41 protein-coding genes, 1 tRNA gene, 3 rRNA genes, 2 pseudogenes and 1 other annotated feature (1 of these 48 only partly in view) are annotated in these 56,303 nt (G+C 71.2%); of the genes and pseudogenes, 31 read left to right on the forward strand and 16 right to left on the reverse strand.

Annotated features, from left to right (window positions below):
* Together HDA34_RS11065 and HDA34_RS11070 are read right to left on the reverse strand one after the other, a co-directional pair.
* Window positions 1-1,534 carry the start of a Pls/PosA family non-ribosomal peptide synthetase gene (locus HDA34_RS11065; protein WP_041104187.1) on the reverse strand. The gene continues 2,474 nt to the left of window position 1, outside the view, so the window shows 1,534 of its 4,008 coding nt (coding positions 1-1,534); it begins with the start codon at window positions 1,532-1,534; its stop codon lies beyond the left edge, outside the window.
* Between the two features lie 121 nt (window positions 1,535-1,655).
* Window positions 1,656-2,657 carry a quinone oxidoreductase family protein gene (locus HDA34_RS11070; protein WP_134377359.1) on the reverse strand — a complete coding sequence of 334 codons (1,002 nt, stop codon included), beginning with the start codon at window positions 2,655-2,657 and terminating at the stop codon, window positions 1,656-1,658.
* A 102-nt stretch (window positions 2,658-2,759) separates the two neighbouring features.
* Here HDA34_RS11070 and argC point away from each other — a divergent pair, with 102 nt between their 5' ends.
* Genes argC through argR form a run of 6 tightly spaced genes read left to right on the forward strand, consistent with a single transcriptional unit; the run spans window position 2,760 to window position 8,682 of the window.
* Window positions 2,760-3,800, forward strand: coding sequence for an N-acetyl-gamma-glutamyl-phosphate reductase (gene argC, locus HDA34_RS11075; protein ID WP_095694725.1), 1,041 nt, complete (start codon window positions 2,760-2,762; stop codon window positions 3,798-3,800).
* Window positions 3,797-4,957, forward strand: a complete 1,161-nt coding sequence (gene argJ, locus HDA34_RS11080; protein WP_134377360.1) for a bifunctional glutamate N-acetyltransferase/amino-acid acetyltransferase ArgJ — start codon at window positions 3,797-3,799, stop codon at window positions 4,955-4,957. The genes argC and argJ overlap by 4 nt, the downstream gene beginning before the upstream one ends.
* Before the next feature lie 11 nt (window positions 4,958-4,968).
* A complete protein-coding gene (gene argB / locus HDA34_RS11085; protein ID WP_233437090.1) occupies window positions 4,969-5,955 on the forward strand; it encodes an acetylglutamate kinase in 987 nt (328 codons plus the stop codon).
* Window positions 5,952-7,238, forward strand: a complete 1,287-nt coding sequence (locus HDA34_RS11090; RefSeq protein ID WP_134377361.1) for an acetylornithine transaminase — start codon at window positions 5,952-5,954, stop codon at window positions 7,236-7,238. The genes argB and HDA34_RS11090 overlap by 4 nt, the downstream gene beginning before the upstream one ends.
* Window positions 7,235-8,194 (forward strand): ornithine carbamoyltransferase, encoded by a 960-nt coding sequence (gene argF, locus HDA34_RS11095; protein WP_049147959.1) that lies wholly within the window; start codon window positions 7,235-7,237, stop codon window positions 8,192-8,194. Before HDA34_RS11090 ends, argF begins: the two co-directional genes overlap by 4 nt.
* Window positions 8,194-8,682 (forward strand): arginine repressor, encoded by a 489-nt coding sequence (gene argR / locus HDA34_RS11100; RefSeq protein WP_049147960.1) that lies wholly within the window; start codon window positions 8,194-8,196, stop codon window positions 8,680-8,682. The genes argF and argR overlap by 1 nt, the downstream gene beginning before the upstream one ends.
* A 114-nt stretch (window positions 8,683-8,796) precedes the next feature.
* Here argR and rpf read toward each other — a convergent pair whose 3' ends face one another.
* Window positions 8,797-9,816, reverse strand: coding sequence for a resuscitation-promoting factor Rpf (gene rpf / locus HDA34_RS11105; RefSeq protein WP_134377362.1), 1,020 nt, complete (start codon window positions 9,814-9,816; stop codon window positions 8,797-8,799).
* A gap of 621 nt (window positions 9,817-10,437) precedes the next feature.
* Between rpf and HDA34_RS11110 the strand changes: the two genes are divergently transcribed.
* The 16 genes from HDA34_RS11110 (at window position 10,438) to pyrG (ending at window position 33,863) form a co-directional block, all read left to right on the forward strand.
* On the forward strand, window positions 10,438-11,679 hold the full coding sequence (locus HDA34_RS11110; protein WP_049146392.1) for an argininosuccinate synthase: 1,242 nt from the start codon (window positions 10,438-10,440) through the stop codon (window positions 11,677-11,679).
* Window positions 11,680-11,764: 85 nt separating this feature from the next.
* Window positions 11,765-13,225 carry an argininosuccinate lyase gene (gene argH, locus HDA34_RS11115; protein WP_134377363.1) on the forward strand — a complete coding sequence of 487 codons (1,461 nt, stop codon included), beginning with the start codon at window positions 11,765-11,767 and terminating at the stop codon, window positions 13,223-13,225.
* A 167-nt stretch (window positions 13,226-13,392) separates the two neighbouring features.
* Complete coding sequence (locus HDA34_RS11120) at window positions 13,393-15,681, forward strand: HelD family protein (RefSeq protein WP_134377364.1); 2,289 nt, start codon at window positions 13,393-13,395, stop codon at window positions 15,679-15,681.
* 172 nt (window positions 15,682-15,853) lie between these two features.
* Complete coding sequence (locus HDA34_RS11125) at window positions 15,854-16,861, forward strand: IS481 family transposase (RefSeq protein WP_182496717.1); 1,008 nt, start codon at window positions 15,854-15,856, stop codon at window positions 16,859-16,861.
* 10 nt (window positions 16,862-16,871) lie between these two features.
* Complete coding sequence (gene tyrS / locus HDA34_RS11130; RefSeq protein WP_070708495.1) at window positions 16,872-18,215, forward strand: tyrosine--tRNA ligase; 1,344 nt, start codon at window positions 16,872-16,874, stop codon at window positions 18,213-18,215.
* 781 nt (window positions 18,216-18,996) lie between these two features.
* Window positions 18,997-20,519: ribosomal RNA gene (locus HDA34_RS11135) — 16S ribosomal RNA — on the forward strand.
* A gap of 436 nt (window positions 20,520-20,955) precedes the next feature.
* A 23S ribosomal RNA gene (locus HDA34_RS11140) occupies window positions 20,956-24,047 on the forward strand.
* 192 nt (window positions 24,048-24,239) lie between these two features.
* Window positions 24,240-24,356: ribosomal RNA gene (gene rrf / locus HDA34_RS11145) — 5S ribosomal RNA — on the forward strand.
* Together the 16S, 23S and 5S rRNA genes form the textbook arrangement of a ribosomal RNA operon.
* 519 nt (window positions 24,357-24,875) lie before the next feature.
* Window positions 24,876-25,778, forward strand: coding sequence for a hypothetical protein (locus HDA34_RS11150; RefSeq protein ID WP_233437098.1), 903 nt, complete (start codon window positions 24,876-24,878; stop codon window positions 25,776-25,778).
* Window positions 25,775-26,605, forward strand: coding sequence for an HAD-IIA family hydrolase (locus tag HDA34_RS11155; protein WP_134377471.1), 831 nt, complete (start codon window positions 25,775-25,777; stop codon window positions 26,603-26,605). The genes HDA34_RS11150 and HDA34_RS11155 overlap by 4 nt, the downstream gene beginning before the upstream one ends.
* Window positions 26,598-27,440, forward strand: coding sequence for a TlyA family RNA methyltransferase (locus tag HDA34_RS11160; protein WP_044659883.1), 843 nt, complete (start codon window positions 26,598-26,600; stop codon window positions 27,438-27,440). Before HDA34_RS11155 ends, HDA34_RS11160 begins: the two co-directional genes overlap by 8 nt.
* Before the next feature lie 114 nt (window positions 27,441-27,554).
* Window positions 27,555-28,643, forward strand: a complete 1,089-nt coding sequence (locus tag HDA34_RS11165) for an NAD kinase (protein WP_036383271.1) — start codon at window positions 27,555-27,557, stop codon at window positions 28,641-28,643.
* Window positions 28,640-30,382 (forward strand): DNA repair protein RecN, encoded by a 1,743-nt coding sequence (recN, locus tag HDA34_RS11170; RefSeq protein WP_036383274.1) that lies wholly within the window; start codon window positions 28,640-28,642, stop codon window positions 30,380-30,382. The genes HDA34_RS11165 and recN overlap by 4 nt, the downstream gene beginning before the upstream one ends.
* Before the next feature lie 41 nt (window positions 30,383-30,423).
* The gene (locus HDA34_RS11175; RefSeq protein WP_073117429.1) at window positions 30,424-31,131 is read left to right on the forward strand and encodes an NUDIX domain-containing protein; all 708 of its coding nucleotides are present in this window, start codon (window positions 30,424-30,426) and stop codon (window positions 31,129-31,131) included.
* Complete coding sequence (xerD, locus tag HDA34_RS11180; RefSeq protein WP_036315732.1) at window positions 31,128-32,144, forward strand: site-specific tyrosine recombinase XerD; 1,017 nt, start codon at window positions 31,128-31,130, stop codon at window positions 32,142-32,144. The genes HDA34_RS11175 and xerD overlap by 4 nt, the downstream gene beginning before the upstream one ends.
* 9 nt (window positions 32,145-32,153) lie before the next feature.
* Window positions 32,154-33,863 carry a CTP synthase gene (gene pyrG, locus HDA34_RS11185; RefSeq protein ID WP_134377472.1) on the forward strand — a complete coding sequence of 570 codons (1,710 nt, stop codon included), beginning with the start codon at window positions 32,154-32,156 and terminating at the stop codon, window positions 33,861-33,863.
* A gap of 245 nt (window positions 33,864-34,108) precedes the next feature.
* Here pyrG and HDA34_RS11190 read toward each other — a convergent pair whose 3' ends face one another.
* From HDA34_RS11190 to HDA34_RS11205, 4 genes are read right to left on the reverse strand one after another with little or no spacing between them, the layout of a single operon-like run.
* Window positions 34,109-35,254, reverse strand: coding sequence for a bifunctional 2-methylcitrate synthase/citrate synthase (locus tag HDA34_RS11190; RefSeq protein ID WP_044659885.1), 1,146 nt, complete (start codon window positions 35,252-35,254; stop codon window positions 34,109-34,111).
* 56 nt (window positions 35,255-35,310) lie between these two features.
* Window positions 35,311-36,249, reverse strand: coding sequence for a methylisocitrate lyase (gene prpB / locus HDA34_RS11195; RefSeq protein WP_134377473.1), 939 nt, complete (start codon window positions 36,247-36,249; stop codon window positions 35,311-35,313).
* Complete coding sequence (locus HDA34_RS11200; RefSeq protein ID WP_134377474.1) at window positions 36,249-37,775, reverse strand: MmgE/PrpD family protein; 1,527 nt, start codon at window positions 37,773-37,775, stop codon at window positions 36,249-36,251. Before HDA34_RS11200 ends, prpB begins: the two co-directional genes overlap by 1 nt.
* Entirely contained in the window at window positions 37,772-38,461 is a 690-nt protein-coding gene (locus tag HDA34_RS11205; protein WP_020628108.1) for a GntR family transcriptional regulator, read from the reverse strand. The genes HDA34_RS11200 and HDA34_RS11205 overlap by 4 nt, the downstream gene beginning before the upstream one ends.
* Before the next feature lie 216 nt (window positions 38,462-38,677).
* On the opposite strand from HDA34_RS11205, the gene HDA34_RS11210 reads away from it, so the two are divergent.
* Complete coding sequence (locus HDA34_RS11210; protein WP_036315720.1) at window positions 38,678-40,633, forward strand: AMP-binding protein; 1,956 nt, start codon at window positions 38,678-38,680, stop codon at window positions 40,631-40,633.
* Window positions 40,634-40,640: 7 nt separating this feature from the next.
* On the opposite strand, the gene HDA34_RS12210 is transcribed toward HDA34_RS11210, so the two are convergent.
* From HDA34_RS12210 to HDA34_RS12075, 3 genes are read right to left on the reverse strand one after another with little or no spacing between them, the layout of a single operon-like run.
* Window positions 40,641-41,963 (reverse strand): response regulator, encoded by a 1,323-nt coding sequence (locus HDA34_RS12210; protein WP_425561939.1) that lies wholly within the window; start codon window positions 41,961-41,963, stop codon window positions 40,641-40,643.
* Window positions 41,948-42,643, reverse strand: coding sequence for a sensor histidine kinase (locus HDA34_RS12070; protein WP_233437100.1), 696 nt, complete (start codon window positions 42,641-42,643; stop codon window positions 41,948-41,950). The genes HDA34_RS12210 and HDA34_RS12070 overlap by 16 nt, the downstream gene beginning before the upstream one ends.
* Before the next feature lie 36 nt (window positions 42,644-42,679).
* On the reverse strand, window positions 42,680-42,979 hold the full coding sequence (locus HDA34_RS12075) for a hypothetical protein (RefSeq protein ID WP_233437101.1): 300 nt from the start codon (window positions 42,977-42,979) through the stop codon (window positions 42,680-42,682).
* 187 nt (window positions 42,980-43,166) lie between these two features.
* Here HDA34_RS12075 and HDA34_RS11225 point away from each other — a divergent pair, with 187 nt between their 5' ends.
* The 8 genes from HDA34_RS11225 (at window position 43,167) to HDA34_RS11260 (ending at window position 51,327) form a co-directional block, all read left to right on the forward strand.
* On the forward strand, window positions 43,167-44,582 hold the full coding sequence (locus HDA34_RS11225) for a cation:dicarboxylate symporter family transporter (RefSeq protein WP_134377475.1): 1,416 nt from the start codon (window positions 43,167-43,169) through the stop codon (window positions 44,580-44,582).
* Window positions 44,583-44,823: 241 nt separating this feature from the next.
* The gene (locus HDA34_RS11230) at window positions 44,824-45,684 is read left to right on the forward strand and encodes a ParA family protein (RefSeq protein ID WP_036315755.1); all 861 of its coding nucleotides are present in this window, start codon (window positions 44,824-44,826) and stop codon (window positions 45,682-45,684) included.
* Window positions 45,685-45,906: 222 nt separating this feature from the next.
* The gene (locus HDA34_RS11235; protein ID WP_041102683.1) at window positions 45,907-46,863 is read left to right on the forward strand and encodes a pseudouridine synthase; all 957 of its coding nucleotides are present in this window, start codon (window positions 45,907-45,909) and stop codon (window positions 46,861-46,863) included.
* Complete coding sequence (locus HDA34_RS11240) at window positions 46,860-48,020, forward strand: prephenate dehydrogenase (RefSeq protein WP_063189213.1); 1,161 nt, start codon at window positions 46,860-46,862, stop codon at window positions 48,018-48,020. The genes HDA34_RS11235 and HDA34_RS11240 overlap by 4 nt, the downstream gene beginning before the upstream one ends.
* 1 nt (window position 48,021) lies before the next feature.
* Window positions 48,022-48,753 carry a (d)CMP kinase gene (gene cmk / locus HDA34_RS11245; RefSeq protein WP_134377476.1) on the forward strand — a complete coding sequence of 244 codons (732 nt, stop codon included), beginning with the start codon at window positions 48,022-48,024 and terminating at the stop codon, window positions 48,751-48,753.
* On the forward strand, window positions 48,750-50,288 hold the full coding sequence (gene der / locus HDA34_RS11250; RefSeq protein ID WP_049147779.1) for a ribosome biogenesis GTPase Der: 1,539 nt from the start codon (window positions 48,750-48,752) through the stop codon (window positions 50,286-50,288). The genes cmk and der overlap by 4 nt, the downstream gene beginning before the upstream one ends.
* Before the next feature lie 104 nt (window positions 50,289-50,392).
* Window positions 50,393-50,872: a hypothetical protein gene (locus tag HDA34_RS11255; protein WP_044659889.1), complete on the forward strand. Its 480-nt coding sequence runs from the start codon at window positions 50,393-50,395 to the stop codon at window positions 50,870-50,872.
* 378 nt (window positions 50,873-51,250) lie between these two features.
* A tRNA-Pro gene (locus HDA34_RS11260) sits at window positions 51,251-51,327 on the forward strand.
* Window positions 51,328-51,598: 271 nt separating this feature from the next.
* Here the strand turns inward: HDA34_RS11260 and HDA34_RS11265 are convergent.
* From HDA34_RS11265 to HDA34_RS11290, 6 genes and pseudogenes are all read right to left on the reverse strand, one after another.
* Window positions 51,599-51,832 (reverse strand): annotated as a pseudogene (locus HDA34_RS11265) (integrase core domain-containing protein); the annotation flags it as partial.
* Between the two features lie 16 nt (window positions 51,833-51,848).
* Complete coding sequence (locus HDA34_RS11270) at window positions 51,849-52,919, reverse strand: IS110 family RNA-guided transposase (RefSeq protein ID WP_134377477.1); 1,071 nt, start codon at window positions 52,917-52,919, stop codon at window positions 51,849-51,851.
* A gap of 123 nt (window positions 52,920-53,042) precedes the next feature.
* Complete coding sequence (locus HDA34_RS11275; protein ID WP_012750929.1) at window positions 53,043-54,386, reverse strand: IS256-like element ISMlu11 family transposase; 1,344 nt, start codon at window positions 54,384-54,386, stop codon at window positions 53,043-53,045.
* 237 nt (window positions 54,387-54,623) lie between these two features.
* Window positions 54,624-55,654 (reverse strand): annotated as a pseudogene (locus tag HDA34_RS11280) (IS3 family transposase); the annotation flags it as partial.
* Window positions 55,221-55,355: a sequence feature (AL1L pseudoknot), on the reverse strand. Its footprint overlaps the pseudogene before it by 135 nt.
* A 59-nt stretch (window positions 55,655-55,713) precedes the next feature.
* Complete coding sequence (locus HDA34_RS11285) at window positions 55,714-55,911, reverse strand: hypothetical protein (protein WP_010078466.1); 198 nt, start codon at window positions 55,909-55,911, stop codon at window positions 55,714-55,716.
* Between the two features lie 44 nt (window positions 55,912-55,955).
* Window positions 55,956-56,288, reverse strand: coding sequence for a DUF3024 domain-containing protein (locus tag HDA34_RS11290; RefSeq protein ID WP_036315702.1), 333 nt, complete (start codon window positions 56,286-56,288; stop codon window positions 55,956-55,958).
* Window positions 56,289-56,303 lie beyond the last annotated feature (15 nt).

Raw genomic sequence — 56,303 nt, forward strand, 5'->3', positions numbered from 1 at the left:
GGGGCCACGGCAGCGCGTGGCGGTCCACCTTGCCGGAGGTCTTCGTGGGCAGGGAGTCCACGACGGCCAGCCGGGGCACGAGGGCGGCCGGCAGCTCCGCCGCGAGGTGCTCGCGGGCCATGTGCAGGTCGAGCTCGGCCTCGGGGTCCGCGGGGACGAGGTAGCCGACGAGGATCTGGTGGCCCGCCGGGGTGGTCTGCACGGCCGCGGCGCCGCCGTGGACGCCGGGCAGGGCCTGGAGGGCCGCGTCCACCTCGCCGAGCTCGATGCGGCGGCCGCCGAGCTTCACCTGGTCGTCGGCGCGGCCGACGAACAGCAGGCCCTCCGGCTCGAAGACCACGAGGTCACCGGAGCGGTAGGCACGCTCCCAGCCGAGGGAGGGCATGGGGGCGTACTTCTCGGCGTCCTTGGCCGGGTCGAGGTAGCGGGCCAGGCCGACGCCGCCGATGATCAGCTCGCCCGTCTCGCCCTCGGCCACGGGCAGCGTGGTCTGCGGGTCGACGACGGCCAGGTCCCAGCCGTCCAGGGGCAGGCCGATGCGGACCGGGCCGAGACCCGTGAGCGGGGCCGCGCACGCGACGACGGTGGCCTCCGTGGGGCCGTAGGTGTTCCAGACCTCGCGGCCGTCCTCCGCCAGGCGCGCGGCGAGCTCGGGCGGGCAGGCCTCGCCGCCGAAGATCAGCAGCCGGACGTTGTCCATGGCCTCGGTGGGCCACATCGCGGCGAGGGTCGGCACGGTGGACACGGCGGTGATGCGCCGCTCGGCGAGCCACGGGCCGAGGTCCATGCCGGAGCGCACGAGCGAGCGGGGGGCCGGGACCAGGCACGCACCGTGACGCCAGGCGAGCCACATCTCCTCGCACGAGGCGTCGAACGCGACGGACAGTCCCGCCAGCACGCGGTCGCCCGGGGCGAGCGGATCGTCCGCCAGGAAGATCCGCGCCTCGGCGTCCACGAAGGCCGCGGCCGAGCGGTGGCTCACCGCCACGCCCTTGGGGGTGCCCGTCGAGCCAGAGGTGAAGATGATCCACGCGTCGTCCTCGAGCCCGGGGGCGCGGGCCTCCGCGGCCGGGTCCGCGGTGTGCTCGGGGTGCGGGGCGTAGACCCGCTCGTCGGTGAGGACGCCGGCCACCTTCGCCTCGCCGAACACGAGGCGGGCGCGCTCCTCCGGATCGTCCGCGTCCACGGGGACGTAGGCCGCGCCGGCGGCGAGCACGCCGAGGATCGAGACGTACAGCGCGGCCGTGCCCGAGGCGATCCGCACGCCGACCCGGTCTCCCGCCCGCACGCCGGCGGCCCACAGGTGGCGGGCGGTCTCGTCGACGCGCTCCCGCAGCTCCGCGTACGTCAGCGGCTCGACGCCGTCGTCCAGGGCGGTCGCGTCCGGGTGCTCGCGCGCCGTGGCGTCGAAGAGCTCCACGAGCGTCCGGGCGGGCGGGGTGCGCTCGGAGCCGGGCAGCTGCGGCCGATGCGGCGCGCCCGCGGGGTCGAGGGGGACGGAGGGCGGGGTGGGCGCGGCGGACGAAAGGGACACAGGGGCCTCCGGGGGTGTGAGCGGCAAACCGAGGGTCGGACGCGGACCAGGCCGCAGCGGGACATTCTATGCCCCGCCCGCGGCCGCGCGGGGCGCCTGGAAGGCACCGGGCGGGTCCGGCTCAGGACAGGGTGAGCAGCACCTTGCCCGTCGTCGACCGGGACTCGAGGGCGGCGTGCGCGGCGGCCGCGTCCGCCAGCGGGAAGCGCTCGCCGATCCGTACGTCGAGCTCGCCGGAGGCCCACGCCCCGAACACCTCTCCACCACGCCAGCGGGTCTCCTCGCCCGTGCGCGTGTAGTGCACCAGCGAGGGCCGGGTGACGTACAGCGAGCCGGCCGCGTTGAGCCGCTGCAGGTCGAAGGGGGGCACCTGCCCGGAGGCCCCGCCGAAGAGCACGAGTGTGCCGCGCACGCGCAGCACCTCGAGCGAGGTGTCGAAGGTGTCCTTCCCCACGCCGTCGTACACGACGTGCGCGCCCTCGCCGTCCGTCAGCTCCGCCACCGTGGCGGCGAGGTCCGGATAGTCCACCGCGGCAACGGCGCCCGCGCCCCGGGACAGCTCCCGCTTCTCCTCCGTGGACGCCGTGGTGACCACGCGGGCGCCGCGGGCCGTCGCGAGCTGGGTGAGCAGGAGCCCCACCCCGCCGGCACCGGCCGTCACGACCACCGTGTGGCCCTCCTCCACCGGGAAGGTGGACCGGCAGAGGTAGTGGGCCGTCATGCCCTGCAGCGGAAGGGCGGCGGCCTCGGCCAGGTCGATGCCCTCCGGGACGGTGAGGAGACGATCCGCGGGGGCGGTGAAGTGCTCGGCGTACGCACCGGTGGCCGTCGCGGTGGCGACACGGGCCCCCAGGAGCCCGGCGTCCACGCCCTCGCCGAGCGCGATGACCTCGCCGGAGCCCTCCGTACCGGGGGTGAAGGGCAGGTCCATCGTGTAGACCCCGGAGCGCTGGTACGTCTCGATGAAGTTCAGGCCCGCCGCGGCGGTCCGCACCAGCACGTGCCCCGGCGCGGGGGAGGGCACCTCCGTCTCGGTCCACTGCAGGACCTCGGGGCCGCCCGTGGCGGACACGACGACGGCGTGGTGGGTGCGGGGGACGGCGGGGGTGTTCGCAGTGGTCATGGCCCCACTCTAGGAGCGGGCCGGGCCATCCGGCCCGGCCCGGGGGACCCGAGGCGCCGCATAGATATTCGGTGCAACGCATATCTGCGCTAGGATGAAGCCATGACCCACACCGTCGCCGTCTCCGGAGCCAGCGGCTACGCCGGGGGAGAGGCCCTGCGCCTGCTCGCCGGCCACCCGTCCGTCACCGTCGGAGCCATCACGGCCCACTCGAACGCGGGGGAGCGCCTCGGCGCTCTCCAGCCGCACCTGCACGCCCTGGCGGACCGCGTCCTCGCCGAGACCACCGCGGACGTCCTCGCCGGTCACGACGTCGTGATCCTCGCGCTGCCCCACGGGGCCTCCGGGGCGCTGGCGGCCGAGATCGCCGAGCGCTCCCCGGACACCCTGGTGATCGACGCGGGCGCCGACCACCGCCTCGAGTCCGCCGCGGACTGGGAGGCCTTCTACGGCACCGCGCACGCCGGGACCTGGCCCTACGGCCTGCCCGAGCTGCCCGGTCAGCGCGAGCGACTCGCCGGCACCCGCCGCATCGCCGTCCCCGGGTGCTACCCGACCACCTCGATCCTCGCCCTCGCGCCCGGCTTCGCCGCGGGGCTGCTCGAGCCGCAGGACGTGGTGATCGTCGCCGCCTCGGGCACCTCCGGGGCGGGCAAGGCGCTCAAGCCGCACCTGCTCGGCGCCGAGGTCATGGGCGGGATGCGCCCGTACGGCGTCGGCGGCGGGCACCGGCACACCCCGGAGATCGAGCAGGGTCTGGCCCAGGCGGCCGGCGAGCCGGTCCGCGTCTCCTTCACGCCCACGCTCGCGCCGATGTCGCGCGGCATCCTCGCGACGGCCACGGCGCGGCTGCGCCCCGGCGTCGCCGCCGCGGACGTGCGCGCCGCATGGGCCGCGGCCTACGGCGGCGAACGCTTCGTGCACCTGCTCCCCGAGGGGCAGTGGCCCACCACGAAGGCGGTCCTCGGCTCCAACCACGTGCAGCTGCAGCTCGCCGTGGACGAGCGGGCCGGCCGCGTGATCGTCTGCGCGGCGCTCGACAACCTCACCAAGGGCACGGCCGGCGGCGCCGTGCAGTCCATGAACATCGCCCTGGGCCTGCCGGAGCAGGCGGGGCTCGAGCAGCAGGGGGTCGCGCCGTGAGCGTCACCGCAGCACAGGGGTTCCGGGCGGCCGGCGTCACCGCGGGGCTGAAGGCCTCGGGCACGCCCGACGTCGCCGTCGTCGTCAACCAGGGCCCGCGCGACGCGGCGGCCGCCGTCCTCACCGAGAACCGGGTGGCGGCCGCCCCCGTGGTCTGGACCCGCCGCGCCGTGCGGGACGGCCGCGCGACCGCGGTCGTCCTGAACTCCGGCGGGGCCAACGCGGCCACCGGCGCCGAGGGCCTCGAGGACGCCCGTCGCACCGCCGAGCACGCGGCCGCCGCCCTCGGAACCGCCGCCGACGACGTGCTCGTCTGCTCGACCGGCCTCATCGGCGAGCGCCTGCCGATGGACACGCTCACCGCGGGCGTGGCCGAGGCGGTCGCCGCCCTGAGTCCGGACGGCGGCGAGGACGCCGCCGTCGCGATCAAGACCACGGACACCGTGGCCAAGACCGCCGTGGCCCGCGGCGCGGGCTTCACCGTGGGCGGCATGGCCAAAGGGGCGGGCATGCTGGCACCCGGCATGGCCACGATGCTCAGCGTCATCACCACGGACGCCGACGTCCCCGCCCCCGCCCTCGACGCGGCCCTGCGCGAGGCCGTGCGCGCCACCTTCAACCGGGTCGACTCGGACGGGTGCATGTCCACCAATGACACCGTGATCCTGCTGGCCTCGGGCGCGTCCGGGACGGCGCCCGAGCCCGCGGCGTTCGCCGCGGCCCTCCACGAGGTCTGCGCGGACCTGTCCCGCCAGCTCGTCGCCGACGCCGAGGGTGCCCGGCACGACATCGCCGTGCGCGTGGTCCACGCCGAGACCGAGGAGGCGGCCGAGGCCGTCGCGCGCGCTGTCGGCCGCTCCAACCTGTTCAAGACCGCGATCTTCGGCCAGGACCCGAACTGGGGACGCGTGATCGCCGCCGTCGGCACGGTCCCGGAGTGGGTCGCCGCCTTCGACCCGTACGCCCTCGACGTGCGCTTCAACGGCGTCCAGGTGTGCCGCGCCTCCGGCGTGGGAGAGGACCGCTCCCGCGTGGACCTCTCGGCCCGCGAGGTGCTCGTCGAGGTCGACCTGCACGCCGGCGACGCCGAGGCCACGGTCTGGACCAACGACCTGACGCACGACTACGTCCACGAGAACTCCGCCTACTCCACGTGAGGACCCCCAGCATGAGCCCGCACACCGATCCGGCCACGGCGGCCGCGCCCGTCCTGTCCACCGCGGACCGGCTCGACCGCGCCGAGTCCAAGGCGGAGGTCCTCGTCGAGGCCCTGCCCTGGATCCGGCGGTTCGCCGGCACCGTCATGGTCGTCAAGTACGGCGGCAACGCCATGGTGTCGGAGGAGCTGCGCCGGGCGTTCGCCGAGGACATCGTGTTCCTGCACCACGCGGGGGTCCACCCCGTGGTGGTGCACGGCGGCGGCCCGCAGATCAACGCGATGCTCGACCGCCTCGGCATCGCCTCGGAGTTCCGCGGCGGCCTGCGCGTGACCACCGAGGAGGCCATGGACGTGGTCCGCATGGTGCTCACGGGACAGGTGGGCCGCGAGCTGGTCGGCCTCGTGAACTCCCACGGCCCGTACGCCGTCGGCTTCTCCGGCGAGGACGCGGGGCTGCTGCGCGCCCGCCGCACGGGCGCCGTCGTCGACGGCCAGGAGGTGGACCTCGGCCTCGTGGGAGAGGTCACCGGAGTCGACCCGACCGCGATCCTCGACGTGATCGAGTCCGGGCGGATCCCCGTGGTCTCGTCGGTCGCCCCCGAGATCAACGACGACGGCGAGCCCACCGGGCAGGTCCTCAACGTCAATGCGGACACCGCCGCCGCGGCCCTGGCCGCCGCCCTCGGCGCCGCGAAGCTCGTGCTGCTCACCGACGTCGAAGGCCTCTACGCCGACTGGCCGGACCGCGACTCCCTCATCAGCTCGCTCACCGCCGCCCAGCTGCGCGCGCTGCTGCCCTCCCTGGCCTCCGGGATGATCCCGAAGATGGCCGCGTGCCTGGCGGCCGTGGACGCCGGCGTGCAGCGCGCCCACGTCGTGGACGGCCGCCGCCCCCACTCGATGCTGCTCGAGGTCTTCACCTCTGCGGGCGTCGGCACCCAGGTGGTGCCCGACGCCGAGCCCACCGCCCCGACCACCCCCGAGGAGGACGCATGAGCACCGACCAGTCCGCGCTGCTGGAGCGCTACCACGCCGCCCTGACCGGAGTCTTCGGCCGCCCCACCCGCGTGCTCGTGCGCGGCGAGGGGGTCCACGTGTGGGACGCCGACGGCCGGCGCTACACGGACCTGCTGGCCGGCATCGCCGTGAACGCGCTCGGCCACGGCCACCCGGCGCTGGTGCGGGCGGTGTCCGAGCAGGTCGCCACGCTCGGCCACGTGTCCAACCTCTTCACCTCCGAGCCGCAGATCCGCCTGGCCGAGCGCCTGCTGGAGCTGGCCGGCGCGCCCGCGGGCTCCACCGTGTTCTTCGCGAACTCCGGCACGGAGGCCAACGAGGCCGCGTTCAAGCTCGCCCGCCGCCACGGTGCGGACGACCCGTCCGGCCGCCGGACGCGGGTGATCGCGCTCGAGCGGGCCTTCCACGGCCGCACGATGGGCGCCCTCGCGCTCACGCACAAGGAGGCCTACCGGGCGCCCTTCGAGCCGCTGCCCGGCGGCGTGGAGCACGTGCCGGGCGGGGACGCCGCGGCCCTGCGGGCGGCCCTGGCCCCGGACGACGACGGCGCCACCGTCGCCGCCGTCATCCTCGAGCCGGTCCAGGGCGAGGCCGGCGTGCACGGCTGGCCGGCCGGCTACCTGGCCGAGGTGCGGGCCGCGACCCGCGAGGCCGGCGCCCTGATGATCCTCGACGAGGTGCAGTCCGGCGTGGGACGCACCGGCACGTGGTTCGGCTTCCAGAACCCGGCCGTCACCGGGGCGGCCGAGCCGGTGGTGCCCGACGCCTTCACCCTGGCGAAGGGACTGGGCGGCGGCGTGCCGATCGGGGCGCTCGTGTGCGTCGGCCCCGCCGTCTCCGGGCTGCTCACCGCCGGCCAGCACGGCACCACGTTCGGCGGCAACCCCCTGGCCACCGCCGCGGGCCTGGCCGTGCTCCAGACCGTCGAGGACGAGGGCCTGCTCGGCCACGTCCGCGCCGCGGGCGAGGCCGTGGCCGCCCTGCTGGAGGACCTGCACGAGGTGGCCGCGGTGCGCGGTCACGGCCTGTGGATCGGCGTCGATCTGGCCGACCCCGCGGGACCGGCCCCGGCCGGCGGGCTGGCCCCCGCCGTCGTCGCCGCCGGCCTCCAGGCGGGCTGGATCCTCAACGCCACCGGCCCCTCCACCCTGCGCCTGGCCCCGCCGCTGACCGTGCCCGTGGCCGAGCTCGAGCGCTTCGCCGCGGCCCTGCCCGGGCTCGTGGCCGCCGCCCTGACCCCCGCCGAAGGAGACCGCCCATGACCCCCGCTGCCGCCGTCCGCCACTTCCTGGTGGACACGGACCTCACCCCGGCCGAGCAGGCCGAGGTGCTCGACCTCGCCGCGCAGATGAAGGCCGACCGGTTCCGGCACCGCCCGCTGGCCGGGCCCCGGACCGGCATCGTGTTCTTCGACAAGACCTCCACGCGCACCCGCGTCTCGTTCGCGGCCGGCATCGCCGAGCTCGGCGGGACGCCGCTGATCGTGAACCCGGGGGAGTCGCAGCTGGGCCACAAGGAGTCCGTGGCCGACACGGCCCGCGTGCTGGAGCGGATGGTCGGCGTCATCGTCTGGCGCACGTTCGCCCAGGCCGGCCTCGAGGAGATGGCCGCCCATTCCTCGGTGCCCGTGGTCAATGCGCTCAGCGACGACTACCACCCCTGTCAGATCCTCGCCGACCTGCTGACGGTGCGCGAGCACCTCGACGGCACGGCGGGCCGCACTCTGGCGTATCTGGGGGACGCGGCGAACAACATGGCCCACTCGTACCTGCTCGGCTGCGCGACGGCCGGCATGCACGTGCGGGTCGCCGGACCCGAGGGGCACCTGCCTGCCGAGGACGTCGTGGCCGCTGCCCGACAGCGGGCGGCGGAGACGGGCGGTTCCGTCCTCGTCACGACGGACGCGGTGGAGGCCCTGGCGGGCGCGGACGTCGTCGTGACCGACACGTGGGTGTCCATGGGCCAGGAGGAGGAGAAGGAGGCCCGCCTGGCGCTGTTCCGCGACTACCAGGTGGACGCCGCCGCGATGGCGCGGGCGGCCGACGATGCGATCTTCCTGCACTGCCTGCCCGCGTACCGGGGCTACGAAGTCACGGCCGAGGTGATCGACGGGCCGCGGTCCGTGGTGTTCGACGAGGCCGAGAACCGCCTGCACGCGCAGAAGGCGCTCATCGCCTGGCTGCTGTACCGCTCCGGCCTGGCCGAGGAGCCGCGCTGATGGCCGCCCCCACGACGAAGATCGCCCGTCAGGCCGCGATCCGGGAAATCCTGGCCACCCGGGGCATCCGCTCCCAGGCCGAACTCTCGGACGCCCTGGGCGATCGCGGGCTGTCCGTCACCCAGGGCACGCTCTCGCGGGACCTGGTGGACCTCGGCGCGGTGCGGACGCGCGGGCCGGCCGGCATGGTCTACGCCCTGCCGGCGGAGGGCGACGACGGCGCCGTGCCGGGCCGCGGTTCGGACGCGCAGCTGAACCGGCTGGCGAGCATGGCCCGCGAGCTGCTCGTCTCCGCCGAGCCCACGGCGAACCTCGTGGTCCTGCGCACGCCCCCGGGTGCGGCGCAGTTCCTGGCCAGCGTGATCGACCAGGCGCGCGTGGAGCACGTGATGGGCACGATCGCCGGCGACGACACCATCCTCCTCATCACCACGGGGACCACGTCCGCCCCGGCCGTCGCGGCCCACCTGCTGGGTCTGGCGGGCTAACCGACCCGTCCGGCCCCGCCCGCGCGGGTGACGGGCACCAGACACGAGGAAGGCCCCCGCCGACGGCGGGGGCCTTCCTCGTGTCGTACCGGTCCGGGGGACCGGTCAGGCGTCTCAGGCCTGCGGCAGGACGAGCTCCTGGCCGACGTAGATCACGGCGGCGTCGGAGACGGCGCCCTTGTTGGCCTCGTAGAGGGCGGTCCAGCCACCCTCCACCTCGTACTCGTTGGCGAGCTTCCAGAGGGAGTCACCGGACTTGACGACGATGGTCTCGGCCTCGGCGACGACGGCCTGCTCCGCGGCAGCGGCCTGCTGAGCGGCAGCCTGCTCAGCGGCAGCGGCCTTCTGAGCGGCAGCCTGCTCAGCGGCAGCGGCCTTCTGAGCGGCAGCCTTCTCCGCGGCAGCGGCCTTCTGAGCGGCAGCCTTCTCCGCGGCGGCGGCACGCTGGGCGGCAGCCTTGTCGGCGGCGGCCTGCTCGGCAGCAGCCTGCTTGGCGGCCCAGCGCTCGGCGGCGGCCTGGTCGGCAGCAGCCTGCTTGGCGGCCCAGCGCTCGGCGGCGGCCTGGTCGGCAGCAGCCTGCTTGGCGGCCCAGCGCTCGGCCGCGGCCTGGTCGGCAGCAGCCTGCTCAGCCGCGGCCTGGTCGGCAGCAGCCTGCTCAGCCGCAGCCTGGTCGGCAGCAGTCTCGTCCGCGGCGGACTGGCGCTGCACGGTGGCGGTGCGCTCCACGGCGACCGGGGCGGCGTCCACGTCGCCGGCGTCCGCGTCAGCCTGGGTCAGGCCCAGCTTCTGCGAGCACAGCGGCCAGGCGCCCCAGCCCTGCAGGTCCTGGAGGATCTCGGCGCGCTTGATCTGCTCGGCCTTCGAGGCCTGATGCGGGTAGCCCTCGCCGCCGACGGCCTGCCAGGAGGACAGGGTGAACTGCACGCCGCCGTAGAAGCCGTTGCCGGTGTTGATGTCCCAGGTGCCGTTGGACTCGCACTCGGCGAGGCGATCCCAGGTGTCCACGGTGGCGGCCTGGGCCGGAGCGGAGAAGCCCACGGCGGCGGCGCCGGCGAGGGTCATGCCCGCAACGATCGAGGCGGTGGCACGGCGGGAGCGGGTGGCGGAAGTGGTGAAGAGAGTCATGGTGTCCATGGCGAGTCCTCGCTGATCGGCGGCCGAGGCGCGCCGGGGTCGTCCTTCTCCTTGGTCGGGTCATGCCCTCCGTCGGTTCGAGACGACCCAGCAGCGGGCGACCGTCGGAGGGGGTTCGATGTCGTGGCCTCCCCGTCCCCGACCTCTCGGTCAGATCACGGTTCGATCACGAATCGGCTACGGAAGAGTCAACGACGGGAGCCCCCCTCGCGTCAAATCATGGGTCGACGGATTCTTGCCCGTCCGTCTCACATTTGAGATCAGGTGACGAATCGCTACCTGAGGCGGGAGTACGTGGACGAAATGCACGCCACTGCCCGCATTGGATCTCAGGGCGTCTGATTGGACAGTGTGGACAACCTCCGTCACAGGGGCGTGGGCGAAGGTCACGATCGACGGTCGAAGCCGTGACCGGCGTCGCGTTCGACCCGAACTTCGAGCGCGGGGCCATGGTTGCGGGTGGCCGCCGCGGTGGGCGCAGAGGGGCTGCGCAGGATCCATCGGGAGCTGATATTCCGTCAGTTGCATATTTATTCAAGACCCGGGTAGGATCGTCGCCGAGCACGCCTTCGACGGCCACGTGCCGCGCTCGGAGACGCCCCCCTATATAAAGGAGAAAACGTGAAGGAACGCATCATCCTTGCCTACTCGGGCGGCCTGGACACCTCGGTGGCCATCGGCTGGATCGCCGAGGCCACGGGCGCCGAGGTCGTCGCCGTCGCGGTCGACGTGGGCCAGGGGGGCGAGTCCCTCGAGACGATCCGCCAGCGCGCCCTGGACTGCGGCGCCGTCGAGGCCTACGTCGCCGACGCGCGTGAGGAGTTCGCCGAGCAGTACTGCATGCCCACGCTCAAGGCCAACGCCCTCTACATGGACGCCTACCCGCTGGTCTCCGCGATCTCGCGCCCGGTCATCTCCCGCCACCTGGTCGCGGCGGCCCGCCAGTTCGGCGCCTCGACGGTGGCGCACGGCTGCACCGGCAAGGGCAACGACCAGGTCCGCTTCGAGGTCTCCATCCAGACCCTCGGCCCCGACCTGAAGTGCATCGCCCCGGTGCGCGACCTCGCCCTGACCCGCGAGAAGGCCATCGAGTACGCCGAGCGCAACGACCTGCCGATCGTCACCACCAAGAAGAACCCGTTCTCGATCGACCAGAACGTGTGGGGCCGCGCCGTCGAGACCGGCTTCCTCGAGGACATCTGGAACGGCCCCACGAAGGACGTCTACGACTACACGGACGACCCCGCCTTCCCGCCGGCGCCGGACGTGGTCACGATCGCCTTCGAGCGCGGCGTCCCCACGGCCCTCGACGGCCGCGCGCTGAGCCCGCTGGAGATCATCGAGGAGCTCAACCGCCGGGCCGGCGCCCAGGGCGTGGGCCGGATCGACATCGTCGAGGACCGCCTCGTGGGCATCAAGTCCCGCGAGATCTACGAGGCCCCGGGCGCCATGGCGCTGATCGCGGCCCACCGCGAGCTCGAGAACGTCACCCTGGAGCGGGAACAGGCGCGCTTCAAGAAGCATGTGGACCAGCGCTGGACCGAGCTGGTCTACGACGGCCAGTGGTACTCCCCGCTGAAGCGCAACCTGGACACGTTCATCGACGCGACCCAGGAGCACGTCAACGGTGAGATCCGCCTGGAGCTCCACGGCGGCCGCGCGACGGTGCAGGGTCGCCGGTCCGAGACCGGCCTGTACGACTTCAACCTCGCCACATACGACGAGGGCGACTCGTTCGACCAGTCCTCGGCCCGCGGGTTCATCGACATCTTCGGCCTGTCCGCGAAGACGGCCTCCGAGCGCGAGCAGCGCCTGCGCGGCAGCGACGACCTCCAGGACGTCGCCCGCCTGTCCAACGACTGACCCCGCACGCCCCGCGCACGACGGCGGCCCGCCCGCGACCGGGCCGGCCGCCGTCGGCCTGTCACCGACCTCGAGGAGACCTTCGATGACCGAGAACACCGACGCCCGCCACGGGACCAACGAGGGCGCCCTGTGGGGCGGCCGCTTCGCCGGCGGCCCTTCCGAGGCGCTCGCCGCGCTCAGCAAGTCCACGCACTTCGACTGGCGCCTGGCGCCCTATGACATCGCCGGCTCCCGTGCCCACGCCCGGGTGCTGCACACCGCCGGTCTGCTCAGTGCGGACGACCTGGACGGGATGATCGCGGCCCTCGACCGGCTCGAGGCGGACGTGCGTTCCGGTGCCTACACCCCGGCAGCGTCCGATGAGGACGTGCACGGCTCGCTCGAGCGCGGCCTCATCGACCGGGCCGGTCCCGAGCTCGGCGGCCGCCTGCGGGCCGGCCGATCCCGCAACGACCAGGTCGCCACCCTCGGCCGGATGTTCCTGCGCGACCACGCCCGCATCATCGCGCGGGGCGTGATCGCCACGGTGGACGCGCTCCTCGATCAGGCGCGGGCGCACCCGTACGCGCCGATGCCGGGCCGCACCCACCTGCAGCACGCGCAGCCCGTCCTGCTCTCGCATCACCTGCTCGCGCACGCCTGGGCATTCGCGCGGGACCTGCAGCGGCTCGTGGACTGGGACGCACGCGCGGCCGTCTCGCCGTACGGCTCCGGGGCCCTGGCCGGCTCCTCCCTGGGTCTGGACCCGAACGCCGTGGCCGCCGAGCTCGGCTTCGAGTCGGCCGTGTGGAACTCGATCGACGGCACCGCCGCACGCGACGTGTACGCGGAGTTCGCGTGGGTCGCCGCGATGGTCGGCGTCGACCTGTCCCGCATCTCGGAGGAGGTCATCTTCTGGGCCACCAAGGAGGCGGGCTTCGTGAGGCTCCATGACGCGTACTCCACGGGGTCCTCGATCATGCCGCAGAAGAAGAACCCGGACGTCGCCGAGCTGGCCCGCGGCAAGTCCGGCCGCCTCATCGGCGACCTCACGGGGCTGCTGGCCACGCTCAAGGGCATGCCGCTGGCCTACAACCGCGACCTGCAGGAGGACAAGGAGCCCGTCTTCGACGCCGCGGACACCCTCGAGCTGCTGCTGCCCGCCGTCTCCGGGATGATCGCCACCCTCGAGTTCCAGACGGAGCGCATGGCGGAGCTGGCCCCGCAGGGCTTCGCGCTGGCCACCGACGTCGCCGAGTGGCTCGTCCGCCAGGGGGTCCCGTTCCGCGAGGCCCACGAGCTGTCGGGCGAGGCCGTGATGGCGGCCGAGGCCCGGGGCGTGGAGCTGTGGGACCTCACGGACGACGAGTACGCCGCCATCTCGCCGGCGCTGACCCCGCAGGTCCGCGAGGTGCTCAGCACGGAGGGCTCGCTCGCCTCTCGCGACGCCCAGGGCGGGACCGCGCCGACGGCCGTCGCGGCGCAGATCGGGGCGCTCGAGGACGCCCTGGCGCCGCTGCGCCGCTGGGCCGACACGCCGGGCTCCGTCGTCGACGCCCGCTGACGCGGTCGCCCGGCCGAGGCGGCGCCGACCGGGCCGGACGCGGCGGCGCCCCCAGGGCACCGCCGCGTCACCCGCCGTTCACCGCGGTCGGCGTAGCATGGGTGGTCACTTTTCCGCCGGGCGGGCCGCAGCATGGTCCGCCCCTCACCGCACCGCGAGGGCCCCCGATGACCGATACCGTGTCCGTCCGCCAGTCCGAGCTCGACCTCGAGCGGGGTCGGGTCGCCGAGCGGTACGCCCGCCTCGACGCCCTGCGTGAGGAGAAGGAGCGCCAGCTCGCGGCCGTGCGCCGGACCGGCCCGCAGGGGTCGCTGCAGAACCACTCCGAGCGCGACGCCTTCGCCAGCCTCTACGAGGACCGACTCGCCCAGCTCTACGCCGTGGACGACCGCCTCGTCTTCGGCCGGCTCGACCTCGACGCCGAGCGGGAGGGTGGGGCCGACGAGCAGCGGTACATCGGGCGCATCGGCCTCACCACCGAGGACCACGAGCGCCTCCTCGTCGACTGGCGCGCGGCCGAGGCCGGCGCCTTCTACCAGGCGACGGCGGCCCACCGGGGCCGCGTGCGCCGTCGTCGTCACCTGATGCTGCGGGGGCGCGAGGTGCGCGACCTCGAGGACGACATCCTGGACCCGACGCTGCTGGGCGAGGACGGCGTGCGCGCCGATGCCCAGGGTGCGCTGCTGGCCGCCGTCACCGCCCGACGCACGGGACGGATGGGGGACATCGTCGCCACGATCCAGGCGGAGCAGGACGAGGTGATCCGCGCGCCCCTGCCCGGGGCGGTCGTGGTGCAGGGCGGGCCCGGCACGGGGAAGACCGCCGTCGCCCTACACCGTGCGGCCTACCTGCTGTACACCCACCGGGAGCGCCTCGCGCGCTCGGGCGTGCTGATCGTCGGCCCGTCGACCGCGTTCATGCGGTACATCGAGCGGGTGCTGCCCTCGCTGGGCGAGACCGGTGTCGTGATGTCCTCGCTGGGGACGCTGATGCCGGGCGTGCGGGCCGTCCCGGAGCCGGACCTCGACGCGGCGGCGGTGAAGGGCCGGCTGGACATGGTGGACGCCGTCGCCCACGCGGTCGCGCAGCGCCAGCGCCTGCTCGTCGAGCCGCGGCGCCTGATGATCGACGGCACGGCCGTCAAGCTCAAGCCGGCCATGGTCCGGCGCGCCCGGGACAAGGCACGGGCCACCCGCAAGCCCCACAACGAGGCCCGGGTGACGTTCGTGAAGATCCTCGTCCGCGAGCTCGCGGAGAAGCTGCGCAAGAAGCTGGAGAAGTCCTCGGGCACCCCGGTGCAGCGTGACCTCCTGCTCGAGGACGTGCGCACCTCGCGCGACGTGCGCATCGCGCTCAACCTCTGCTGGATGCCGCTGACGCCGGAGAAGCTCATCGGCGACCTCCTCACCCGGGAGGACCGGCTCCGGGCGGCTGCCCCGTGGCTGTCCGACGCCGAGGTCGGCGCGCTCCTGCGCCCGGCCGACGCCCCCTGGACCGAGGCCGACGTGCCCCTGCTGGACGAGGCGGCCGAGCTGCTCGGACGCCTCGACACCCCGGGCCGGGGCGGCGAGTCCGCGGCCCAGCACGAGCGCAACCTCGAGAACGCCCGGGCGTCCCTGGAGAACATGCACCAGACGCTCGCGGACCTGGGCGTCGACGGCGTCGTGGACGCCGAGCAGCTGGCCGCGGCCAATGAGGCGCGCGGCGTGCGACGGACCACCGCCGAGACCGCGGCCCACGACCGCACCTGGACGTACGGGCACGTGGTGGTGGACGAGGCCCAGGAGCTCTCTCCGATGCAGTGGCGCCTGCTGGCGCGCCGCTGCCCGATGAAGTCGTTCACCATCGTGGGCGACATCGCGCAGTCCTCCCGTCGCGACGCGGCCGGCTCGTGGGCGTCCGTCCTCGCCCCGGAGTTCGGGGACCGCTGGCGCCTGGAAGAGCTGACCGTGAACTACCGCTCGCCGGCGCGCGTGATGCGCTGGGCCGCGCAGGTCGCACGGGCGGCCGGGCTCGAGGTCTCCCATCCGCGCGCCGTGCGCGAGGGCGACCACCGCCCGCGCCTGGTGACGGAGCCGGGCGGTGACGTCGCGGCCCTGGCCCTCGACGCGGTGGAGGCCGAGCGGGACCGCGTGCCCGAGGCCCTGACCGCCGTGATCGCCCCCGCCGAGCGGACGGGGGAGCTGCTCACGGCCCTCCGGGAGCGGTGGGGGGAGGCGGCCGTGGACACCGCGCCGCTGCCCGGCGTCGAGATCGTCGTCGCCACCCCGTGGGAGACCAAGGGGCTGGAGTTCGACACCGTCGTGCTCGTCTCGCCCGAGCGGATCGTGGCCGACGCGCGCGGCGTGGTGGGCGATCTGTACGTGGCGATGACCCGCGCCACCCAGTCGCTGTCCGTCGTCGCCGGGACGGACGCGGCCGCGCTGCCGGCCGGGCTGGCGGACGTCCCGGAGTGAGCCCCGCGGGCGACGTCGCACGTGCGCGGCGTCGCGGAGGCGCGCGGGCGCGTCGCTAGGTGTTGTGGGTCATGAGGTTCTTGCCACGAGGCGCCGGCTGAGATGAGACGAGTGGGCCTCTCCCGCAGGATGGAAGTTCCTACACCACCGACCTGCCCGAGAAGACCCACTCATGACTCACGCTAACGCACCCCTGACCCCGACCGGCCGTCTCAGGATGGTCCACCGCCACCTGCACGACGGGATCCCGCAGGCGCACGTGGCCGCCGAGTTCCGGGTGAGCCGGCCCACGGTGGCCACCTGGGTGGCCCGCTACCGCGCCCAGGGAGAAGCCGGCCTTCAGGACCTGCCCAGCCGGCCGCACCGTTCACCTGCCCAGCTCGATCCGGTCTTGGTCGCCCAGATCCACGCCCTGCGGCGGGAGCGCAAGTGGTCCGCACGGCGCATCCATCACCACCTCGTCTCCGAGGGCCACCGGGTGTGTCTTCGTACCGTGGGACGGTGGCTGCACCGACTCGGGATCTCCCGGTTACGGGACCTGACCCCGGCCGGAGAAGACCTGCGCCAACGACCCCAGAAGATCACCGCCCGCGGCCCGGGGCACATGGTGCACCTGGATGTGAAGAAGATCGGGAAGATCCCAGACGGGGGCGGCTGGCGCACCCACGGACGTGAAAGTGAAGCAGGCCGTGCTTCCAAGCGCGGGCCTGGCCGGCGGGTCGGCTACACCTACCTGCACTCGGCGATCGACGGGTACACCCGCCTGGCGTACACCGAGGCGTTGGAGGACGAGAAGGCGGTGACCACGATCGGGTTCTTCTGCCGGGCCCGCGCGTTCTTCGCCGCCCACGGCATCACCGTGGACCGGGTGGTCACGGACAACGGGAACAACTACCGGGCCGTGGACTTCACCGCCAAGGTGGTCTCGCTCGGGGGCCGGCACCACCGGATCCGCCCCTACACCCCGCGCCATAACGGGAAGGTCGAACGGTACAACCGGCTGATGGTCGATGAGGTCCTCTACGCCCGCCCGTATACCTCAGAGACAGCTCGGCGTGAGGCGCTGGCCGTGTGGGTGAACCACTACAACTACCATCGGCCTCATACCTCCTGCGGGGACGCCCCTCCGGCCTCGTTGGCCCCGGCCCGAGTCAACAACGTCATGCCCTCCTACAGCTAGGCTGGGGGCTATGGCACCCCAGAACGAGGAGCGCGCGGCCCGACTGCGCGCACAGGCGAACGACCCGAGCTTCGAGAACGTCTGGCAGGAGCTGCGCTGGCGCGGGCTCGTGCACGTCTCGACGGACGAGGCCGCGCTGGAACAGGCGCTGGCCGGGGAGCCCGTCTCGTATTACTGCGGCTTCGACCCGACCGCTCCGTCTCTCCACCTGGGACACCTGGTCCAGCTGCTCACACTGCGCCGCCTGCAGCTCGCCGGCCACCGCCCGTATGCCCTCGTGGGCGGCGCCACCGGCCTCATCGGCGACCCGCGGCAGACCTCGGAGCGCGTCCTGAACTCGCAGGAGACCGTGGCGGCGTGGGTGGAGTCGCTGCGCGCGCAGATCGAGCCGTACCTCTCCTTCGAGGGGGAGAACGCGGCGACCATGGTCAACAACCTGGACTGGACCGCGGGCATGAGCGCGCTGGACTTCCTGCGGGACGTCGGCAAGAACTTCCGCGTCGGCACGATGGTGAAGAAGGAGATCGTGGCCAAGCGCCTGAACTCTGATGAGGGCATCTCCTACACGGAGTTCTCCTACCAGGTGCTGCAGGGCAACGACTTCCTCGAGCTGCACCGCCGGCACGGCGTGACCCTCCAGACCGGCGGCTCCGACCAGTGGGGCAACCTCACCGCCGGCACCGAGCTGATCCGCAAGGTGGAGGGGACCCACGCCCATGCGCTGGGCACGCCGCTGATCACGAACGCGGACGGCACCAAGTTCGGCAAGTCCGAGGGCAACGCCGTCTGGCTCGACGCGGAGATGTGCTCCCCGTACGCCTTCTACCAGTTCTGGCTCAACACGGCGGACGCGGACGTCGTCGACCGACTCAAGGTCTTCACGTTCCTGACCCGCGCGGAGATCGAGGAGTACGCGCAGAAGGTGGCCGACGAGCCGTTCCGCCGGGAAGCCCAGAGGCGCCTGGCGTGGGAGGTCACGGCGCTGGCCCACGGAGAGGAGACGACGACGAAGGTCATCGAGGCCTCCCAGGCGGTGTTCGGAGGCGGCGACCTCACCACGGTGGACCCGGACACGCTGACCGCCGTGCTGGCCGAGCTGCCGCAGGCCGACCGGACCCAGTGGGAGGGGGAGCCGGGCACCGTGACCGCGGTCGAGCTGCTGGTCTCCACCGGGCTGGTCGCCTCGCGCTCCGAGGCGCGTCGGACGGTGCGCGACGGCGGCGCGTCGGTGAACAACGTGCGGGTGACGGATGCCGACCAGGTGTTCACCCGAGACGACGCCTTCGCCGGCCGGCACCTGCTGGTGCGCCGGGGCAAGAAGAACATGGCGGGCGCGGACCTGGGGGAGGCCTGACCACGGCCGCAGACCACCGGTGTCCACCGGCTCGCCAGAAGTGACCGAGGACACGACGGGCGACGACGGCGGAGAAACCGCCCACGGGAGGAGCACAGGGCCCCGTTCTCCGCAGGATTCTGCGGAGAACGGGGCCCTTTTTCATGCGTGGCCGCCGGGTGTCACCCTTGATTTTGTGTTCGGTGGGGTTCGTGTGTAGAGTTCCATCTCGTGCTCAAGAGGCCGACCGGGTGACCGGGAGGCGGGGTGAAGAACACAGAATCCGCGGATTCATGCCGAGAATGGCAGGTCCAGGGCGGGTGGTGCTCACCGGGTGCGCGGCCGGCAGTGATGCGGGTCGGGATTCCTGAAGAAGATGATCTGGTTTGACAGCCGGGGATCATGTGGTAAGCTTTTCGAGGCCTTCCACGTGGATGGTCCGGTGAGTGTCTGGCCCCGCGGAAGCGGAGTTGACATGGTCGGATCGCGTGGTAAGGTTTTCTAGCCCGGCCACGTGAACGGACGGTGAATGCTTCGGACACGGAGTTGACACGGTCGAAACGGATGGTCTAGGGTGGAGAAGTTGCTCCAGAGCGAAACGGCCCGCGGAGCGGGTCGCTGAAGCTGGAAGCGCCTGTTGTTTGAGAACTCAATAGTGTGCCAAGTTTGTTGATGCCAATTGTTTTAACACATATTGGTTGATCATCGCCTGCCACCCCCGTGGTGTGGTGATGGTTTGCTAGGTATTGAATGGATGTCGTGGTGGTTATTTCCGGCTGCCACGGTGTTGTTCTGTAATTTTTTTACGGAGAGTTTGATCCTGGCTCAGGATGAACGCTGGCGGCGTGCTTAACACATGCAAGTCGAACGATGAAGCCCAGCTTGCTGGGTGGATTAGTGGCGAACGGGTGAGTAACACGTGAGTAACCTGCCCTTAACTCTGGGATAAGCCTGGGAAGCTGGGTCTAATACCGGATAGGAGCGTCCACCGCATGGTGGGTGTTGGAAAGATTTATCGGTTTTGGATGGACTCGCGGCCTATCAGCTTGTTGGTGAGGTAATGGCTCACCAAGGCGACGACGGGTAGCCGGCCTGAGAGGGTGACCGGCCACACTGGGACTGAGACACGGCCCAGACTCCTACGGGAGGCAGCAGTGGGGAATATTGCACAATGGGCGAAAGCCTGATGCAGCGACGCCGCGTGAGGGATGACGGCCTTCGGGTTGTAAACCTCTTTCAGTAGGGAAGAAGCGAAAGTGACGGTACCTGCAGAAGAAGCACCGGCTAACTACGTGCCAGCAGCCGCGGTAATACGTAGGGTGCGAGCGTTATCCGGAATTATTGGGCGTAAAGAGCTCGTAGGCGGTTTGTCGCGTCTGTCGTGAAAGTCCGGGGCTTAACCCCGGATCTGCGGTGGGTACGGGCAGACTAGAGTGCAGTAGGGGAGACTGGAATTCCTGGTGTAGCGGTGGAATGCGCAGATATCAGGAGGAACACCGATGGCGAAGGCAGGTCTCTGGGCTGTAACTGACGCTGAGGAGCGAAAGCATGGGGAGCGAACAGGATTAGATACCCTGGTAGTCCATGCCGTAAACGTTGGGCACTAGGTGTGGGGACCATTCCACGGTTTCCGCGCCGCAGCTAACGCATTAAGTGCCCCGCCTGGGGAGTACGGCCGCAAGGCTAAAACTCAAAGGAATTGACGGGGGCCCGCACAAGCGGCGGAGCATGCGGATTAATTCGATGCAACGCGAAGAACCTTACCAAGGCTTGACATGTTCTCGATCGCCGTAGAGATACGGTTTCCCCTTTGGGGCGGGTTCACAGGTGGTGCATGGTTGTCGTCAGCTCGTGTCGTGAGATGTTGGGTTAAGTCCCGCAACGAGCGCAACCCTCGTTCCATGTTGCCAGCACGTCGTGGTGGGGACTCATGGGAGACTGCCGGGGTCAACTCGGAGGAAGGTGAGGACGACGTCAAATCATCATGCCCCTTATGTCTTGGGCTTCACGCATGCTACAATGGCCGGTACAATGGGTTGCGATACTGTGAGGTGGAGCTAATCCCAAAAAGCCGGTCTCAGTTCGGATTGGGGTCTGCAACTCGACCCCATGAAGTCGGAGTCGCTAGTAATCGCAGATCAGCAACGCTGCGGTGAATACGTTCCCGGGCCTTGTACACACCGCCCGTCAAGTCACGAAAGTTGGTAACACCCGAAGCCGGTGGCCTAACCCTTGTGGGGGGAGCCGTCGAAGGTGGGACCAGCGATTGGGACTAAGTCGTAACAAGGTAGCCGTACCGGAAGGTGCGGCTGGATCACCTCCTTTCTAAGGAGCATTAGTGCCCGTTGCATCACCGCGTGTGTGATGGCGGGTTGCTCATGGGTGGAACATCAATGAATGGTGCCAGTGGTGGTGCCGGCAGTGCTCGAGTACGTCATGCCTTTGCGGGTGTGGTTGGAATGGGTGGTGTTGGTGGCTGCGAGCTGGTGTTGGCACACTGTTGGGTCCTGGAACAGCAGGCACCCTGGCCTTGGGGTTGGGGTTGTTGTTTCTGGTCTCCGTATCTTGTGAAGCTGGCCTTGTGGGTTGGTGGATGGGGTGTGGGTTGTTGTTTGAGAACTGCATAGTGGACGCGAGCATCTTATTTTTTTGTTGCTGCATCGTTGATCGCACTGTTCCCCCTGGGGTGGTGTGTGAGGTGTGGTGATGCCGAGAATGACATCTTAGTTAGATATTGCTCATTTGAGGACTTTCATTGTGTGTGAAAGTTTCCAAGGGCGCATGGTGGATGCCTTGGCAACAGGAGCCGAAGAAGGACGTGGGAATCTGCGATAAGCCTGGTGGAGTCGATAACCGGACGTTGAGACCAGGATTTCCGAATGGGGAAACCCCGCACGACGTGTCGTGTGACCCCCGGTTGAACACATAGACCGGGTGGAGGGAACGTGGGGAAGTGAAACATCTCAGTACCCACAGGAAGAGAAAACAAAAGTGATTCCGTTAGTAGTGGCGAGCGAACGCGGATGGGGCTAAACCGTATGTGTGTGATACCCGGCAGGGGTTGCATGTGCGGTGTTGTGGGCCCCTCCTTGTCATGTCTGCCGGCATGGCGCAGTGAGGTGCGGGCATATAGACGAACCAGTGTGGATGCTGGACCGTAGAGGGTGAGAGTCCCGTAGTCGAAATGTGTTCCGCCGCTGTTGGAGGGTTGCCCGAGTAGCACGGGGCCCGAGGAATCCCGTGTGAATCTGCCAGGACCACCTGGTAAGCCTGAATACTACCTGTTGACCGATAGCGGATCAGTACCGTGAGGGAATGGTGAAAAGTACCCCGGGAGGGGAGTGAAATAGTACCTGAAACCATGTGCCTACAAACCGTTGGAGCCTCCTTGTGGGGTGACAGCGTGCCTTTTGAAGAATGAGCCTGCGAGTTAGTGATACGTGGCGAGGTTAACCCGTGTGGGGAAGCCGTAGCGAAAGCGAGTCTGAATAGGGCGATTGAGTCGCGTGTCCTAGACCCGAAGCGGAGTGATCTACCCATGGCCAGGTTGAAGCGCGTGTAAGAGCGCGTGGAGGACCGAACCCACTTCAGTTGAAAATGGAGGGGATGAGCTGTGGGTAGGGGTGAAAGGCCAATCAAACTCCGTGATAGCTGGTTCTCCCCGAAATGCATTTAGGTGCAGCGTCACGTGTTTCTTCCCGGAGGTAGAGCTACTGGATGGACGATGGGCCCTACAAGGTTACTGACTTCAGCCAAACTCCGAATGCCGGGAAGTGAGAGCGTGGCAGTGAGACTGTGGGGGATAAGCTTCATAGTCGAGAGGGAAACAGCCCAGACCACCGGTTAAGGCCCCTAAGCGTGTGCTAAGTGGGAAAGGATGTGGAGTTGCTGAGACAACCAGGAGGTTGGCTTAGAAGCAGCCACCCTTGAAAGAGTGCGTAATAGCTCACTGGTCAAGTGATTCCGCGCCGACAATGTAGCGGGGCTCAAGTACACCGCCGAAACCGTGGCATTCAGTTTTGCTGGATGGGTAGGGGAGCGTCGTTCACGAGGTGAAGCCAGCGGGTAACTTCTGGTGGATTGTGGACGAGTGAGAATGCAGGCATGAGTAGCGAAAGACGGGTGAGAAACCCGTCCGCCGGATGACTAAGGGTTCCAGGGTCAAGCTAATCTGCCCTGGGTAAGTCGGGACCTAAGGCGAGGCCGACAGGCGTAGTCGATGGACAACGGGTTGATATTCCCGTACCAGTGAAGAACCGTCCATGCTGAGCCGGTGATACTAACCGCCCGAACCATCCCGAACCCCGTCTTTGACGGGGACGGTGGTGGGGAGCGCGGGACCTGAACCGGGGAGGCAAGCGCATTAACAGGTGTGACGCAGGAAGGTAGCCGGGCCGGGCAATGGAAATGACCTGGTCTAAGGGTGTAGGGCTGCCGGTAGGTAAATCCGCCGGCTGTATGCCTGAGACCTGATGGGCGCCCACATGGTGGGTGATCCGGTGATCCTATGCTGCCTAGAAAAGCATCGGCGCGAGGTTCAAACTGCCCGTACCCTAAACCGACACAGGTGGTCAGGTAGAGAATACTAAGGCGATCGAGAGAATCATGGTTAAGGAACTCGGCAAAATGCCCCCGTAACTTCGGGAGAAGGGGGGCCCCAACCTTGAGCACCACGTGCTGGTGTGAGGGGATCGGGGCCGCAGAGACCAGGGGGAAGCGACTGTTTATCAAAAACACAGGTCCATGCGAAGTCGTAAGACGATGTATATGGACTGACTCCTGCCCGGTGCTGGAAGGTTAAGGGGACCTGTTAGCTTCGGCGAAGCGGAGAACTTAAGCCCCAGTAAACGGCGGTGGTAACTATAACCATCCTAAGGTAGCGAAATTCCTTGTCGGGTAAGTTCCGACCTGCACGAATGGAGTAACGACTTCCCCGCTGTCTCAACCATGAACTCGGCGAAATTGCATTACGAGTAAAGATGCTCGTTACGCGCAGAAGGACGGAAAGACCCCGTGACCTTTACTATAGTTTGGTATTGGTGTTCGGTGTGGCTTGTGTAGGATAGGTGGGAGACTGTGAAGCGGGCACGCCAGTGTTCGTGGAGTCGCCGTTGAAATACCACTCTGGTCACTCTGGATATCTAACTTCGGCCCGTGATCCGGGTCAGGGACAGTGCCTGATGGGTAGTTTAACTGGGGCGGTTGCCTCCCAAAATGTAACGGAGGCGCCCAAAGGTTCCCTCAGCCTGGTTGGCAATCAGGTGTCGAGTGCAAGTGCACAAGGGAGCTTGACTGTGAGAGTGGCAGCTCGAGCAGGGACGAAAGTCGGGACTAGTGATCCGGCGGCTCGTTGTGGAACGGCCGTCGCTCAACGGATAAAAGGTACCTCGGGGATAACAGGCTGATCTTGCCCAAGAGTCCATATCGACGGCATGGTTTGGCACCTCGATGTCGGCTCGTCGCATCCTGGGGCTGGAGTAGGTCCCAAGGGTTGGGCTGTTCGCCCATTAAAGCGGTACGCGAGCTGGGTTCAGAACGTCGTGAGACAGTTCGGTCCCTATCCTCTGCGCGCGTTGGAAATTTGAGAAGGTCTGTCCTTAGTACGAGAGGACCGGGACGGACGAACCTCTGGTATGTCAGTTGTACCGCCAGGTGCATGGCTGATTAGCTACGTTCGGGATGGATAACCGCTGAAAGCATCTAAGCGGGAAGCCGGCTTCGAGATGAGATTTCCTTGCCCCTTTGAGGGTGTGAGGCCCCCAGCTAGAACACTGGGTTGATAGGCTGGATGTGGAAGCGAGGACTGAAGACTCGTGAAGCTGACCAGTACTAATAGGCCGATGACTTACACACACTCTTATTCCATTGCTTGCTTCAAGGTGATGGGTTGGTGTTCGCGTCCACTGTGCGGTTGTCTGATTGCAACCGGCTGTCTGCTTGTTGGTGGGTGGTTGAGGTGTTTTGAATTGAATAGTGTCACTGTTGTGTGACCCGTAGGTTTCCCTGCTGTTGCCCGTGTTGAGGGTGGTGGTGTGGGGTTAGGGTTACGGCGGTCATAGCGTGGGGGAAACGCCCGGTTCCATTCCGAACCCGGAAGCTAAGGCCCACAGCGCCGATGGTACTGCAGCCGGGAGGTTGTGGGAGAGTAGGTCGCCGCCGGACATTCTTTGAGGGAGGGCCTCGCACCGTTGGGTGCGAGGCCCTTCCCGCATTTCTGGACTGCTTTCCCCGCAAGGACGGTCTGCCACAGGCTCCGGGCACTAGCCTGGTCCCCTGAGGACCCGGCCGCGAGGCCGGCACATGAGGAACAGAGACCGCGTTCCCGCGGACCGTCGCGGCGTGACGCCCAGGAAGGACACCATGGCTGAGGACACCCCCCGAGAGCGCCGCGAGGACCGCGGATCCGAGGGCCGCGGGCCCCGTGGTGGCGGTGATGGCCGGCGTCGTGGCGGTGACCGCGACGGACGTCCTCGCAGCGGTGCCGGTGACCGGCGCCGCTCCGGCGGGCCTCACGAGGACCGGCGGCGCGGCCCGGGCCAGGGGGGCGGACGCCCCGAGCGCCGCGGTGCGCCGACGGGCCCTCGTCGCGAGGACCGCGCCGAACGACCCGCGCACAATCCCGGTGACCTCCGAGCGGCGAATCGTGCGGACCAGGAGCGCTCTCCGGACATCGACCCGGACGTGACGGGCCAGGAGCTCGACCGCGGCACGCTCAAGGAGATCAACGGCCTTGACGAGCGTCCTGCCAGCTGGGTCGCCAAGCATCTCGTGATGGCCGGCCGCTACCTGGACGTCGACCCGGCGCTGGCGTTCCAGCACGCCCTCGCCGCGTCCCGCAAGGGCGGCCGCCTCTCACGCGTGCGCGAGGCAGTCGCGCTCACCGCCTACGCGGCGGGGGAGTACGCCGACGCGCTGCGCGAGTTCCGCACCTACCGGCGCATGACGGGCGACGACACCCACATCGCCGCGCAGGTGGACAGCGAGCGTGCCCTCGGCCGCACGGAGAAGGCCCTGCAGCTGGCCGCCGAGGTGGATGCCTCGCGTCTGGACCGGGCGGCGCGGGCCGAGCTGGCCATGGTCGTCTCCGGCATCCGCGAGGACGCCGGCGACCTTCAGGGTGCCCATGAGGCCCTGCAGATCCCGGAACTGGACCGGCGGCGCGGCTACCCCTTCTCTCCCCGGCTGTTCCAGCGTCAGGCCGACGTGCTGCTCGCCCTGGGGCGCCGCGACGAGGCTCGGCTCTGGGCGCGTGCCGTGCGCGTCGCGGAGAAGGCCCTCGGCGTGGGCGGGTTCGCGGACCCGGAGATCATCGACGTGGACACCGAGCCGGTCGAGGACCCCCGGGACCGCCGCCCGTCCCCCCGCGAACGGCGCCACGAGCGGTATGCGGCCGAGGCCGGTGCGGAGCCGACGGCGGACGGATCCCCGGCCGAGGAGCCGGAGGCCGCCACGGAGCCGACCGAGGCGCCCCGGCCGGAGGCCGCCGCAGAGCCGCCGGCCGCCGTCGACGCGCCGGACGAGGTCGACCCGAACCAGCTGTCGCTGTTCGACGCCCTCGAGGCCCCGGAGGCGGACGGTCGGTGAGCACCACGTTCTTCGACGGTCACGACGGGCTGCTGTGCGACCTGGACGGCGTCGTCTACGCCGGAGGCGGCGCGATCGCCGGGGCGGTCGAGACGCTGTCGACGCTGCAGGAACGGGGCGTGCCGGTCGGGTTCGTGACGAACAACGCCTCCCGCGCGCCGGAGTCCGTGGCCGAGCATCTCCGCACGCTCGGGGTGCCCGCGCAGGCGGGGCAGGTCTTCGGCTCCGCACCGGCGGGCGTCGACCTGCTCGAGGAGACGCTCGGCCGCCGCACCGGTCGGGTGCTCGTGGTCGGCTCGGCGTACCTGCGCGCCGTGGTCGAGGAGCGGGGCTACGAGGTGGTCGCGTCCGCGGCGCAGCGTCCCGACGCGGTCATCCAGGGCTTCGACCCCGGTCTCGGCTGGGCCGATCTGGCGGAGGCGGCGTACGCCGTGCGCGCCGGGGCCACCTGGGTCGCCACCAACCTGGACACCTCGATCCCGCGCGCGGAGGGGATCGCCCCCGGCAACGGGGCCCTCGTCGAGGCGGTGGGCCGGGCCACCGGCACCGCGCCCGTCGCGGCGGGCAAGCCCGAGCCACGACTGTTCCGGACGGCGGCCGAGGCCCTCGGCCTGGCCCGTCCCCTCGTGGTCGGCGACCGCCTGGACACGGACATCCGCGGCGGCAACGCGGCGGGGTTCGACACGGTGCTCGTCCTGACCGGCATCGACACGCGCGAGACCGCGGCCGCCGCCCCCGGGCCGGACCGGCCCACGTGGGTCCGTGCGCACCTGCCCGCTCTGCTCGCCGGCGGGGCCGAGGCCTTCGCGGACCCACGGCGTGGCTGAGACCGCACGCGCCGACGTCGCCCTGGCCGCCCGGGGCCTGGCCCGCTCCCGCACGGAGGGCGCGGCGCTCATCCGCGCGGGGCAGGTCCTCCTCGACGGCCGCCCGGTGCGCCGGCCCTCCGACCGCGTGGCCGCCGACGCCACGCTGCGCCTGCGCGACCCGGGCCCGCGGTACGTCTCCCGTGCGGCCCACAAGCTCGTCAGCGCGCTCGAGGCATTCCCGGACGTCGCCGTGGCCGGCCGCCGGGCGCTCGACGCCGGGGCCTCCACCGGCGGATTCACCCAGGTCCTCCTCGAGCGGGGCGCCGAACGGGTGGCCGCCGTCGACGTGGGCCACGACCAGCTGGCCCCGCCCGTCCGGGCCGACCCCCGCGTCCTCGTGCGCGAGGGGCTCAACGTCCGCGACCTCAGGGCCGAGGACATCGACGGTCCGGTGGACCTGGTGGTCTCCGACCTGTCCTTCATCTCGCTGCGCCTCGTCCTCGCCCCGCTCGCGGGCGTGTGCCGACCCGGCGCGGAGCTGCTGCTCATGGTCAAGCCCCAGTTCGAGGTCGGGCGGCGCGCCCTGCCGCGCTCCGGCGTCGTCACCGATCCGGACGCCCGCCGCGACGCCGTCGCCGGGGTGGCCGCGGCCGCGCTGGGCGCCGGCCTCGCCCCCCGCGGCCTCACCCGATCCGGCCTGGCCGGCCAGGACGGGAACGCCGAGTTCTTCCTGCGGCTCCACCGCCCCGACGCCACCGCGGCCGACGACCCGGCCGGCAGGACGAGCCCGGCCACGCCCGCCGACGAGCGCGCCGCCGGGTGGGTCCGGGGCGCCCACATCGACTGGTCCTGACCCGCGTCCGGGGGGGCGCCGCCCGTCCACGGGCGCGGGGCCACCGGTTCGCGTGTCCGATCTCGTGGCTATCCTGGAGCGCAGTGCCCGGCACCCCGGCTCGCGGAAGGAACCATGCCCTACACCCCCGGACGTCGTGTCCTCGTCCTGACCCACACGGGCCGCGAGGACGCCATCAGCGCGGCGCTGCAGGCCACCCGCATGTTCGCGGAGGAGGGCCTGGTCAGCGTCATGCTCGAACAGGACGTGGCCGCCATCCGCGCGGCCGCGGGGGACCCCCCGGAGTTCGCGCCGGAGGCCCTCGGGGTCGACTGCGAGCTCGAGGACATCACCCTCGGCCTCGTCCTCGGCGGCGACGGCTCGGTGCTGCGGGCGGCCGACTTCGTCCGCGGCCACAACGTGCCACTGCTGGCGGTGAACCTGGGCCACGTCGGCTTCCTCGCCGAGTCCGAGCGCACCGACCTGCACCGCACCGTCCAGGCGATCGCCTCGGAGTCCTACGTGGTGATCGAGCGCATGGCCCTGGACGTCGTCGTGCTCGTGGAGGGCCGCGAGGTGGCCCGCACGTGGGCCCTCAACGAGGCCTCCGTGGAGAAGTCCCACCGGGAGCGGATGCTCGAGGTGGTCGTCTCCGTGGACAACTCGCCGCTGACGGCCTTCGGCTGCGACGGCGTCGTCCTGGCCACCCCCACCGGCTCCACCGCCTACGCCTTCTCCGGCGGGGGCCCCGTCGTGTGGCCCTCCGTGGAGGCCCTGCTGTGCGTGCCCATCAGCGCCCACGCCCTGTTCACCCGCCCCCTCGTGGTGGGTCCGCGCTCCACGATCGGCGTGGACGTGCTCACCCGCACCCGCGAGACCGGTGTGCTGTGGTGTGACGGCCGGCGCACCGTCGAACTGCCGCCGCAGGCCCGGATCGAGGTGTCCCGGTCGGCGGAGCCGGTGCGCCTGGCCCGTCTCAACCCGACGCCCTTCGCGGAACGGCTCGTGCGCAAGTTCCGGCTGCCCACGGACGGCTGGCGCGGCCCCGTCACCGCCCAGGAGCGGGCGGGCGTGCTCCACGCGGTGGAGACCGTCGAGCCGCGGCACGCGGGGCCGCGTCCCGACGTCGTCGAACCGGCCACCATGCCGCTGTCGGTGCTCTCGCCCGCGGACATCCAGCGCCACCGCGACCGCGGGGCGCGTCACCCCGGGGAGGACGCATGATCGACCATCTGAGGATCTCGGGGCTCGGCGTGATCGGCGAGGCCACCGTGGACCTGGACCCCGGCTTCACCGTCGTCACCGGCGAGACCGGCGCCGGCAAGACCATGGTGGTCACCGCCCTGGGCCTGCTGCTCGGCGCTCGCGCCGACGCGGGCGCGGTCCGCCGGGGCTCGTCCCGTGCCGTCGTGGACGCCGGCGTCCGCCTGCCCGAGGCGCACGCCGCGCTCGCCCTCGCCGAGGACGCCGGGGCCGTGCTGGACGAGGCCGACGAGGGCGTCCGGGAGCTCGTCCTGAGCCGCAGCGTCACGGCGTCCGGGGAGGGGACCCGCTCGCGCGCCGCCGCCGGCGGGCGGACCGTGCCCGTCGGCCTGCTCGCCGAGATCGGGGCGACCCTCGTGGCCGTGCACGGCCAGAACGACCAGGTCCGCCTCCAGGGCGCCGACGCCCAGCGGCACGCCCTCGATGCGTTCGGCGGCGCCGAGCTCGCCGCGGCCCTGCGCGCCTACCGCGCGGACCACGCCGCCTGGACCGCCGCGCGTCGGGAGCGCGAGGAGCTCACCGCCCACCGCCAAGAGCGGGCCCGCGAAGCCGAGGCGCTCCAGCGCTCGCTCGAGGAGATCGACCTCGCCGAGCCGCAGGAGGGCGAGGACGAGGAGCTGCGGGCTCTCATCCGCCGGCTCGAGGACGTCGAGGAGCTGCGCGCCGCCTCCGGGGAGGCACACGCCCGACTGGCCGGCCCCGACGTGGACACGATGGACGAGACCCCCGGCGCCGTCAGCCTCGTGGAGGCGGCGCAGCAGGCCGTGCTCGCCGCCCCCGGCGACGACCCCGAGCTCGCCGCCGCGGCCGCGCGCCTGGCCGAGGCCGCCGTCGTGCTCACGGACATCGCCGGCGACCTGGCCCGCTACACCGCTGACCTGGACGCCGACGCGGCCTCCGACCTCGACGCGGCCCAGTCGCGGCTGGCCGAGCTCACACGACTGCAGCGGCTCTACGGGCCGGAGCTCGCCGACGTGATCGACTGGGCCCGGACCCAGCGTCCGCGCCTGGACGAGCTGCAGGGCGACTCCGGCCGCCTCGAGGAGCTCGAGGCGGAGGTCGACCGGCTCGACGCCGCGCTGCGCGAACGGGCCGCGACCCTCACCGCCCTGCGCACCGCGGCCGCCGAGCGGCTCGAGACCGCGGTGACCGAGGAGCTGCACGCCCTGTTCATGCCGGACGCCTCCTTCCACGTGGGACTGACGCCGGTCGCCGGGGACGGTCTCGGCCCGTACGGCGCTGAGGACGTCACGCTCGCCCTGCGCCCCCACGCGGGCGTCGAGCCCCGGCCCCTGGGCCGCGGCGCCTCCGGCGGCGAGCTCTCCCGCGTGATGCTCGCCCTCGAGGTGGTCCTGGCCGCCACGGACCCGGTGCCCACCTTCGTGTTCGACGAGGTCGACGCCGGCGTGGGCGGTGAGGCCGCCGTGCGGATCGGGGCCCGCCTGGCCCGGCTCGCCCGCCACGTGCAGGTCATCGCCGTGACGCACCTGCCCCAGGTCGCCGCCTACGCGGACCGGCACGTGCGGGTGGAGAAGAACTCGGACCCGGCCGCGGGTGTGACCACCTCCGACGTCGTGACGCTGACGGCCGACGAACGGGTCGAGGAGCTCGCCCGCATGCTCGCCGGGCACGGGGACTCCGCGGCGGCCCGCGAGCACGCCCGGGAGCTGCTCGAGTCCTCCGCCCGCGAACGCGGCTGACCCGGTCCGCGGACGCCGCCCCGACATGAAAGGATCGCCCCATGCCTGAGATCCCCGCGTCCGCGGGACGCTCGCCCCTGCGCGACCTGCACGTCCCCCGCCCGGTGAAGAAGTCGAAGACCGTCTACGAAGGCCGAGTGTGGGACATCGCCCGGGAGTCGTTCCGCCTGGATCCGGCGGACAAGTCCCAGGATCCCCTGACCCGGGAGCTGATGGTGCACCCGGGCGCGGTGGCGATCCTCGCGGTCCGCACCAAGCTCACCACCACTGGCCCCCGCGAGCAGGTGGCCCTCGTCCGCCAGTACCGCCACCCCGTGGGCATGGAGCTGTGGGAGATCCCGGCGGGCCTGCGGGACGTGGACGGGGAGGACCTCCACCAGGTCGCCGTCCGTGAGCTGGCCGAGGAGGCCGACCTGCGCGCCCGCGAGTGGCACACCCTCGTCGACTATTACACGACCCCGGGCGGCTCCAGCGAGGCGATCCGCGTGTTCCTGGCCCGTCAGATCGAAGAGATCCCCGACGGCGAGCGGCACGTCCGGCAGGACGAGGAGGCCGCCATGCCGCTCGTGTGGGTCGGCGTCGACGAGGTGACCGACGCCGTCCTGGATGGGCGCGTGCACAACCCCTCCACGGTCGTGGCGATCCTCGCCCTGTGCGCCCACCGCGCCCAGGGGTGGCGGCGCCTGCGCCCCGTGGACGCCCCCTTCGTCCCGGACCGCCACGGCCCCGGGGCGGACTGGCCCGCGTGAGCACCGACCCGGCCGCCCGGGGGAGCGGCGAGGCCGAGGCCCGTGGGAGCCGTGGGGGCCGGGGCGCGGAGTCCGCGCTCGCGGCCCCGTTCCGCCGCCACCTGGAGCACCTGGCCGTCGAGCGGGGCCTCGCCGCGAACACGCTGGCGGCCTACCGCCGCGACCTCGAGCGCTACCGCCGCTGGCTCGAAGCCCACGGGGTGCGCGCCCCCGCCGACGTCGACCCCGGCCACGTCTCCGGCTTCCTGCGGGCGCTGGGCACCGGCGAGGACGGCGGGCGGCCCCTCGCGGTCCGCTCGGCGGCCCGCGTGCTCGCGGCCGTGCGCGGCCTGCACCGGTTCTGGGCCCTCGAGGGACTCACGCCCGCCGACCCCGCCCGCGACGTCCACCCGCCGAAGCCGGGCGACCGCCTGCCGAAGGCGCTCCCCGTGGAGCAGGTGACGGCGCTGCTGGAGGCCGTGCCCGTCGACACCCCCGCCGGACTGCGGGACCGCGCGCTGCTCGAGTTCCTCTACGGCACCGGCGCCCGCATCTCCGAGGTGGTCGGCCTCGACGTCGACGACGTGGTGGGGCTCGCGCAGACCGGGGACGACGGCGGCCAGCCCGTGGTCCGCCTGTTCGGCAAGGGGTCCAAGGAGCGCGTGGTGCCGATCGGCTCCTACGCGGCCGCCGCGCTCGACGCATGGCTGGTGCGGGGACGGCCCACGATCATGACGGGAGTCACACGCTCCACGCCCGCCCTGTTCGTCAACGCCCGCGGGGGCCGGCTCTCCCGGCAGTCCGCGTGGGCCGTGCTGAAGCGGGCGGCCGAGCGCGCCGGCCTCGAGGCGGACGTCTCGCCCCACACCCTGCGCCACTGCTTCGCCACGCACCTGCTGGCCGGCGGCGCGGACGTCCGCGTGGTCCAGGAGCTGCTCGGGCACGCGTCCGTGACCACCACGCAGGTGTACACCCTCGTCACCGTGGACTCCCTGCGCGAGGTCTACTCCGCCGCGCATCCGCGCGCGCGCTGAGCCCCGCACCTGATACGCTCAAAATCCGTGGTGAAACGAACTTCTCGTACTCAGACGTCCACGCGCGTCACCCGTCACGTGTTCGTGACCGGCGGTGTCGCCTCCTCCCTCGGCAAGGGGCTCACGGCCTCCTCGCTCGGCCACCTGCTCAAGGCGCGCGGGCTCAGGGTGGTGATGCAGAAGCTCGACCCCTACCTCAACGTGGACCCGGGCACCATGAACCCGTTCCAGCACGGCGAGGTGTTCGTCACCGAGGACGGCGCCGAGACGGACCTGGACATCGGCCACTACGAGCGCTTCCTCGACGAGGACCTCGACGGCCTGGACAACGTGACCACCGGCCAGGTGTACTCCACCGTGATCGCCCGCGAGCGCCGCGGCGAGTACCTCGGGGACACCGTCCAGGTCATCCCGCACATCACCGACGAGATCTGCCGCCGGATGCGCCTGCCCGCGGAGCCCCGCGGCGACCGCCCCGCCCCGGACGTGATCATCACGGAGATCGGCGGCACCGTCGGCGACATCGAGTCGCAGCCCTTCCTCGAGGCCGCCCGCCAGGTCCGCCAGGACGTCGGCCGCGACGACGTCTTCTTCCTGCACGTCTCCCTCGTGCCGTACATCGGCCCCTCGCAGGAGCTCAAGACCAAGCCCACCCAGCACTCCGTGGCCGCCCTGCGCTCGATCGGCATCCAGCCGGACGCGATCGTGCTGCGCTCGGACCGGGCCGTCCCCGACGATGTCCGCGGCAAGATCGCCCGCATGTGCGACGTCCCGCAGGACGCCGTCGTCAACTGCGCCGACGCCCCATCCATCTACGACATCCCCCGCGTCATCCATGACCAGGGCCTCGACGCCCACGTGGTGCAGTCCCTGGACCTGAAGTTCAAGGACGTGGACTGGACCGCGTGGGATGCCCTCATGGACGCCGTGCACCACCCGGAGCACGAGCTCACGGTGGCGCTCGTGGGCAAGTACGTGGACCTGCCGGACGCCTACCTGTCCGTCACCGAGGCGCTGCGCGCCGGTGGCTTCGCCCACCGGGCCAAGGTGGGCATCCGCTGGGTGGCCGCGGACGAGTGCGCCACCCCCGAGGGCGCGGCGGTGGCGCTCGCGGACGTCGACGCCGTGTGTGTGCCCGGCGGCTTCGGCGTGCGCGGGCTCGAGGGCAAGCTCGGCGCGCTGCGGCACGCCCGCGAGCAGCGGATCCCGACGCTGGGTCTGTGCCTGGGCCTGCAGTCCATGGTCATCGAGTACGCCCGCAACGTCCTCGGCCTGGAGGACGCGGACTCCACCGAGTTCGACCCGGAGACCGCCTCGCCCGTGATCGCCACCATGGCCGAGCAGGAGCAGATCGTGGCCGGCGAGGGGGACCTCGGCGGCACCATGCGCCTGGGCGCCTTCCCCGCGACCCTGCGCCCGGGCTCCGTGGTGGCCGAGGCCTACGGCACCACCGAGGTGACCGAGCGCCACCGCCACCGCTACGAGGTGAACAACGCCTACCGCGACCGCCTCGAGGAGGCCGGTCTCGCGATCTGCGGCACCTCCCCGGACGGCGCCCTCGTGGAGTTCGTGGAGCTGCCCCGGGACGTGCACCCGTACTACGTGTCCACGCAGGCCCACCCGGAGTTCTCCTCCCGGCCGACCCGCCCGCACCCGCTGTTCGCCGGCCTCGTCGCCGCCGGCCTGACCCGCCGCGCCGACGCGGCGGCCCGGCGCTGAGGGGCCGACGACCGGCCCGACACAGTGGTCACGACACGCCGTCGCCGCGCCCGGCACGCGGCGTGTCGTGACCACTCTGCGAGGGCGTCGCACCGATGACGACACGACGACGGCGGGCCGCCCCACCCGGGGCGACCCGCCGTCGTCGTGCACGCGGCACCGCGCCGCGAGCGAATGGGGCGACGTGTCGGAGGTGATCTGCGTCTACACCTCCGACAAGTCGCCCCGACCGCCCCTCACGAGGCTCAGCCCGCCGGCAGCTCCCGCTGCTCGGGGCCGTCGTAGGCCGAGAGCGGGCGGATCAGCGCGTTCGCGGCGCGCTGCTCCATGATGTGGGCGGTCCAGCCGGTGATGCGTGAGGCGATGAAGATCGGCGTGAACAGCTCGGTGTCGAAGCCCATGAGGTGATACGTCGGGCCGGCGGGGTAGTCGAGGTTCGGCTTGATCTGCTTGGCCTCGTCCATGGCCTGCTCCAGACCGTCGTACAGGCCGAGCATCTCCTCGCGGCCGTAGTGCTCGATCATCCGGTCCAGTGCGGCCTTCATGGTGGGCACGCGGGAGTCGCCGTTCTTGTAGACGCGGTGGCCGAAGCCCATGACCTTCTTCTTCTGGGCCAGGGCGTCCTCCATCCATGCCTTCGCTCGGGCGGCGGCGTCCTCACGGGACTCCTCCTTCCGGATGCCGATCTCGTCGAAGGTGTGCATCACGGCCTCGTTGGCGCCGCCGTGCAGCGGGCCCTTGAGCGCGCCGATCGCACCGGTCACGGCCGAGTGCAGGTCGGAGAGCGTCGAGGTGATCACGCGCGCGGTGAAGGTCGAGGCGTTGAACGAGTGCTCGGCGTACAGCACCATCGAGACGCGGAACGCGTCCACGACCTCCGGGGCGGCCTCCTCGCCGAACGTCATCCACAGGAAGTTCTGCGAGTAGTCCAGGTCCTCACGCGGCTCCACCACCTCCTGGCCGCGGCGACGGCGCTGGTCGTAGGCGACGACGGCTGGGAACGCCGCGAACAGCGCCTGGGCCTTCTCCAGCTCGGCCTCGGGGGAGGAGTCCTCCGCCTTCGGGTGGTTCGCGCCGAGCACGGACACGGCGGTGCGGCCGACGTCCATGGGGTGGCAGTCGGTGGGCAGCAGGTCGATGGCCTGCTTCACCTTCGGGTCGAGGGCACGGTGGGTGCGCTCGAAGCGCTCGAACGCGGTCAGCTCCTCGTCCGTGGGCAGCTCACCCGTCCAGAGCAGCAGCGCGACGGCCTCGAACGAAAGCTGCGCGGCCAGGTCCTGCACGGGATAGCCGCGATACAGCAGGGAGTTCGTCTCCGGGTTGACCTTGGAGATCGCCGTGGTGTCCACGACGACGCCGGCCAGGCCCTTCTTGATCTCGGTCTCGGTCATGGTGTCCCTCCTCGGGGAGTGGGGCCCGCCCGCGCACGGGCGGGCCCGGTGACGGGTCAGAGGTCGGCGTGGTTGGCGCCGATGTCGAGCGTGGGCACGTCGAAGTTGAAGATGCCCGTGTCGAAGGCGTTGTAGCCCTCGTAGTCCACCAGCTCGTACAGGCGGGCGCGGGTGAGCATCTGCTCCACCTGCGACTGCTGGGTGCCCTCCTCCTTGATGGCGTGGAGCACGCGCTCGGCGGCGCCCATCGCGGAGCGCAGCAGGGTGACCGGGTAGATCACCATCGCGACGCCGGCGTCGGCCAGCTGCCGGCGGGTGAACAGCTCGGACTTGCCGAACTCGGTCATGTTCGCCAGGACCGGGACCCCGAGGGGCTCCAGCTCGCGACACACGGTCTCGAACTCGCCGATGTCCTTCAGGGCCTCCGGGAAGATCGCGTCCGCACCGGCCTCCACGAGCGCCTCCATGCGGGCGATCGCGGCGTCCAGGCCCTCCACGGCACGCAGGTCGGTGCGCGCCATGATGAGGAAGTTCGGGTCCCGGCGGGCATGGACGGCGGCGGCGATGCGCTTGACCGCGGTGTCGAGCTCCACCATGTTCTTGCCGTCGAGGTGGCCGCACCGCTTGGGGTTGAACTGGTCCTCGATGTGGCAGCCGGCCAGGCCGGCGTTCTCGAACTCCTGCACCGTGCGGGCCACGTTCATCGGCTCGCCGAAGCCCGTGTCCGCGTCGATGAGGCACGGCAGGTCCGTGAGGCGGGCGATCTGCCCGCCGCGCACGGCCACCTCGGTGAGCGTGGTCAGCCCGACGTCGGGCAGGCCCAGCTCGTTCGCGAGCACGCCGCCGGAGATGTACACCCCGGGGAAGCCCTTCTCCTGGATCAGCTTGGCGGTCAGCGGGGTGAACGCGCCCGGGAACTGCTGGGCGCCGCCCTGCTTCAGGGTCTGCCGCAGGTCGATCCGCTTCTGTTCGGCCGTCTTCGTCGAGTACAGCATCAGAACAGGCCCTTCGGGGCGGCGGCGAGGTCGGCCTCGGACAGGAACGCCGGGTCCGCCAGGATGTTCAGCTGGTCCAGCTCGCCGGGCTGCAGCTCGGCCACGCGCTCGGCGGCGGCCAGGAAGCGGTCCTGCTCCTCCTTCGAGACGATGCCCTCGGCCAGGGTGCGGAACTTCTGGATGTACTGCTCGCGGGCGAACGGCCGGGCGCCGAGCGGGTGGGCGTCGGCCACGGCGATCTCGTCGGTGATGACGGTGCCGTCCTTGAGGGTGATCTCCACCGCTCCGCCGAACGCCTTCTCCGCGAGGTCCAGCGAGTGGTAGCGGCGGGTCCACTCCGGGTCCTCCACGGTGGTCACCCGGTGCCACAGGGCCACGGTGTCCTCGCGCTGGGCGCGCTCGGGGGCGTAGGAGTCCACGTGGTGCCAGGAGCCGTCCTGCAGGGCCACGGTGAAGATGTAGGGGATCGAGTGGTCGAGGGTCTCGCGCGAGGCCGTCGGATCGTACTTCTGCGGGTCGTTGGCGCCCGAGCCGATCACGTAGTGGGTGTGGTGCGAGGTCTTGATCAGCACCGACTCGACGTTCGCCGGGTCGGTGGCCTCCGGGTGCTCCCTGTGGAGCTTGCGGGCCAGGTCGATCCAGGCCTGGGCCTGGTACTCGGCCGAGTGCTCCTTGGTGTAGGTGTCCAGGATGCCGCGCTTGGGCTCGCCCTGCTCGGGCAGCGGCACCTCGTAGGAGGCGTCCGGGCCGTCCAGCAGCCAGGCGATCACGCCGTCCTCGCCCTCGTAGATCGGGACGGGGGAGGTCTGGCCGCGCATGGCGCGGTCCACGGCCTCGACGGCCATCTTGCCGGCGAACGCCGGGGCGTGGGCCTTCCACGTGGAGATCTCGCCCTTGCGGGACTGGCGGGTGGCGGTGGTGGTGTGCAAGCCCTGGCCGATGGCCTGGAAGATGGTCTCGGTGTCCAGGCCGAGCAGGGTGCCGATGCCGGCGGAGGCGGAGGGGCCGATGTGGGCCACGTGGTCGATCTTGTGGCCGTACAGGTTGATGGACTTCACGAGGTCCACCTGAATCTCGTAGCCGGTGGCGATGCCGCGGATCAGGTCCTTGCCGGAGCGGCCGGCATGCTGGGCGACGGCGAGGATCGGCGGGATGTTGTCGCCCGGGTGGGAGTACTCGGCGGCCAGGAACGTGTCGTGGTAGTCCAGCTCGCGGACGGCCACGCCGTTGGCCCACGCGGCCCACTCGGGGGAGACCTTCTGCTCCACACCGAACACGGAGGCGCCCTCGCCGCCGGTGGAGACCGGGTGGGACAGGGCCTGGGCGCGGGCGGCGACGATCGGGCCGCGCTTCAGCGAGGCGACGGCGACGGAGGCGTTGTCGATGATCCGGTTGATGATCATCTCCTCGACCTCGGGCAGCACCTCGACGTCGTCGACGGCCACCTCGGCCAGCTTCCAGGCCAGCTGGTCCTTGCGCTCGAGGTTCTCCTCGGAGCGGTGGACGCGCACGTGATGGTTCTTCATGGTCGGTCTCCTTCGGTGGGGGTCAGCAGGGTCGGGGTCTCCTCGGCGCGGCCGCGCCGGGTCAGATGGTGGAAGGCGTGGTGCAGGTGGACCCGCGTGGTCGCCTCCGCGAGGTCCGCGGCGCCCGAGCCGACGGCGTCGGCGATGTCCGCGTGCTCCGCGGCGGAGGCCGCGAGGCGGGCCGGGTCGTCCGCGGCCAGTCGGCGCAGGCGCGCCAGGTGCAGGCGCAGGGTGCGCAGGGTGGAGACGAGGTAGGGGTTCGCGGCGGCCTCGTCCAGCCGGCTGTCCAGCTCGGCCGTCATCGCGTAGTAGTCCGCCGGGTCGGTCCCGCCGCGCAGGGCCGCCTCGGCCTCCTGGAAACGGCCCGCGAGGACCGTGAACCGCTCGGCCGCCTCCGGGGTGGCCCGCTGCGCGGCCCGGCGCGCCAGGAGGGACTCGAGGGCGATGCGCAGGTCGAACAGCTGGTCCGCCTGTTCGAGGGACAGGTCGGCGACGACGATGCCCCGGCCCGGGGCCTGCTCGGCCAGGCCGTCGGCCACCAGGCGGGAGAGCGCCTCGCGCAGAGGGGTGCGCGAGATGCCCAGGCGCTCGGCCTGCTCCACCTCGCCCAGGCCCGCGCCCGGAGGGAGGGACCAGTCGAGGATCTCCGCCCTCAGGGCCTGGTACGCCCGCTCACTCGCTCGCATGCCGCCAGTGTATACACAACAGTCCCGCCGAGGGCAGGGGGTGTGTCCGATGCGCGTGCCGGGCGACGCCGTCCACGGGGAGCGTCGTCCGGCGTGCGGGGGCTGGGTGGTGCGTCCCCGGCGCGGGTCTCGCGCGTGCCGCCACGCCTCACTGACGGGGCACGAAATGTATACAGATCCCTTGCCCCCTGTGATCCACGGCACTACCCTGGGCGCATGGCGACCCACGATGCCCCCGCCGAAGACCGCCCCTCCGGCGCGTACGCCGACGCCCACGCCCGCTCCCTCCGCGACCCCGAGGGGTTCTGGCTCGACGCGGCGCGCGCCATCGACTGGACCGTCGCGCCCACGCGCGCCCTCGACGACTCCGCCGCGCCTCTGTACCGCTGGTTCCCGGACGGCGAGCTGAACACCGCCTTCAACTGCCTGGACCGGCACGTCGAGGCGGGCCGCGGGGACGCCGTCGCGCTGATCCACGACTCCGCGATGACCGGTGAGGTCACCCGCTACACGTACGCCGAGCTCACGGACGCGGTGGCCCGCCTGGCCGGCGCCCTGGCCGCGCGCGGCGTCGGCAAGGGCGACCGCGTCCTCGTGTACCTGCCGATGATCCCGCAGGCCCACATCGCGATGCTGGCGTGCGCGCGGCTCGGCGCGGTGCACTCCGTGGTCTTCGGCGGCTTCGCCCCGCGCGAGCTCGCCTCCCGCATCGACGACGCCGCCCCCGACGTCGTGCTCACCTGCTCCGGCGGCATCGAGCCCAAGCGCCGGGTCGAATACCTGCCCGCCGTGGCCGAGGCGCTCGAGACCGCCGCGCACCCCGTGCGCACGGTGCTGGTCCACCACCGCGAGGGCTTCGAGACCGCGCTCGCGGACGCCGACGGGCGCGGGGGCGCGAGCTGGGAGGACTGGGGCGAGGCCGTCGCGGCCGCCGAGCCGGCCGACTGCGTCCCGGTGCAGGCCACCGACCCGCTGTACGTGCTCTACACCTCGGGCACCACGGGCAAGCCGAAGGGCGTCGTCCGGGACAACGGGGGCCACGCCGTCGCCCTGCGCTGGACCATGGAGCACATCTACGACGTCGGTCCGGGGCAGGCGATGTGCACGGCCTCGGACGTGGGCTGGGTCGTGGGGCACTCCTACATCGTCTACGGCCCGCTGCTGGCCGGGGCCACCACGGTCATGTACGAGGGCAAGCCCGTGGGCACGCCCGACGCCGGCGCGTTCTGGCGGCTGATCGAGGACCACGGCGTGCGCTCCTTCTTCACGGCCCCCACGGCGCTGCGCGCGATCCGCCGCGCCGACCCCGAGGGCGAGCTGCTCAAGGACCACGACCTGTCCTCCCTGCGGCACTTCTTCGCCGCGGGCGAGCGCCTGGACCCGGAGACGCAGCGGTGGATCGAGGGCCTGCTGGGCATGCCGGTGATCGACCACTGGTGGCAGACCGAGACCGGGTGGGCCATCGCGGCGAACCCGGTGGGCCTGGAGCAGCTGCCGGTGAAGATCGGCTCGTCCTCGGTGCCCTCGCCGGGCGTCGATCTCGTGGTCCTGGACGGCCTGGGCGAGCCCGTGCCCGCCGGGACCGAGGGCAACATCGCCCTGCGGCTGCCGCTGCCCCCGGGCACCCTGCCCACCCTGTGGGGCGACGACCAGCGCTACATCGACTCCTACCTCAGCGCGTTCCCCGGCCATTACGCGACCGGTGACTCCGGCGTCGTGGACGAGGACGGCTACGTGTTCGTGCTCGGCCGCACCGACGACGTCATCAACGTCTCCGGGCACCGGCTGTCCACGGGCGTCCTCGAGGCCGCCCTGGCCGCCCACCCGGCGGTGGCCGAATGTGCCGTGATCGGCATCGCGGACCCGCTCAAGGGCCAGCGGCCCTCGGGCTACGTGGTCCTCAAGTCCGGCGTCGAGACGCCCGAGGCCGGCTCCGAGGCCGAGGCCGCGCTCCTGGACGAGCTGCGTCAGGCGGTGCGCCGCGAGGTGGGCCCGGTGGCGGACTTCCGCGACGTCGTCGTGGTGGACGCGCTGCCCAAGACCCGCTCGGGCAAGATCCTGCGCAAGACCATGCGGCAGATGGCCGACGGCGAGGAGTACGCGGTGCCCTCGACCATTGAGGACCCCGCCGTGCTCGAGGCCCTGGCCGGGGTGCTGCGCCCGGCCCGCTGAGCCCCGCTCACGTGCGGCCGGCCCAGCGGTACTCCTGCTCGGGCCGGCCACGGCCGCCGTGCCGGGCCGAGCGCCGCACCCGGCGGATCCGCTCGAGGTGCTCGAGGTAGCGCCGGGCCGTCACGCGGGAGATGCCCAGGCGCTCGCCCACCTCGGCCGCGCTCAGGGCGGTCTCCGGGTCCGCCCCCAGCAGCTCCACCACCTCGCGCAGGGTGCTCTCGGTCAGCCCCTTGGGCAGGGCCTCGGCGCGCCGCTCGCGGGAGACGCGGAAGACGGCGTCCACCTGCTCCTGGCCGTCGAGGGCGCCGTCGCCGGCCAGCATCGCCGAGGCGGCGCGGAACCCGCCCAGCCGATCCGCGAACTCGTCGAACCCGAACGGCTTCACGAGGTACTGCGTCACGCCGTACGCGACGGCGCGGCGCACCACCGGCAGGTCGGTGGCCGCGGTGAGCGCCAGCACCCCGCCGTGGAAGCCGGCCGCGCGCAGTTGGTGCAGGAAGTCCAGGCCGTGCCCGTCCGGCAGGTTCATGTCCAGCAGCACGACGTCGAACGGGAAGCGCCCGTCCGCGTGCAGGCCCGCCGCGGCGACCTGCCGCGCGGCCAACAGGGAGCCGGCCACCGCGGCCACCTCGAAGCCCGGCAGCCGGTCCAGGTGCGCCACGTAGGTCTCGGCCGTCAGCTGCTCGTCCTCGACGACGAGCACCCGGTACGGGCGGGCGGTCATATCTCCTCCTGGGGTCGGGGGGTGCGGGGCACCTCGACGGTGAACACGGTGCCCGAGTCGGTCGCGACGTCCGCGACCCCGCCGGCCTCCTCCGCGATCCGCCGCGTCAGCCACAGCCCCATGCCGCGTCCGGCGGCGCCGATGGGCTTCGTCGACCAGCCCCGGTCGAAGAGTCGGCCGCGGTCCGCGTCGGAGGGTCCGGGGCCGCCGTCGGCCACCTTGCACGAGCAGGCCCGCGGCGTCCGAGACCATCTCGACGTCGACCCACCGGTCTGCCGCGGACAGGTCGGGTGCGGCGGCCGCGTCGAGGGCGTTGTCCACGAGGTTGCCCAGCACGGTCAGCAGGTCGAGCGGGCGCAGCGGGGCGGGCGCGGTCAGCTCGGCGGACCAGGTCAGCGCCACGCCCCGCTCACGCGCCTGGGCGGCCTTCGCGTCGAGCAGGGCGGCGAGGACGTCGTCGGAGGCCTCCTCGTCCGCGGCGCGGCGGGACAGCACGGCCCGGGCGGCCTCCAGCCGGCCCGACTCCACGAGGGCGAGGGCGGTGTGCAGCTGGTTGGCGTGCTCATGCGTCTGCGCGCGCAGCGCCGTGGTCAGTGTGTGGGCCACGGTGAGCTCGTCGCCGAGCCGCTGCAGGTCGGTGCGGTCTCGTGCAGGACGAGCACGCGCGATCCCGCCGGGGCGGTGGTCACGCCCTCGCGGGCGGCCGCGGCGAGGGCCGTCGGCGGGACCGACCCGCCGGGGTCGGAACGGCCGGGCGACCGCACGACACGCTGCTGCACCACGAGGACCCGCCCGCCGGCGGCGAGGCTCGCCTCGCCGCCGACCGCGCCCGGCAGGGCCGCGGAGAGCTCGGTGGGCAGTCGAGGCTCGCCCGCGCCCTCCCAGCCGAGCAGGCGCGCGGCGGCGTCGTTGTGCAGGCGGGCCCGCCCGTCCGGGGCGAGGACCACGACGCCGGCCTCGAGCGAGTCCATGGCCGTCTCCGCCAGCAGGAACTGCTCGGCGATCTGCTCGGGGCCGCGTCCGAGCGTCACCCGGTTCAGATACCGGCCCACGAGCCAGGCGACGAGCAGGCCGACGGCGGCCACGGCGGCCGAGCCGAGCAGGATGCCGGGGATCTGGGCCTGGGCCATGATGGCGACATCGGAGATCTGCACGCCCGTCGTGACCACGCCCAGGACGGTGCCGTCCTCCGGGTCCACGACCGGTGCGAGCGCGCGCACCGAACGGCCCGCCGCACCGGTGCTCGAGAGCTCCACGACGGTGTCCCCGGCGACGACGGCGTCCACCGGCCTCGGGTAGCGGACGCCGACCTGCTCGGGGCGTCAGCTCGCCAACCGCATCCCGTCCGGGTCCATCACGGTCAGCCACGAGACCTGTGCCTCGGCGATCCAGCCGTCGATCCCGGCCTGCAAGGCGGGGGCGTCGCCGGCCCGCAGGGCCGAGACGAGCGCGGGGTCGCGCGCCACGAGGGTGGTGACGCCCTGGACGTGGCGCTCCTCGACGCGCTGGGCCACCTCGCGGGCCTGGAGGTAGGCGCTCCACACGCTGAACAGGGCGATGGCCGCCACGAGCGCCACGTGGACCACGGCGATCCGCCGGGCGATCGACCACGGGTGGCGCATGCCTCTCCTCCCTCGGGCCGGCGACGCGCCGGTCCACCCCCACGATCCTGCAGTCCGTCGGCCGCCGTGACCACTATGACCGCAATCGTGACCGACACCACCCGGGGCCGCGAGAGTGGTCACATCCCTCCCGCGCCGTTGCGGACCGCTCGGCGGCGCCCCACCACCGCACAGAACGGAACGCCCGATGGCGCACACCCCACCGGCCGAGACCTCGGCCCCGCCGGCCCCGGCGACGAAGAAGGACCGCACTCACTGGCTGTACATCGCCGTGATCGCCTCGGTGGTGCTGGGCGCCGCCGTCGGCCTGCTCTTCCCCGAGTTCGGCAAGTCCCTCAAGCCGCTGGGCGACGGCTTCGTCTCCCTCATCAAGATGATGATCGGCCCGGTCATCTTCTGCACGATCGTCCTCGGCGTCGGCTCGATCGCCAAGGCCGCGACCGTCGGCCGCGTGGGCGGCATCGCCCTGGTCTACTTCATGGCGATGTCCACGTTCGCGCTGGCCATCGGCCTCGTCGTCGGCAACCTCATCCACCCCGGCGAGGGCCTCAAGCTGACGCCCTACGACCCGAACAAGCCCCAGGCCGCGGTGGACGGCACCGTCCAGTTCCTGCTGGACATCATCCCCGGCTCCCTGCCGGTGCTGCCCACCCTGTTCATCGCCCTGCTCGTGGGCTTCGCCCTGCAGCAGATGGGCCCGGCCGGCGCCCCGCTGCTGCGCGGTCTCACCCTGATCCAGGGTGTCGTGTTCCGCCTCCTCATGATGGTGATGTGGGTCGCCCCGATCGGCGCCTTCGGTGCGATCGCCGCCGTCGTCGGCTCCACAGGCTGGTCCGCGATCGGCGCCATGGCGCTGCTCATGGGCGCCTTCTACCTGACCTGCATCGTTTTCATCGTGGTGGTGCTCGGCACGATCCTGAAGGTCGTGACCGGCCTGAGCATCCTGGCCCTCATGAAGTACCTGGGCCGGGAGTACCTGCTCATCTTCGCCACCAGCTCCTCCGAGACCGCCCTGCCCCGCCTGATCGCCAAGATGGAGCACGCCGGCGTGGACAAGTCCGTCGTGGGCGTGACCGTGCCCACCGGCTACTCCTTCAACCTGGACGGCACCGCCATCTACCTGACCATGGCCGCGCTCTTCGTCTCCAACGCGATGGGCGCGGAGATGAACCTCGGCGAGCAGATCGGCCTGCTGGTCTTCATGATCATCGCCTCGAAGGGCGCGGCCGGCGTCACCGGCGCGGGCATGGCCACGCTCGCCGCCGGCCTGCAGGCGCACCGACCCGAGCTGCTCGGCGGCATGGGCGTGATCGTGGGCATCGACAAGTTCATGTCCGAGGCCCGCGCCCTGACCAACTTCACCGGCAACGCCGTGGCCACGCTCCTCGTCGGCCGCTGGGTGGGCGAGCTCGACGGCGAGCGTGCCCGGCGCGTCCTCAGCGGCGAGCTGCAGTTCGACGAGGCGACCGTGGCCGGCCACGACGGCGCCGCGCACGACCCGCAGCAGTCCCCGACGATCGCCGAGCAGGCCTACGAGGGTCACCCCGACTCCAGCCTGAACTTCGCCATGGCCGCCGACGGCGACCGGAACCCCGCCCGCTGACGGAGGCGGCGGGCCCGCGCGGCACGCCGCACCGTCGACCACCGGCGACGCCGGGGACGAGCCTGGACACCGGCCCGTCCCCGGCGTCGCCGTCGTCCCGGGAACGCCAGGCACTAGGGTGGGGGAAGATCCGGACACGCCGACGACGGCGGCCGCGGCGCGCCGCGGCCCGCGGCCGGGCGTGCAGACCACCGTGGAAGGAGCCGGCGCCGCCGTGACCTCGAGAGAACCGATCCCCGTGATGACCATCCACGGCGAGCCCGTGCTCGGGCCCACCGGCCGGCCCAAGCACGACTTCCCCGAGCCCGCGCCCCTGACCTCGCACGGCCCGGCGCGGATCATCTCGATGGTGAACCAGAAGGGCGGCGTCGGGAAGACGACCTCCACCATCAACCTGGGCGCCGCGCTCGCGGGCTACGGCCGCAGGGTGCTCATGGTGGACTTCGACCCGCAGGGCGCCCTCTCGGCCGGCCTGGGCGCGAACCCGCACGAGCTCGACACCACGGTGTACAACGTGCTCATGGAACGGTCGGTGACCGCGAAGGACGCGATCCTGTCCACGGACTTCGAGAACATGGACCTGCTGCCGGCCAACATTGACCTGTCCGCGGCCGAGGTGCAGCTCGTCAACGAGGTGGCCCGCGAGCAGGTCCTCGAGCGTGCGCTGCGCCAGGTCCGCGACGACTACGACGTGGTCCTCATCGACTGCCAGCCCTCGCTGGGCCTGCTGACCGTCAACGCGCTGACCGCCTCGCACGGCGTGATCATCCCGCTGACCGCCGAGTTCTTCGCGCTGCGCGCGGTCGCCCTGCTCGTCGAGACGATCGAGAAGGTGCAGGACCGGCTCAACCCGGACCTGGAGATCGACGGCGTGCTGGCCACGATGTTCGACCAGCGGACCCTGCACTCCAAGGAGGTCGTGGGCTCGCTCGTGGCCGGCTTCGGGGACCGCGTGTTCGAGACCGTCATCAAGCGGTCCATCAAGTTCGCCGACGCCACGGTGGCGGCCACGCCCATCACCCTGTTCGCCGAGAACCACGACGGCGCCAAGGCCTACCGGCAGCTCGCCCGCGAGCTGATCTGCCGCGGCGGCGCGCCGTGACCGTCCGCTGAGCGCCGACGACGCCGGCCCGGTCCCGTCGCGGGACCGGGCCGGTTCTCTGCGCGCTCGCGGCCGGGGGAGCGGTGGCCGGGAGACGCGACGCCGTCGATCTGCGAGAATGGAGCCGGGCGTGTCCGTCTCCGGGCCGTCCCTCACCCCCTGACCCGTCCGCCGCCGGCCCGACCGGCGCCGTTGACGCGCACCCGAAAGGACGCCCTCCCCATGAACTCCCGCAAGCCGCGAGGCTCCGGACGCACCCCCGCCGTCGGTCGACGGGGCGGCCCGTTCCAGGAGCGCGATTTCCAGCGACAGATCGGTGCCCGCCGCGGCGCCGCCGCCCCCCGTGAGGAGGCCCCCTTCGACGAGGACGCCGTGCCGCGCACCCGCGGCCGCCGCGGCCGCGGCGCCGGCGCCGCCCGGGCCAAGGCCGCCCACCTCGACCGCATCCACGACGAGTCGGGCGAGCGCCTGCAGAAGGTGCTGGCCGCGGCGGGTGTGGCGTCCCGGCGCGTGAGCGAGGACCTCATCGCGGAGGGCCGTGTGGAGGTGGACGGCGTCGTCGTCACCGAGCCCGGCGTGCGCGTGGACCCGGCCCGGGCCGTGATCCGGGTGGACGGCATCTCCGTGCAGACGGACGTGACCAAGCAGTACTTCGTCTTCAACAAGCCCCGCGGCGTGATCTCCACGATGGTGGACCCGGAGGGCCGGCCCTCGATCGCCACCTACCTCAAGCCCGGGCAGGAGCACCTGTTCCACGTGGGCCGTCTGGACAACGAGACCGAGGGCCTGCTCATCCTCACCAACGACGGTGAGCTGGCCAACCGCCTCACCCACCCCAGCTACGAGGTCCCCAAGACCTACGTCGTGCAGACCCGCGGCCCGCTGGCCAAGGGCGTCTCCAACCGGCTGCGCGAGGGCGTGGAACTGGAGGACGGCGTGGCGCAGGTCGACTCGTTCAAGCTCGTCGACTCGACGCCGGGCCACGTGCTCGTCGAGGTCGTGCTGCACTCGGGCAAGAACCGCATCGTGCGTCGCATGTTCCAGGAGATCGGCCACCCGGTCGAGCGGCTCGTCCGCGTCAAGGTGGGCCCCATCCTGCTGGGCGACCAGAAGCAGGGCACCGTCCGCGCACTCAACGCGCAGGAGCTGGGCCACCTCAAGGCCCTGGTCGGCCTGTGAGCGCGCCCGCCGAGTCCGCCGCCAAGCTCGGTGACGGCCCGGCCGGGATCCCGCAGCCCGTGCTCGTCCGGGGGACCGGTCTGCTGGGCGCCTCGATCGGCATCGGGCTGAGCGCGGCCGGTGTGGACGTGCGCCTGCACGACCCCTCGCCCGCCGCCCTGGCCGTGGCCGCGGACATCCGCGCCGGACGCCCCGCCCGCCTGGACGCCGAGGGCGACGACCTCGACGTCGCCCCGGGACTCGTCGTCGTGGCCGCGCCGCCGGACGTGACCGCCGACGTCGTGGTCGACTCGCTGCGCCGCTGGCCCGCGGCCGTGGTGGTGGACATCGCCTCGGTGAAGGAGGCGGTCGCCGCGGGCGTGCGCGCTGCCGTCGACGACGGCCGCCTGGCCCCGCAGGACGCCGACCGGTACCTCGGGACGCACCCGATGGCCGGCTCCGAGCGGTCCGGTCCCGTGGCGGCCCGCGGCACCCTGTTCACGCAGGCGCCGTGGGTGCTGTGCCCGACGGACACGACGCACCCGGGCGCCCTCGCGGCCGGTCGGGCGCTCGCGCTGACGCTGCAGGCCACCCCGTACCGGATGGCGGCCCGCGCCCACGACGAATCGGTCGCGCTGATCTCGCACCTGCCGCAGATCGCCGCCTCGCTCGTGGCCTCCCGCCTGCAGGACACCCCGGACCAGGCGCTCGCCCTGGCCGGCAACGGGCTGCGGGACACCACCCGGATCGCAGCGTCGGACCCGCAGCTGTGGGTGCAGATCCTCTCCGGCAACGCCGGGCGGATCGTGCCGGCGCTGCACGGGCTGCGGGCGGACCTGGACCGGCTGATCCGCACCCTGGAGGACCCCTCCGCCCCCGGGGCGCGGCTGGACATGGCGCAGCTGATCGCCGAGGGCAACGCCGGTCGGGCACGGGTGCCCGGCAAGCACGGGGCGCCGCCGCAGGCGTTCGCGGTGGTCACGGTGATCGTGGACGACGCCCCCGGGCAGATCGCGGCCCTCCTCGACGAGGTCGGCCGCACGGACGTGAACGTGGAGGACCTGCGGCTCGAGCACGCCTCGGGCCACCGGGTCGGCATGGTGGAGATCTCCGTGCTGCCCGGCCGCAGGGACGAACTCGTGGCGGCGCTGACCGCCGCCGGATGGAAGGTGGTCTGAGATGACCGAGCACACCCGCGACGACGTCGCACCCGCGCCGCTCGTGGTGGCGGTGGACGGCCCCTCGGGCTCGGGCAAGTCGTCCGTGTCCAAGGCCGTGGCCCGGCGTCTCGGCGCCGCGTACCTGGACACCGGCGCCATGTACCGCGCCGTGGCGTGGCACTGCCTGAACGAGGGCGTCGACCTGGCCGATGCGGAGGCCGTGGCGGCGGCCGCCGTCGCCATGGACCTGGACCAGTCCACCGACCCGGACGTCGAGGCCGTGCGGGTCGGCGGCACGGACGTCACCGAGGCGATCCGCGGCCCCGAGGTCACGGACACGGTCTCCACCGTCGCCGTGGTGATCCCGGTGCGCGAGGAGCTGCACCGTCGCCAGCGGGCGGCGATCGCCGCCGCGGGCCGGATGGTCGCCGAGGGCCGCGACATCACCACGGTGGTGGCCCCGGACGCCCACGCGCGCGTGCTGCTCACGGCGTCCGAGGCCGTGCGCACCGCCCGCCGCTCGGGCCAGCTGGCCGCGGCGGGGGAGACCGGCGTCGACGCCGGCACGCTGCACCGTCAGGTGGCCGGGCGCGACGCCCGCGACGCCACCGTGTCCACGTTCAACCGCCCCGCCGACGGGGTGGCGCTCGTGGACTCCACCGAGCTCGACTTCGAGCAGACCGTGGCGGCCGTCCTGGCCGCCGTCGAGGACCAGGCCGGCATCCCGGCCGTGAAGGGAGGCCGACGATGACCGAGAACCCCCAGCACCGCTCCGGTGAGGACGAGTTCGTCCCCGCCGGCGACGATCAGGTGGCCGAGCGGCTCGCCGCCATGACCGAGGAGGAGGCCGAGGCGCGTGCCGCGTCGTTGCGCGCCGGCCTGGCCGACTATGAGCTCGAGGAGGACGACGCCGCCCTCCTCGACGCGTGGCAGCTCGGGCCGGACGAGGACGTCGACGCGCCCGTGCCGCCCGTGCTGGCCGTCGTGGGCCGGCCGAACGTCGGCAAGTCCACGCTCGTCAACCGCATCATCGGCCGTCGTGAGGCCGTCGTGGAGGACGTGCCCGGCGTGACGCGCGACCGCGTCTCCTACGACGCCGAGTGGAACGGCCGCGAGTTCACCGTGGTGGACACCGGCGGCTGGGAGCACGACGCCAAGGGCATCCACCGTCGCGTGGCCGAGCAGGCCGAGCTGGCCGTGGACGTGGCGGACGCCGTCGTGTTCGTGGTGGACGCCACCGTCGGCATGACGGCCACGGACGAGGCCGTGGTCTCGATGCTGCGCCGCAAGGACCGCCCCGTGATCGTGGCCGCCAACAAGGTGGACGACATGGTCCAGGAGGCCGACGCCGCCACCCTGTGGTCGCTCGGCTTCGGCTACCCGTACCCGGTGTCCGCGGTGCACGGCCGCGGCGTCGCGGACCTGTTGGACGCCGCGCTCGAGGCGCTGCCGGAGGAGTCCGCCCACGGAGGTCTCGTGCCGCGCGGCGGCCCGCGCCGGATCGCCCTCGTGGGCCGGCCGAACGTGGGCAAGTCCTCGCTGCTGAACAAGCTGGCCGGCTCGGACCGCGTGGTGGTGGACGACCTGGCCGGCACCACGCGCGACCCCGTGGACGAGCTCGTGGAGCTCGGCGGACGCCTGTGGCGCTTCGTGGACACCGCCGGCATCCGTCGACGGCAGCACATGGCCCACGGCGCCGACTACTACGCGTCGCTGCGCACGGCCTCCGCCCTGGACCGCGCCGAGGTGGCCGTGGTGCTGCTCGAGGCGCCGCACGTGATCTCGGAGCAGGATGTGCGCATCCTCCAGATGGTGCTGGACTCCGGGCGTGCCCTCGTGATCGCGTTCAACAAGTGGGACCAGGTGGATGAGGACCGCCGGCACCAGCTGGCCAAGGAGATTGACCGGGACCTGGCGCACGTCGCCTGGGCGCCGCGCGTGAACATCTCCGCGAAGACCGGCTGGCACAAGGACCGTCTCGTCCCCGCGCTGGACCTCGCCCTGGACTCGTGGGACACCCGCATCCCCACGGGCAAGCTCAACGCGTTCCTCGGCGAGCTCGTGGCGGCCCACCCGCACCCGCTGCGCGGCGGCAAGCAGCCCCGCATCCTGTTCGCGACCCAGGTCTCGAGCCGGCCGCCCAAGTTCGTGCTGTTCACCACCGGGTTCCTGGACCCCGGCTACCGCCGGTTCATCGTGCGCCGCCTGCGCGAGACGTTCGGGTTCGAGGGCACGCCCCTCGAGATCGGGATGCGCGTGCGCGAGAAGCGCGGTCGCCGCCGCTGATCCGGCTCTGCCCCGACGACGTCCCTCGGCCTGCCGTGCCGGGGGACGTCGTCGTCCCGGCAAGCTCCCACCGTTCGTCCACCTTCGCCTCGTAGCCTGAGGGCATGAGCCTCATCCGACGTCGCCCCGCCGCCCTGTCCCTGGCCACCCTGGCCGCGCTCGCGCTGGCCGCATCCGGCTGCGCGGTCGACGACGGCGAGACCCGGGCCGCGCTGCAGAGCGCGGAGGACCGGCTCGCCCAGGCCGAGGACCGGATCAGCGAGCTGGAGGCGGACGCCTCGGACCGCGTGGACCTGGGGCAGCTGCGCCAGGAGGCCGAGGGCGCCCTCGCAGAGGCGGACCAGCGCGCCGCCGAGGTCGTCGAGGACCTGACGCGATCCCTGCCCTCCGGTTCGGACATCGTCGACGTCGAGGCGCTCCGGGAGGACGGAAAGGTGGTCATCGAGTACGGCCAGTCTTTGCTCGATGCCGATCCCCAGGTCCTCGAGGACACGATGCGGGAGGCGGCGGAGCGGGCGCGCAACGCCATCCCGGACCTGAAGGATGTCGAATTCCGCGTGGGGGACCGGACCTTCACGTACTGATCCTGCGACGGGGATCCGTGAGCCCCCCGACACGCCTCTTCGACCCGCCCGGAACGGCGGATCGGAGCGGCTCGACGTGTTACGCTTCACCCGTGCACGACTGCACCCTCAGTCATGAGAGGGTTCGTGCAGACCGCCAGGCCCACCGGTACGCCGGGGCCGCGGTCGCTGGGGGACTCTCGGTCGGGTGGCCCTCGGTCAAGGGATGAGGGGTTCACGTCTGTGAAGAGGACGTGGGCCCCTTGTTCACGTTTCGGGGGTGTCGCGCGGTTTGCCCCTGACAACGACGACCTGGCAGGCCCGCTTCCGATTCGCGCCCGGCGGTGCCGGTGGGGTATGCTCATCGGGTGCCGAAGCGCGGATGACCGCGATTCGCCACGGGCTATGGCGCAGCTTGGTAGCGCGCTTGACTGGGGGTCAAGAGGTCGTGGGTTCAAATCCCGCTAGCCCGACCACGTTCCCACGGGTCAGAGTCCGCATCTGACGAGGGAAAATGGAATGAGGCCCAGGTACTCCCTCGAGGGGAGCGCCTGGGCCTCTTTCCGTGCCTGACATATTCCTTAGCACAAACTGATCGAGACAGACCCTACGGTTCGGCGTTCGGCTCGACTTATATCCCCGGGAATTCAGAACTTCCTCAGTGGCCGAGCGGCTCGATCCAAAATCGATCTCGTCGGTGACCAGAGCGTTGGCCCTGAAGCCCCCTGGGTCTGATGGAGACTCGCGCTATTTGATTCCGACCAGCTGTTCGCGGCCGGCTTCGACAGCATAGAACGTGTCCTCGAACTCGGCGGGTGGGACGTCGCCGAGGTAGCCGTGGAGGCGTTGCGTGTTGTGCCAGGACACCCACCCGAGGGTCGCGAGCTCGAGGTCCTCGACCGTCCGCCAGGGACCTGGCCGTGCGGGTCCGCGGACGTGCTCGGCCTTGTAATAGCCGTTCACGGTCTCGGCCAGGGCGTTGATGCTCCTATAGTTGTCAACTCGCGATCTGACCGGTGCGAGGGTTGGTCTTCACGAGGTGGTAGACCTCGCGGATCACGTACCTCTTGAGGCAGCGAATGATGTCTCGCTTGGACTTGCCCTCCGCGGTGCGTCGTGCCACGTAGGCGATCGTGGGCTCATGGAAGCGCATCCGCACGATGACTGTCCTGTAGATGGCTGCGTTCAGCTGACGGTGACCGCCATGATTGATCCGATGTTTTCCGCTGCTCATCCCTGAGCCTGTAGGCACGGGGCTGATGCCGGCGAGCTTGGCGAATGCTGCCTCGCTCTTGATCCGTTCGGGATTGTCCCCGGCCACGATTAGGATCTCCGCTGCCGTGTCCACGCCGATCCCGAACTGGTCGAGCAGGTGCGGCGCACGCGCGATCACGAGCCCCTTGATCATGGCCTCGAGCTCGAGGATCTCCTCGTTTAACGACAGCCACCGCCTGGCCAGCGACCGGAGCACATGACGATTGGCCTCCTCCGGCGTGCTCAGCGCGCGGGGGCGCAGGGAAGCGCAGTGGCGGGCGATCATCTTCTGCGTCTTCCCCTGCAGTACCTTGCGTAGATTCTCTTCGGCGTGCACGAGCATCGCCTTCAACGTGATCATCGCTGCAGAGCGGTCTTTGACCGCAGTGTCGTGAGCGACTTTGAGCTGACGGATCATTTCCACGCTCCCATCGGCGCTCTTGGGCGTGGCGGTGGCGAAACCCGCGAGGACTGCGCGGGCCGCGTTCTCAGCGTCCAAGGTGTCGGACTTCCCGTTCAACCGACGCAGGCGTCGGTCTGGGCGCGAGACTTCCACGACCTTGTGCCCCTGGCGACGGATGTACGAGGCCAGACCAGCCCCGTAGGAGCCTGTGCCCTCGATGCCGAACGCGATGATGGTGCCGTAGTCCGCGGCCCAGTCCAGTAGCTGCTGGTAACCGGCACGGTCGGTGGCGATCGTGCCGGTCGCGAGAATCCCACCGATCGAGTCCATGACGGCGGCCACGTGGATGTGCTTGTGGGTGTCCACGCCGATCACGACGTGACCGGAACGGGTGGGGGCGATCTGGCTCATATACGAGGCTGTCCTTCGGCTACGGGTGCGGGGGCGGCACCGACGCCGGTGGGCGGACAGGACTGTCACGGGGACACGGTCACGAAAATGGGGCGTGTCAACTTGTCTGTGTAAGCGGGGTGGTCACAGGTAGGGGTTGATCCGGTCGGGGTAGGCCGCGGCGAGCTGGGCGAGGGCCTGCTTCCAGTTCGTGACGGCCTGGCCTTCGACGAGCCGGCCCTGGGCTTTGCGCTGGCCGGCGGGTTTGCCCCGGTCCCGAGCGCGTTCGGCGGCGCGTTTGTCTTCGATGTTGCAGATCGCCAGCCAGAGCAGCTTCACCGCCGCCTCGGTCGAGGGGAAGTGGCCGCGGTTCTTGGTCACCTTCCGTAGCTGGAAGTTCAGCGACTCGATGCTGTTGGTCGTGTAGATGACCTTGCGGAGCATGGGTGGGAACTGCAGGAACGGGATGAACCGCTCCCAGGAGTTCGCCCAGGTCGCGGCTGCAGACGGGTACTTCGTGCCGAGCTCGGAGGCCTCGAACTCGGCCAGCGCCTTCCTCGCGGTCTCTTCGTTGGGGGCAGTGTAGATCGGCTTCAGCGCGGCGGCGACCTTCTTGCGGTCCTGGTAGGCCACGAACCGCATCGCGGCCCGGATCAGGTGAACCACGCAGGTCTGGACCATCGAGTCCGGCCACGTCGCCTCGATCGCCTCCGGCAGGCCCTTGAGCCCGTCGCAGCACACGATCAGCACGTCCTGCACGCCCCGGTTGGCGAGATCGGCGCAGACGTGGGCCCAGAACGCCGAGCCCTCGGTGTCCTGGACCCAGATCCCCAGCACGTGCTTGATGCCCTCGAGGTCCACGCCGACGGCGATGTAGGCGGCACGGTTGAGGACCTGGCTGTTCTCTCGGATCTTGATCCGGATTGCGTCGAGATAGATCACCGGATAGAACTCCTCCAGCGGCCGCGACTGCCACGCCAGGACCTCTTCGCTCACGGCGTCGGTGATGTTGGAGATCGTCTCGTGCGACAGGTCCGTGCCGATCGTGGAGGCCAGGTGGTGCTGGATGTCCCGGATCGTCATTCCGCCGGCATAGAGGCTGATGATCATGTCATCCAGGCCCCCGAGGCGCCGCTGGCCCTTGGGCACCAGGCGCGGGGTGAACGACCCGCCCCGGTCTCGCGGGACGTCCAGCTCGATCGGCCCGACCTCGGACTCCACGGTCTTCGGGGTGGTCCCGTTGCGGGAGTTGGCGTGCTTCGGCGCCTCGCTCGAGCCCTTCTCGTAGCCCAGATGGCTGGTCAGCTCGGCCTGCAGGCCCCGCTCGAGCGCGGCCTTGACCAGCGCGGGCACGAACCCGCCGTCACCGGTGAGCTCGACGCCGCCCGCGTCGATCTGCGCGAACAGGGCATCAAGCTGCCCTGAGGCTTTCAGCTGCTCGACCAGGTCCTGGCCCGAGGGCTCGCCTGGGTTCTTCTCGTCGATCATGGTCATGATTCTTACCGTTCCTCTCGGTACGGCTTACACAGACCATCTGACACGCCCCGAAAATGCTCCAGGCTCCTATCAGGTCACGCCCGGACCGGCGGCAGTGGTCGTACGTGCCCGGCCGCGGGCCCGACAGATCAACGCCAAGACACCATGTGGGTCAATCGTAGAGATGGGTCAGAGCACCACGGCCAGGACTTCCTCATCCTCGCGGAATCCGGCCCTCAGAGACTGACAGTCATAGCTGTCCCCGACGGTCCCGATCGACGGTGTCGCTCCGATCTCGGCGAGGCGTTCGCCGTAGCGAATGGAGGTGAATTGAGACCCCGCGTCGCTGTGGCAGCGCAGGTCCTCGTGGCGAGCGCCGCGGGACCAGCGGGCCATCTCGATCGCGTCGAGGACCATCTCGGTGCGCATGTGTGACGCGCACCGCCACCCGACGATCATCCGGGAGAACGCGTCGACGATGAAGCAGACGTACGCGACGCCGGCCCACGTCGGCACGAACGTCAGGTCGGTGACCCAGAGCCGGTTCGGGGCAGGCGCGGTGAACTCCCGCTTCACGAGGTCCGGGTGCCGCGCCGCGGTCGGATCTGGCCGGGTCGTCTTCACCCGCTTCGACCTGGTCGCGCCCTTAATCCCTGCGGCGCGCATGAGCCGGCCCGTCTGATCTCGGCCGATCATGATCCCCGCCCGGCCGGCGGCTTTCCAGAGCTTGCGGATTCCATAGACGCGGTAGTTCGTCTCCTAGAGCTCGACCAGCTGCGGGATCAGCTCCTCGTCCCGCACCGCGCGAGCCGAGGGGGCGCGGGTCTTGGCGGCGTAGTAGCTGCTCGGAGCCACCTGCAGCAGCCTGCAGATGAGCTCGACTCCGAGCCGGCGAGCGTCGACCAGGTCATCCTTGTTCGCGTCGATGAACGCGACTACTTCCGGTAGTGGCGGTCGAGCTCCGCCCCGAAGAAAGACGCAGCACGCTTGAGGACCTCGTTGGCCCGCCGCAACTCCCGGACTTCCTGCTCCAGTTCACGCACCCGCCGCGCCTCAGCGCTGCTCACGCCAGAGGTGACGCCGTCGTCGATGTCGGCTTGCTTGACCCACATCCGCACGGACTCGACCCCGTACCCGAGCTGCGTCGCGACCCGATTGACGGTCCCATGCTCGGTCCCCAGCTCGGCACGCAGCGTCCTCACCATCCGGACCGCCGCGGCCTTCTCCTCCGGCGAATACCGACGCGTCGTCGGCTTCCCCGCTGTCTGCTCTTTCGGCATAACTCCATCCTCGTTTCCAAGGTCAGGAGTCTCCAACAAACCCAGGGCGCTTCAATCGGTCAGGAAGGCAGCAGGAGCACCTTGATGTCGTAGTCGAGCTTGCAGAGGTAGAAGATCAACTCGACGACGGGACGGTGACTATCCCAGCGGGGCTGTGAGGGGCCGATCTCGCAGAACCTTGCGGCAAACTCAACCTTCTCGCGCGCGGCCGGGATCGATGCGCGGAAGGCCGCTTCATCCCATTGCTCTTCGCTCATACTCCCGACCGTAGCGGTGAGTACCGACACGGCCGTGGGAGCTCTCAGCCCCAGAAGATCGGATCCTGGTGGCTGCCGATGTAGTCGAGCAGACTCTGGACGTTCTTCGTCGGGCGCCTCTTCGTGTACTCGTGGAACTTCATGTGCCGGTCACGCCAGTAGATGCTCCACTGGCCGGTCTTGACGGTGTATCGCAGGCGCGCGACCGGGAACCGCGTCCAGTCGCCCTGCCCGTCCCACGGCGGCCGCGTCTCGATGATCGTGACGTGCCGGTCGGCGATCTCGGCTTCTACTCTCACCTGATCCCACAGGTGCTCGGGCACGCGTTCACGGCACCAGCGGCCGATGCGCAGCAGGTCGGTCTCGGGCATAGCCATGGTCAAGTCCTTTTG

The sequence above is a fragment of the Micrococcus luteus genome, assembly GCF_014138885.1.
GTDB lineage: Bacteria > Actinomycetota > Actinomycetes > Actinomycetales > Micrococcaceae > Micrococcus > Micrococcus luteus.

What these genes read in the sequence shown, in the direction of transcription:
- prpB (WP_134377473.1), bottom strand. Translation starts at nt 36,249, where the DNA reads ATGCTGTACTCGACGAAGACGGCCGAACAGAAGCGGATCGACCTGCGG.
- HDA34_RS11285 (WP_010078466.1), bottom strand. Translation starts at nt 55,911, where the DNA reads ATGAGCGAAGAGCAATGGGATGAAGCGGCCTTCCGCGCATCGATCCCG.
- HDA34_RS11270 (WP_134377477.1), bottom strand. Translation starts at nt 52,919, where the DNA reads ATGAGCCAGATCGCCCCCACCCGTTCCGGTCACGTCGTGATCGGCGTG.
- cmk (WP_134377476.1), top strand. Translation starts at nt 48,022, where the DNA reads ATGACCGAGCACACCCGCGACGACGTCGCACCCGCGCCGCTCGTGGTG.
- HDA34_RS11225 (WP_134377475.1), top strand. Translation starts at nt 43,167, where the DNA reads ATGGCGCACACCCCACCGGCCGAGACCTCGGCCCCGCCGGCCCCGGCG.
- HDA34_RS11290 (WP_036315702.1), bottom strand. Translation starts at nt 56,288, where the DNA reads ATGGCTATGCCCGAGACCGACCTGCTGCGCATCGGCCGCTGGTGCCGT.
- HDA34_RS11125 (WP_182496717.1), top strand. Translation starts at nt 15,854, where the DNA reads ATGACTCACGCTAACGCACCCCTGACCCCGACCGGCCGTCTCAGGATG.
- HDA34_RS11275 (WP_012750929.1), bottom strand. Translation starts at nt 54,386, where the DNA reads ATGATCGACGAGAAGAACCCAGGCGAGCCCTCGGGCCAGGACCTGGTC.
- HDA34_RS12075 (WP_233437101.1), bottom strand. Translation starts at nt 42,979, where the DNA reads ATGCGCCACCCGTGGTCGATCGCCCGGCGGATCGCCGTGGTCCACGTG.
- HDA34_RS11210 (WP_036315720.1), top strand. Translation starts at nt 38,678, where the DNA reads ATGGCGACCCACGATGCCCCCGCCGAAGACCGCCCCTCCGGCGCGTAC.
- HDA34_RS11070 (WP_134377359.1), bottom strand. Translation starts at nt 2,657, where the DNA reads ATGACCACTGCGAACACCCCCGCCGTCCCCCGCACCCACCACGCCGTC.
- HDA34_RS11120 (WP_134377364.1), top strand. Translation starts at nt 13,393, where the DNA reads ATGACCGATACCGTGTCCGTCCGCCAGTCCGAGCTCGACCTCGAGCGG.
- argH (WP_134377363.1), top strand. Translation starts at nt 11,765, where the DNA reads ATGACCGAGAACACCGACGCCCGCCACGGGACCAACGAGGGCGCCCTG.
- HDA34_RS11255 (WP_044659889.1), top strand. Translation starts at nt 50,393, where the DNA reads ATGAGCCTCATCCGACGTCGCCCCGCCGCCCTGTCCCTGGCCACCCTG.
- HDA34_RS11190 (WP_044659885.1), bottom strand. Translation starts at nt 35,254, where the DNA reads ATGACCGAGACCGAGATCAAGAAGGGCCTGGCCGGCGTCGTCGTGGAC.
- HDA34_RS11235 (WP_041102683.1), top strand. Translation starts at nt 45,907, where the DNA reads ATGAACTCCCGCAAGCCGCGAGGCTCCGGACGCACCCCCGCCGTCGGT.
- recN (WP_036383274.1), top strand. Translation starts at nt 28,640, where the DNA reads ATGATCGACCATCTGAGGATCTCGGGGCTCGGCGTGATCGGCGAGGCC.
- HDA34_RS11165 (WP_036383271.1), top strand. Translation starts at nt 27,555, where the DNA reads ATGCCCTACACCCCCGGACGTCGTGTCCTCGTCCTGACCCACACGGGC.
- argR (WP_049147960.1), top strand. Translation starts at nt 8,194, where the DNA reads ATGGCCGCCCCCACGACGAAGATCGCCCGTCAGGCCGCGATCCGGGAA.
- der (WP_049147779.1), top strand. Translation starts at nt 48,750, where the DNA reads ATGACCGAGAACCCCCAGCACCGCTCCGGTGAGGACGAGTTCGTCCCC.
- argF (WP_049147959.1), top strand. Translation starts at nt 7,235, where the DNA reads ATGACCCCCGCTGCCGCCGTCCGCCACTTCCTGGTGGACACGGACCTC.
- HDA34_RS11090 (WP_134377361.1), top strand. Translation starts at nt 5,952, where the DNA reads ATGAGCACCGACCAGTCCGCGCTGCTGGAGCGCTACCACGCCGCCCTG.
- argB (WP_233437090.1), top strand. Translation starts at nt 4,969, where the DNA reads ATGAGCCCGCACACCGATCCGGCCACGGCGGCCGCGCCCGTCCTGTCC.
- HDA34_RS11205 (WP_020628108.1), bottom strand. Translation starts at nt 38,461, where the DNA reads ATGCGAGCGAGTGAGCGGGCGTACCAGGCCCTGAGGGCGGAGATCCTC.
- tyrS (WP_070708495.1), top strand. Translation starts at nt 16,872, where the DNA reads ATGGCACCCCAGAACGAGGAGCGCGCGGCCCGACTGCGCGCACAGGCG.
- HDA34_RS11175 (WP_073117429.1), top strand. Translation starts at nt 30,424, where the DNA reads ATGCCTGAGATCCCCGCGTCCGCGGGACGCTCGCCCCTGCGCGACCTG.
- rpf (WP_134377362.1), bottom strand. Translation starts at nt 9,816, where the DNA reads ATGGACACCATGACTCTCTTCACCACTTCCGCCACCCGCTCCCGCCGT.
- HDA34_RS11230 (WP_036315755.1), top strand. Translation starts at nt 44,824, where the DNA reads ATGACCATCCACGGCGAGCCCGTGCTCGGGCCCACCGGCCGGCCCAAG.
- HDA34_RS11200 (WP_134377474.1), bottom strand. Translation starts at nt 37,775, where the DNA reads ATGAAGAACCATCACGTGCGCGTCCACCGCTCCGAGGAGAACCTCGAG.
- argC (WP_095694725.1), top strand. Translation starts at nt 2,760, where the DNA reads ATGACCCACACCGTCGCCGTCTCCGGAGCCAGCGGCTACGCCGGGGGA.